Here is a 56,801-nt window from a genome sequence, read left to right as displayed (position 1 = left end):
GGGTCTGGGTGACGACGTACGCGCCGCCCGCGACGATCGTCGCGCCGGCCGTCACCGCCACGGCGGGCTGGGTGAGGGCGGCCATCACCTTCGCGGACCAGCCGACGGAGGTCGCCGTGGCCGTCGCCGCGACCGCCGTCTTGCCGCCGAGGGCCAGGGAGAGGGTGAAGCCGACGGGGATCGGGACGAGGGCGAGGCCGACGAGGAGCCGTTCCGCCGGTACGACGGCCTCGCGGGTGTCGCCGCAGTAGCCGCAGCTCCTGATGTGCCGGGCCAGCCGCTTGCGCCAGACCGAGTCGGGACGGCCGTTCCAGCGGGCGGTCAGTTCGCGCAGGTCGGGGCAGGCGCCGTCCAGCGCACGGACGATGCCGCGCGCGGTCTCCAGCCGCTCCTTCACCCGCTGGACGCGCACCGCCGCGTGCTGCCGGTTGATCCCGGCCGCGGCTGCCAGTTCGCGCCGGGTCAGTTCGCCCGCGACCTCCAGCCACCACAGCGACAGCAGTTGCCGGTCCTCGTCGTCCAGCCAGCGCACGGCTTCCGCGACCTCGCGCCGCTGCCCCTCCAACTGCAGCCGGAGTACGGTGAGTTCGGCGAAGTCGGTGGCCTCGTGCGCGGCCGACTCGTCCAGCTGGGCGGTCTGCCTGCGGCGCGCCCGGTCCCGGATCTGCCGCATGGCGATGGCGACGAGCCAGGAGCGGAAGCTGTCCGGGTCCCGCAGCGAGCCGAGGTTGTCGACGGCGCGCAGCATGGTCTCCTGGACCACGTCGTCGACGTCGGCATGCCCGTTGAGGGCGCGCCCGACGACGTTGTAGACCAGCGGCAGCCAGCCCTCGACCAGCTCGTCCAGCGCATGCCGGTCACCGGCCTGCGCCGCCGCGATGGTGGAGCGCCACTGCCTGCGGGCTCCCTCGTCCACGTGCGTCCTCTCCCAGGTCATTTGCTGCCCGTACGCACCTTCTCAGCCTGACCAGCACTGTTGGCTATGTCGGAGATCACATTCCGCTTGCGGTGCGGGCGGGCCATGGGGAGGTCTCCCGGGTGTGGGGACGGGGGGACGCGAGTGGAGACGCGGTGAAGGGGGCGGGGATAACACTTTTTCGGCGCAGCCGGCCGACGCCGCCGCGGGCGACCGGGCCCGTAAGGGCGATCCCTCACAACACCCTTGCGCTGCACGGCACTTGATCCGGGGTTCGCCAGGGTCAGAGCCCCTCCTCACCGACGATTCGGCAGGGGCCGCCTCGCCCCGACGATGATCACGGACACCCCGTCGACATCAGGAGCAGCAGATGCCCGTACGCCCGCTTCCCGCCCTCCTCACCTCCGCGCTCGCCCTGACCCTCACCGCGCTGCCGCTGGCCGGGACGGCCTCCGCGCGCCCCGCGTCGTCGTGCAGCGCGCAGGCGATCGAGGCCGCCCCGGCGGACGGCCCCGACGTCGAGGCCCTGTGCGCGGCGCTCGCCGGGCTGCCCGACAAGGACGCGACGGCCGCGCTGATCCGCGTCGGCGGCAAGGGGAGCTGGCACGGGGCGGCCGGGGTGCGGGACCTGAGAACCGGAGCGCCCGCGCTGGAGAGCGCCCGCTTCCGCGCCGGTTCGACGACGAAGATCGTGACCTCGGCGATCGTGCTGCAACTCGCCGCCGAGGGGCGGATCTCCCTCGACGGCACGGTTCAGCAGTATCTGCCGGGCCTGCTCACCGAGGACTTCGCGCCGATCACCGTACGGCAGCTGCTCAACTTCACGAGCGGCCTGCAGCCGGGCGCATCCCTCGGCGAGGACGTCGACGACGGCTACGAGCACCGCTTCGAGACGCTGACTCCCGAGGAGGTGGTGGCCGCGTCCGTCGCCAAGGGCCCCGACCCCGACCACGCGCCCGGCGAGCACCAGCGCTACGGCAACATCCACTACACCGTGCTCGGCATGCTGATCGAGAAGGTCACCGGCGACTCGTACGCCCACCAGGCGGCCGTACGGATCTTCCGCCCGCTCGGCATGCGGCACACCTCCTTCCCCGACGGCCCCGACCCCCGCGTCCACGGCCCGCACAACCGCGGGTACGACTGGATCGACGGCAAGCTGGTCGACGTGACCGAGTGGAACATGTCCGACCGGTTCGCGGCCGGCGACATGATCTCGACGACGGCGGACCTGGAACGGCTGCTGTTCGCCCTGTTCCGCGGTCGGGTCGTGCCCGAGCCCCAGCTGAAGGAGATGTTCACGGTCCCGGACCTCGACAGGGCCACCATGAGTGCCGGACTGGAGCGGTTCGAGCTGAACGGCAAGGTGATCTGGGCCAAGACGGGCGCCCGCCCCGGCTATCACACCGTCGTCGCGGCCACCCGTGACCTGTCCCGGACGGTGGTCTACTCCGTCAACTCGACCGACGCGAAGGGCGACGGCCTGGCCATCGCCCAGCGCTTCGCCTTCCCGGCGTTCAACCGCTGACGGCGACGGCAGCGGGCGGCGGTGCCGACGCTTCGGTCAGCGCCTCCAGCCGCTTGATCTTCTTCCGTACGACGTACAGCGGGATCACCCCGAAGACACCGAACGACATGTCGATCACCGACCACCAGAAGGGGATGCCGCGGATCGGCCCGCAGATCAGGGCGAGCGGGACGATGCCCGCGCAGGCGATCATCCCGAACTCGACGACCCAGATGTTGCGGACGGGGTCGCGGTAGGGGCCGACGAACGCGACCGCGATGACGAGGTGGGCGAAGGCCAGCCAGTCCGTGCCGTAGAGCAGGAAGGGGTAGTCGGCGTCGGCGGCGTCCAGTCCGCGCCGGACGCGCTCGATCCAGTCCATGAGGCCGGGCAGGTGCTCCGGCACGGACAGGGCGCGCAACAGGTCCTCGGTCCAGTGCAGTTCGTGGACGAGGGGGAAGGCCGTGGCGCCGCTGAGCACCAGGCAGACGACGAAGGAGGCCAACCAGACACGGATGCCCTTGAGCAGGGCGGCTCTGTCGCTCATGGAACCAGCCTACGACTCGAATTGAACATGTTCAGAACCGCCTCCCCAGGAGAACCCCTGGGACGGCACTCCGTCGGCTTCCAGCCCGTAGCGCCTGAGCTGCTCGCGGGCCTTCGCTCCGCGGAGTCCGCACAGTCCGCGCAGAGCGCCGTGTTCGCCCGCATCGGCGGCGGTGCGGTACAGCCGTTCGGCTCCTCTCCGGTCTCCGGCCTGTGCGAGCCTCTTGGCCAGGCCGATGAGCTGGTGTGGCAGACACGACTCGGAGGCCAGCCGAACGAGCCTTCGGGCCTCTTCGTGGTCTCCGGCCTCGGCTCGCAGCAGGGCCAGTTGCTCCATGGCGATGGTGTCTCCGGCGGTGGCGGCCAGACGGAAGAGTCGTTCGGACTCGTCGCGCTCCCCAGCGGCTCCCCTGAGCATGGCAAGCGCGTGCATCGCGAAGAACTCACCGGCTCTGGCCGCCTGCAACGCGATCTCCTCCGCACCCTGCCGGTCGCCGCGGCCTTCCCGGACGAGGGCCAAGGAGTGTTCATATCCTCTGGTCTCGTCCAGCAGCCGGCTTACCTCGGCGTGCCTGCCCTGTGTTTCCCACCTTTTGAGCAGGAGCAGTTGGCCGTACGTGTTGTATGCGTCGGCGGCCCGCCGGGCAAGTCGCATCGCCTCCTCCGGAGCTCCCGCCTCGTCCCGCCGCAGCGCCAGCCAGACCAGAGCGCTGCTGATGCCGGCGTCGGCGGCCATGCGGTAGACGTACTCGGCCCCTTCCTCGTCCCCGGCGTCGCTGCGCCGTTGCGCGAGGTCCGTCAGCGCCTCATGGTCTCTGGCCTGGTGGGCGAGCAGGGCGAGCCGTTCCGCCTCCGCCGCCTCGCCGCGTCCGTCCCGCCGCATGGCCAGGCCGACGAGGGCACCTCCGATTCCGTGCGCGGCGACCTGGCGGGCCAGCCGCTCCGCCTCCGCCCGGTCCCCCTGCTCCTCCCTGCGAATCGCCAGCGACACCAGGGCGTCCGTGTCCCCACTCTCCGCGGCGGCCAGAAGCAGTGGCTCCGCGGCGCCATGCTCGCCCGCCCGCTCCAGGCGCCAGGCCAGACAAAGCTGACCGCGCGCGTCTCCCGCGTCGGCGGCGGCGCGGTAGAGGCGCTCCGCCTCCTGCGGGTCACCGGCGTCCTCTCGCCGCACGGCCAGAAGGTACAGCGCGCGGCCGTTCCCCTCCTCGGCGAACCTGCGGGCCAGCGCCTCCGCTGCCGCCGGGCCTCCGGCCTGCTCACGGATCGCCAGCAGTCGGTCCACGGCCAGAGACTGTCTGTAGGGAACGTCGATCTGCCGGACGAGGCGTTCGGCTTCCGCTCGGTCCCCGGCCCGTTCCCGCAGCTCCGCCAACAGCTCCAACGATTCCGTGTCACCGGCGTCCACGGCCCTGCGGCAGGTCTCTTCGGCGGCGCGCATGTCACCTGTGCGCTCCTGAAGCTCCGCGAGCCTCCTGAACGCGGTGATACCGCCGGAGTCGGCGGCGGCGCGGTACAGCTCGGCCGCATGGCGGTGACGCAGTCTCGCCTCGGCGGCCCGGGCAAGCCGGATCAGGTCTCTGTGACGGGGCAGATGCGTGGCGGCCGCGGCCCAGAACGTGGCGGGCGGGCACAGGCGCCTCCGGGTGCGGCTGCCGTGCTGCTGCAGATAGTCGGCCAGGCGCAGGAGGCTCGGCTCCGCGCCCATGCCGGCAGTGCGCGGGACAGCCTGCAGCGCCCCCACGACGTTCCGGACGGGCGCTCGGGCGTGGGCCACGGCTCGGGCGAACCAGTCGGGGTCGTCGGGCACGGCTGCGCGGACGCTGTCCGGGAGATACCCCCATGCGGCGTCTTCGAGGAAGGCGGTCGGCAGGGGGCCCAGCACGCCCAGGCGGTGGGCGTCCATGGCGGTACTGATCAGTGCGCCGGCGCAGATGCCATGGACGCCCGTGGGCCGTTCGTAACGCTTCACGAGGTCGGGGCCGGCCGCCAGGATCTGCGTGATGTCGCTCGAACCGGTTTCCAGGGCCTCGGCCAATGAGGGGTCCTCGTCGGCCGCTGTGCGTACGGCGTCCAGGTCGTCGCCGAAGGAAGCGGGCAGCAGGAACTAATGGGCCTGACTCAGCAGGACCCGGGCATGCCGGTGGGGGTCCTCGGCGCGGTGCCGACCCGGATCGGTGAGCCCTTGCGCATCATCGGGCCACAGGGTGGCGAGCACGACAAGCGGGCCCGGGTCGTCGAGCCTGCGCAGCAGGGCGGCCGCCGCCGCTTCACCGCTCGGCCCGGTGAGACAGTGCTGTGCCTCGTTCAGCCAGAGCACGCTGCGCGGGCCGAGCGCGTCGGCGGCAAGGGCGGCCAGCAGGCTGGACGCGTCGGCGGGGAAGAACAGGTCGAAGTCGTCGGGCACCACCCGGCTGACCGCTTCGAAGGCGGTGCGGGTCTTTCCCGTGCAGGACTCCCCCTCCAGCACCACGAGTGTCGTGTCCCTCGCAGCGATGACCTCGTGGAGGTGATCCCACAGGGCGAGATCGTGCGGCCGGGGCACATAACGAGGCAGGACGAAGCCTTTCCCGTCGCCGCCCGGTCTGCCGGAGATGGCAGGGTGGACCCCCAGCCGGCGGGCGGTCCAGCTCCGCACGGCCCGCGGCGGGTCGGGCAGGGCGGCCCGTCCGGCCCGCAACTCCTCCTCGGCGAGGGCCCTGTGGGCCTGCTGCCGCTCCGTTGCCACCCGGGCCCTGTGCGCCCGGCGCCGGCGCTCGGCCTCGACGGCCTCCCGCCAACGCTCCGGTGAAAGGAACCCAGCGATCGTCTCGTCCGATGTGGTGTCGACCGGCGATTCCAGAAGACCTCGGCGGGCCGCTTCGGCCCGGATCTCCCCGATGACGGTGATCAACGCGTCGACGTCCTGCGGAAGCTGACTGCCGCGCAGCCACTTCCCGGGCGTCTCCGGGGCCAGGCCGGCCTTGCGTGCCAGCGCGCGGTCCGACGGCTCACCGTTGAGCAGCCCGCCCTTCCCCTTCAGTGCGCCGAGGCGCCGCAGGTCGTCGAAGAGCACCGGCACCTGCCGTCGCCCCCCTTCAGCGCCTCCTGCTGTCCGATCGTCCGAAACTGACGCCGACGGACACCGGTGACGTTACGGCGGCCACCTGCCGGCCCGCTCACCAAGTGTCCGATTCGTAACCAGTCGCAGTCGGACGCCTTGTCCGACGGGTTGTCTGTATCCCAACCGGTGGCCACCACTACCGCCGACACCCGGGAAGGACCGACCATGACACTGCTCCACCTGTTCTCCGTGCTGCTGGCGTTGTCCGTGTCCGTGCACGTGGGATGTTCTGCCGCATTCATCGCTTGGCGCGGCGGCAGCCGCCCCACGGTCGCCGTTCTCATCGGCGGCGGAGCGATCGGCCTCTACTTCGCCGCGGTGGCGGCCTACCGCTGAGGCACGGGGCCCGGCCACCGGGCCCCGCTCCCGCCCCGCAACCGACCGGCCCTACCATGTCCGCCGGCGAGTGAAGGAGCCATGACCGTGGACTTGAGCAGGTGGGATTACCGAGGCCAGCGGTGGGCGGCCAGGGCGGCACTGGCCGCGGCGGGGCTCGCGGTGCTCGTGCCGCTCGCCTACGGCGGTCTCGGCGGCGTCCTGCTGCTCGTGGCCGGGGCCGCGGGTCTGGGCCTCAGCGCGGTCGCGGTGTGGTGGACGCTGACCCTGCGCGGACCGGTGCGCTGGGCCGCCGCCGTCCTGGCCCTGGCGGTACCGGCCGCCGTAGTGGCCCTGTTCGCGGCCACCCTCTTCTGGGCGCTGCTGGCATCCGTGGCGCTGTGGGCGGTGGCCGTGTGGAGCGGCCGGTACGCGCTGCGGGGCACGGGCAGCCCTCGGGTGCGGGTGATGCGGGAGCGGAAGGCACCGCCGCCGCAGCGGCCGTATCTGATCATGAACCCGCGCTCGGGCGGCGGGAAGGTGGTCCGCTTCGCGCTCCAGGAGAAGGCGGAGCGCCTCGGCGCCCGCGTCATCCTGCTCGACCCGGACCAGCACCAGGACGTCACCGCCCTGGCCCGCAAGGCCGTGGCGGACGGCGCCGACCTGCTGGGCGTCGCGGGCGGTGACGGCACCCAGGCGCTGGTCGCGGCCGTCGCCGCCGCGTACGACATCCCGTTCCTGGTGATCAGCGCCGGCACCCGCAACCACTTCGCCATGGACCTGGGCCTCGACCGCGAGGACCCCTCCACCTGCCTGGACGCCCTCACCGACGGCGTGGAACTCCGCGTCGACCTCGGCTTCGCGGGCGGCCGGCCCTTCGTCAACAACGCCTCCTTCGGGGCGTACGCGGCCATCGTGCAGAGCCCCGGCTACCGCGACGACAAGATCGGCACCAGCCTGGAGCTGCTGCCCGACCTGCTCACCCGCCAGCAGGGCCCGCGGCTGACCGCCCGTGCGGCGGGCACCACGCTCGACGCTCCGCATGCCGTGCTGGTCAGCAACAACCCCTACCGCACGGACGATCCGTTCGGGCTCGGCCGCCGCGACCGTCTCGACGCGGCCGTCCTCGGCGTCCTCGGCCTCAGGGTGGACAGCGCGGCCGAGGCCGCCGGACTGCTCCTCGACCCCGCGCCGGGCGGCCTCACCATCCTCACCGCGCCCGACGTGATCATCGAGGCCGACCGCGCGGAGATCGAGGCCGGCATCGACGGCGAGGCGCTCGTCCTGCCCGCCCCCGTCCACTGCCGCATCACACCCGGCGCCCTACGCGTCCGCGTCCCCCGCAAACGCCCCGGCGTCCCACAGCCCGCTCCCCGCCTCGACTGGCGCAGGCTGCGCAAACTGGCGGCGACGGTGGGGCGTACGGCGGTGCACCACCGGAGCCGGCGTGACCAGGATCGCTAGTCGGGCGTAAGGCTCCCCCGTCGGCCGCCTCGGCCTCGCCGACTACCCCGGGATCCGGGCGAAAGGGGGAGGAATCCTTCCCTCCCTTTCCCGCGAGAGACATGCGAGCCTCGTCGATCATGCGGTCGTCGACGCGCTTCGTGGTGCTGTCGGCCTCGGCTTTCGTCTCGCGGTTTCACGCAGGGAAGGGGTATCCCGTTGAGTCAGGGTCTCGGACGTAGAGGGTTTCTGGGAGTCGCGGGCGCGGGCGTTGTCGGCGGGGCGCTCGGGGCCGGGGCCTTGGCCCCCACCGACGCCCTGGCGAGTCCCCGCCGCGACGCGGGCGCCCGGTCGGTCGTCGTCGGCACCCGATCGGGCAAGGTGCGCGGCGTCGAGCGCGGCGACGGCGTGCTGGTCTGGAAGGGGCTGCCCTACGCCGCCCCGCCGACCGGCTCCCGGCGCTACGCCCCGCCGCAGCCGGTGACGTCGTGGACGGGCGTGCGGGATGCGTCCGCGTACGGCCATGCCGCACCGCAGGTGCCACTGCTGCCCGGCCTGCCGGAGACCCCGAACCAGAGCGAGGACTGTCTGTACCTCAACGTCTGGTCCCCCTCCACCAAGGGGAAGCGGCCGGTGATCGTGTGGGTCCACGGCGGCGGGTTCCTCGCCGGGACGGGCAACGACCCGACCTTCGACGGCGGGAACTATGCCCAGCGCGACTGTGTCGTCGTCACGTTCAACTACCGGCTGGGCGCCTTCGGCAGCCTCTACCAGCCGGACCGTTACGGTTCCGGGAACCTGCGGCTGCTGGACCAGATGGCCGCACTGCGCTGGGTCCGCGACAACATCGCCGCCTTCGGCGGTGACCCGTGCGCCGTCACGGTCATGGGCGAGTCGGCGGGCGCCATGTCCATCGGCGCGCTGCTCGGCACCTCCCGGGCGCGCGGACTGTTCCACCGCGCCATCATCCAGAGCGGCGGCCCGCGCCCCTGCCACACCACCGAGTTCGCCTCCGCCACTCGGGAGGCGGTCCTGCGCTCCCTCAAGACCACGGACACCTCGCGCCTGACGACGGTGTCGACCGGGGAACTGCTCGACGCCTCGGTGCAGGCCGCGAACGACCCCCAGCTGCTGGAGCCGTACGGCCACGTCATCGACGGGCAGGTGCTGCCGCAGCACCCGCTGGGAGCCGTGGACGGAGACGTCGATCTGCTGATCGGCACCTGCAACATGGAGGCCGAGCCGTTCATGGGCTCGCCCGTCTTCTCCGGCCGTTTCGAGACCCTGGCCCGCCAGGCGACGGGCGAGCGCGCCTGGGACCGGCTCCTGAAGGTCTACGACGACACCGCCCTGCCCGGGCACACGACCCTCAACGACGTGCTCAGCGGCTGGTTCGTCGTGATGCCCTCGGTCTGGCTGGCCGAGTACGCCCACCGGGCCGGCGCCCGGGTGTGGCAGTACACCTTCGACTATGCCGAAGCCGGCCCGTTCGGGCCCACGCACGGCAGCGACGTCCAGTACACCTTCGGCAACTGGGGCCAGGGCGACTTCACCGGTGCCGCGCCGGCCGACCTCCCGACGGCACGGGCCCTGTCCGCGAAGATGATCGACTCCTTCACCTCGTTCGCCCACCACGGGACTCCTTCGACCCGGGCGCTGCCGGACTGGCCGGCCTTCACCCCTCGCGACCGGGCGTGCCTGTCGTTCGACGTGGAGCCGCGTCTGGTGCGCGACCGGCTCGCCGACGCGCGGCGCGAGGCGTGGGACGGAGTCGATCCCTTCACCGTCTGCTGATGCCCGATGCCCGATGCCCGATGCCTGTTGCCTGATGCCGCTGCCGTGGGGGCCGCCGTTCGTTGCGTGACCGCGGCTCCCATGCCGTTATCGGGCGACGTAGCCGCCGTCGACGGGGAGGGCGACGCCTACGACGAAGCTGGCCCCCGGGCTGCACAGCCACAGGACCGCCTGGGCGATCTCCTCAGCCGTACCAAGGCGATTGATGGGCTGGTTGGCCTCGGCCTCGGCGCGGTCGAGTTCGCCCTTGGTGATCATGTCGTGGACCATGGGGGTGTCGATGGCGCCGGGGCAGACGGCGTTGACGCGGATGCCGCGCGGGGCGTATTCGAGGGCGGCGCTGGTGGTCAGGCCGATCACGCCGTGCTTGGAGGCGTGGTAGGAGGCCCGGCCGGGCAGGCCGACCAGGCCGCCGAGCGAGGAGCAGTTGACGATGGCGCCGCTGCCCTGGGCGCGCATGTGCCGCAGCTCGTGCTTCATGCAGGCCCACACGCCGCGCAGATTGATGGCGTTGACGCGGTCGAAGCGTTCGGCGGGTTCGTCGGCGGCGTCGCTGGGCGGGATCTGGATGCCGGCGTTGTTGTACGCCATGTCGAGGCGGCCGAAGGTCTCGACGGTGCGGTCGACCGCGGCCGCGACCTGGTCCTCGTCGCTGACGTCACAGGTGAGGGCGAGGGCCCGGTGGCCGGCGTCGGTGAGTTCCTTGACGGCTGCGTTCAGGGCGGCTTCGTCGATGTCGGTGAGGGCGACGGCGGCTCCGGCCTCGGCGAAGGCGCGGGCGGTCGCCAGGCCCATGCCGGAGCCGGCTCCGGTGACGAGGGCGACCTGGCCGGTGAAGTCGTAGGCGGGGTTCACGTGTCTTTCTCCCGTTGAGCGTGGGCCGCGTGGTCAGGAGGCGGCTTCGATGGTGACCTGGGTGGCGGTGGCGAGGCGTTCGGTGTCGCCGTGCACGCGGCCGAGGATGATCAGGCCGGCGTCACTGGAGCCGCTGCCTCGGTAGAAGAGGGCCAGGTTGCCCCAGGGCGCGTAATACGCCAGGTCACCGGGCTTGGCTTCGGCGGCGTCCGGGGCGCCGGAGGTGGACAGCCGACGCGGGAGGTCAGCGATCTTCTCCGTCCGGTGGAAGTCGCTCAGGTTCAGGGTGAGCGGGAGCAGGGCGGCGAAGTCGCGGGCCGTGGCGCTGTCGTTGAGCGTGGCATCGACCCGGTGGCCGTCGACGGTGAACCGGATGGTCATGGCGGTGTTCTTGTCCTCAGAGGGTGAGACTGGTGCCGTGGCTGCCGGCGCTCGCTGTGACGCAGACGCGGAGGCGGAGGACGAGGCCGGGGAAGGCTGAGACGGGGGTGCCTCGTCGGTACAGGCGGTCACTGCGAGCAGTAACGCGGTCGGGACGGCGCGGGCAAGGCTGGAACGGGTGGTCAGGCTCACGGCATCCTCCAGGGGCGTCAGTCGGGCAGGGGCTCGGCGTAGTGGCGGAAGCCGTCGCGCTTGAGGTGGATGTCGTACAGGCGCTGGGCCAGCACCCCGGGGCTGCTGTGTTCGGCATCGGGGCGGATGGCGCCGGGGATGATCAGCTGGGCCGCGTGGATGTTCTCGGGGGCGAGGGTGTCGTACAGCATGCGGGCGTAGGCGCTCTCGGCGGCGAAGGCGATCGAGGTGCCGGCCCGGTCCGGGTGGGGGCGCACGGCGCTGCCGCCGTTGACGAACAGGAGCGTGCCGCGGCCGAGTTCGCGCATGCCGGGCAGCACGGCGTTCACCGCGGTGACCGGGCCCTTGACGGAGAAGGACAGGGGCGCGTCGAGGTCGTCGGCGCTGGTGTCGAGGACCGACTTCATGAAGTCGGCGCGGGGCACGGGGCTGTACTGCAGGATCTCGATCGGCCCCAGGGCGGCTGCGGCCGCGTACAGGGCCGCGTCCAGTGACTCGATGTCCAGGACGTCGGCGGTGAAGCCCTGGGCCTGGATGCCGTCACCGTCCAACTCGGCGGCGAGTGCCTCCAGTTTCTCTGCGTTGCGGGAGATCAGGGCGACGGTGTGTCCGGCGGATCCGAAGCGGCGGGCGGTGGCGAGTCCGAGGCCGGGGCCGGCGCCGACGAGGGCGAAGGTCGTCATGGTGAGTCCTTGTGGGTGGAGGGGCTTCGCTCAGGCTTGAGGAGGACCTTGCTGGCGCGGCCCTCTGCTCCGTGTCGAGCCTCACATGCAAAGGCAAGGGCGGAAAGCGGAGAAACACATCCGGGGAGGAAGGCATCCTGGGAGTAAATTCTCCCTCCTTCCGCGGGTGCGATCGGTGTCATGCTCGGCTGCATGACCAGCAACGTTCCCCTCAACGAGCTGGGAGAATTCCTCAAGAAGCGCCGCGCCGAGCTGAGCCCGCGCACTGTCGGCCTGCCCGACAACGGCAGTCCCCGCCGGGTCGCCGGGCTGCGCCGCGAAGAGGTCGCCCAGCTCGCCGGCATCAGCACCGACTACTACACGCGTCTCGAACAGGGCCGTATGCAGGCGTCCGCGCCCGTGCTGGACGTCCTCGCCCGGGTGCTCCATCTCGACGACGACGAACGCGGCTACCTCTTCCAGCTGGCCGGCAAGACCACCACCCGCGGCCGCAGCCGGGGACGGCAGAAGGTCCAGCCGCAACTGCAACGGGTGCTGGACGACCTCACCGCCACCCCCGCCATCGTGCAGGGCCGCCGCGGGGACATCCTGGCCTGGAACGCGCTCGCGGCCGCGCTGGTCACCGACTTCTCCCGCCTCCCGGAAAAGCACCGCAACTACCCGCGGATCAGCTTCACCGATCCGGCCATGCGCACCCTGTACGCCGACTGGGAGACCTCCGCGCGGCTCGCCGTGGCGCAGCTGCGGATGGAGGCGGCGAGGTATCCCGAAGACCCTCGCCTGATCGAGCTGGTCGGCCAACTGTCGCTGCGTGACAAGCAGTTCGCCCAGTGGTGGGGCGACCACAAGGTCGCCGCCCGGACCGTGGGCACCAAGACCCTCAACCACCCGGTCGTCGGCGAACTCGTCCTGGACTGGGACACCCTCACCGCCAACACCGACCCCGACCAGAACCTCACGGTCTGGACCGCCGAGCCCGGCTCCCCCACCCACGAGCGGCTGCGCATCCTCGCCTCCTGGGCCGCCGACCAGAACCTGCCGGCCTCCCCACCTCTCACCTGACCACCGCCGGTCCCGTATGCGCCGAGCGGCCCAAGGACTGCGCCGGGCACGCCGACAGCCGGCCGAAGCGGACTACCTGACGAGGATCTCGGCGAGTTGGAGGCGGTACTTGGTGTTCTCGTCGGAGGCGGGTGTGCCCAGCTTGGTGGTCCGCAGGCGCAGGTAGCGGCCGGTGGCGGAGGTGAGCGTGTAGGTCTGGGCGGCTCCGTTCGGGTTGGGCTGGCCGGTGACCGTGCGGGCGGTGGTGTACGACGTGGCGCCGTCGGCCCGGGTCTGGAGCGTGAAGTCGGCCGGGAAGCCCGCCGTGCCGCCACCGGCCCCGCCCGTGTCCGTGCGCGGGCAGAGGGTGACGGAGCCGATCGCCCGGTCGGCGCCGAGGTCGATCTCGATCCAGACGGGTGTGCGACTGACGTCGGCGGCGGGGAAGTCGATGCTGGTGAAGCCCTTGGCGCCGGTCACGCTGGTGGTGGTGCCGTCCAGGATCCGCGTCTTGCCCCAGTCGCCGTTCTCGAAGGTGTAGTCGGCCGTGACGGTGGTCGCGGCGGTGGGGACGGTGAGTTCGGCGAGCTGGAGGCGGTACTTGGCGCTCTCGTCGGAGGCCGGGCTGCCGAGCCGGGTCGCCTGGAGGCGGACGTAGCGCGCGGTGGTCGTCCGGAAGCCGTACGTCTGGACAAGCCCGCCCGGATTCGGCTGGCCCGTGACGGTGCGGACGGTGGTGTAGGTGCCGGCGCCGTCGGGGCGGGTCTGGATGGTGAAGTCGACCGGGAAGCCCGCGGTGCCGCCGCCCGCCGCCGGGGTGTCGGTGCGCGGGAAGAGGCGTACGGCGTCCAGGTCGGTGTCGGCCCCGAGGTCGATCTCGACCCAGACCGGATTCGCGGACACGTCGGCGGAGGGGAAGTCGTTGCTGGTGTAGCCCTTGGCGCCGGTCACGCTCGTGAGCCGGCCGTCGGTGAGCCTGCTCCTGCCCCAGTCGCCGTTCTCCAGGCTGTTGTTGCTGGTGACTGGCCGGCCCAGGGCGAGGTCGTCGAGGCGGCCTGTTCCGGTGGCCGTGAAGGTCCAGGCGCCCGGCTGCACGGTGAAGTAGACGTAGGACGCGTCCTTGCCGTCGTAGGCCAGACCGCTCACGCTGCCGGTGGCGGCGCCGTTGGTGTAGACGGTGGTGGCGCCCGCGGTGATGACCGGCTGTGAGCCGCCGTAGGTGGGCACGCCGACCCGGGCCGTCGTCCCGCTCGGGGAGGTGAGCGTGAGGGTGGCCTTGGTGCCGTCGCGGGTGATGCCGAAGCGGATGTCGCCCTTGACGGTGGGCACGACAGTGTTGATCTTCGCGAGGGTGCCGGTCTGCGGGACGACCTCGTACGTCGTCCAGCCGGGCTTGGTGGGACGCACCCCGGCGGCGTAGGCGGACAGCGCGTACAGCGGGCCGCCGTTCCAGGCGTGGTTGTCGGTGCCCGCGGACTTCTCCCACACTTCCCACAGGGTGTGGCAGGCGGGGTCGGCGACCTGAGCGGCGAAGCGGTTGCGCATCCGCTCCTCGGCCACGGTGGCCGCGCCCATCAGGTACAGCGCCTCCAGGACGTAGAACTCCATGTACGGGCTGGCGTTGAGGTGGGTGCGCAGCACCTCGGTGACCGCCCGGTGGCGGGGGGCGGGGGCGAGCCCGGCGACCACCGCGAGGGCGTTGCCGCGGTCGTCGGTGTCGCCGTTGTAGCCGGGTGAGCGGTACTCGTTCCTGGACGTGTTCCACAGCACGCGGTCGAAGTTGGCCTTGATGCTGTCGCGCCGGGCCTGCCATCCGGCCACGTCCCCGCTGTTGCCGCTGAGGTCGGCGAGCTTGGCGGCGGTGTCCAGGGCCAGGTAGTACCAGCAGTTGTCCAGGGCGCGGGCGTCGATGTTGCTGCCCCAGTCCTCCCAGTCCCAGTCCCCCGCGCGGTGGTTGACCAGGCCGTCGGCGTCCAGACTCCACAGGTTCAGGTACTTCTTCACCGCCGGGTAGGCGCCGGTGACGGCGCTCGCGTCGCCGGTGTAGACGTAGTACGTCCAGAACGACCACACCGAGGCGAGCATCTGCACGGGCAGTTCGGCGGTCCAGATCGTCGTCGGGACCGGGGAGTACAGCGCCCCGCTGTCCTTCTGCCAGGCGGCGAGCTGGGCGATGGCCTTCTTGCCGAGTGCGTGGGAGCGGGTGTCGAAGGTGTAGAAGCCTTCCTTGAGCTGGTTGACCACGTCGCCCCACCACTGGGCCCGTTCGCGGGTCGGGCAGTCCATGTAGTTGTCCCGCATGTTGACGTACATCGTGCGGGCCGCCTTGGTCCACAGGGTGTCCAGGAAGGCGTCACTGCTGCTGAACGAGCCCGCGAAGTCGGTGTCGTAGCCGGACTCCCGGTACTTCAGCTCCAGGATCGTCACGCCCGCCGGGATGGTGTACCGCACCGCCGTGCCGCTCATCCACGCCAGGGGCTCGAACTCCTGCACCCCACCGGTGCAGACGTAGGTGGCGCGCACGTTGTACTGAGTCCCCGGCTCGATCCCGGTCAGGCCCGCGCCGTCGTCGTAGTGGTCAGTCTGGATGCCGATCACCGCACCCGCCGGGGCGTCCACCTTCAGGAACGGCGTGACCTGGAGGTTGGACGGCAAGGTGGCCGAGATCGCGGTGGCGCCCTGTCCGGTGGACGGGAGCGAGGAGGCGTTGGCGTAGGACTTCAGACCGGAGTAGCGGAACTGCGGGATGGGTCGCTGGACGAGGTTGTTCCAGGGCGCAGCACCGGCGGCACCGAAGTCGGTCGGCGCCGTCCAGCCGCCGTCGTTGAAGCCGGGTGACCGCCAGCCCGACACGACGGCGGCGGCTCGGGCGTCGTAGAAGATGTTGGACTCGGGCAGCCGGAAGTTCACCTGCGTACCGCTGGTGTTGTTCGAGTAGCCCGGGTGGACGGTGTGCTTCCAGCTGGTGTCGCTGACCAGCCGGGTGGTCGTCGAGCCGGTGGTGATGTCGGACTGGAACAGCAGACCGCCCTTGCCGCTGCTGTTGTGCGAGAAGCCCTGCTTGCCGAAGTACCAGACCAGCAGGGCGATCGTGTTGGTGCCGCTGGTGAGGTAGGGGGCGAGGTCGATCTCGTCGTAGTAGGTGTCCGTACGGTTCGGGCCTCGCTTGAGTCCGCCCTCGAAGACCACCAGGGTGCCGTTCACCCACAGCCAGTACTTCGAGTCGGCCGCGATCTGGGTCACGGCCTTCGAGGGCGCGGAGCCGAGGGTGAACGATCTGCGGAAGGCCACCCACTGGTTCGCCGAACTGGACGGCGCCCAGATCCACTTCGCCGTCCACGAGACAGCGGCGGCCGCCTCGGGCGCGAGGCGCGGCAGCGTCAGGGAGCCCAGGGTGGGAGCGAGGGCCACGGCTATGGCCGAGCGCAGGGCGGACCGGCGGGTGAGAAGGGGCATCGCGGGCTCCTGTGGAGGTGCAGAGTGAGCGAGGGGGGGTGGTGAGTGAATCGTTTCAATATCTTCTTTGCAGCGGGAATCCTGGAGCCTGGCGCAACAGGGCGTCAATCCCCTTGCGGGGGTTCTTCGAAGCGGCCCCGGAAACGCGATGGATCGGGCCGGTGACCCGGGTCAGGGGGAGACCCGTGCTCTGGCTGGCGTGGGCGATGATCTCGGCGGTGATGGAGATGGCCGTCTCCTCGGGGGTGCGGGCACCGAGGTCGAGGCCGATCGGGGAGTGCAGCCGGTCCAACTGCCCGTCGGTGACCCCGACTTCACGCAGGCGACGCAGGCGTTCGTCGTGGGTGCGGCGGGAGCCCATGGCGCCGATGTAGCCGACGGGCAGGTCGAGGGCGAGCTGGAGCAGGGGGATGTCGAACTTGGCGTCGTGGGTGAGGACGCAGATGGCGGTCCGGCCGTCCACGGCCGTCTGGGCCAGGTAGCGGTGGGGCCAGTCGACGACCGCCTCGTCGGCGTACGGGAAGCGGGCGGCGGTGGCGAAGACGGGGCGGGCGTCGCACACGGTGACGTGGTAGCCCAGGAACCGGCCGGCCTGGGCGAGGGCGGCGGCGAAGTCGATGGCGCCGAAGATGAGCATGCGGGGGCGGGTGGCGGCCGCGTGGACGAGGAGGGAGAGCTTCTCGGGGCAGGTGTCGGCGTGTCCGCCGAGGGAGACGAGCGCGGTGCGTCCGGTGCGCAGCTGGGCGGTGGCCCGGTCCGCGACCGCCCGGCCGGTCGGCCCGTCGCCGAGCGTGCGGTCGGCGATCCAGCTGTCGCCGAGCACGCTCAAAGTGGCGCCGAGCAATCCCCCGGGCCCGTCCACGACCTGGGCGACGGCGGCGGGCCGGCCCTCGACCGCCTCGGCGAGCGCCGCGCCGAGATGCGGCTGGGCGGCGGGGTCGATGCGCTGGACGAGGACATCGAGTTCGCCGCCGCAGGTCAGTCCCACGGCGAAGGCGTCGTCGTCGGAGTAGCCGAACCAGGCCCGCTGGGCAGGGCCTTGGTCGTGCAGCACCTGTCGGCACAGCTCGTACACCGCGCCCTCGACGCAGCCGCCGGAGATGCTGCCGACCGCGTTGCCGTCCTCGTCCACCGCCACCGACGTACCGATGGGCAGGGGTGCACTGCCGGTGACGCCGACGATGGTGGCCAGGGCGAAGGGGCGTTCCTCGCGGCACCAGCGGTGCAGTGCGTCCGCGATGTTCAGCATGGGGGGTCTCCAGGGGTCTCCAGAGCAGACGGTCGCTGTCGCAGAAGGTGAGCGGGCCGCCGCCGCGGCGATGGAGGCGCATGCGCGGCGGCGGCCCGGGGAGGGCCCGGCAGCCGTACGGGGGTTCGGCTGCCGGACCCGGCTATGGAGGCAGTGGCGTCAGAGCAACGCTTCGGCGGTGATGGGCAGTTGGCGGACCCGGCGGCCGGTGGCGTTGAACACCGCGTTGCCGATCGCGGCCGCCACGCCCACCTGGACGACCTCGCCGAGCCCCTTGACGCCCAGCAGGTTGCCGGCGTTGTCCTCGCCGTCGAGGTAGATCGCCTTGATCTCGGGGACGTCGGCGTTCACGGGTACGAGATAGTCAGCGAGGCTGGAGTTCACGATCCGTCCGTCGCGGTGGTCGGTGACCGTGTGCTCCAACAGCGCCTGGCCGATGCCGCCCACGATCCCGCCGAAGGCCTGGCTCTCGGCGAGCTTGGGGCTGATGATCCGCCCCGCGTCGTACACGCCGAGCATCTTGCGCACCCGCACCAGCCCCAGGTCCGCATCGACCGAGACCTCGGCGAAGGTCGCGCTGTAGGCGAAGTAGGCGGACCGCTCGGAGCCAGGCCCTTCGTAAGAACCGTTCGCCTCCAGGTGGGAGCGGTCGTTGCGGGCCAGCAGGCGCTTGTACGTCTCACCGCGCGCCGTGTTGTTCCGCACGTGCAGTCGGCCGTTGCGTACCACCACATCGTCCGCGTTGACCCCGTACAGCGGCGACTCCCGGTCCTCCACGGCCAGCTTGATCGCCTGCTGCCGCACCTTGTTGCAGGCGTCGACGACGGCCGAGCCGACACTGGCCATGGTCGCCGAACCGCCGTGCGGCGAGGTGAACGGATACTCCGAGTCCCCCAGCCGGAACGTGACCGTGCGCATGGTCAGCCCCAAGGCGTCGGCCGCGACCTGGGTCTGGGAGGTGTACGTGCCCGGCCCCATGTCGGTGGTGGCCGCGTCCACGACCGCCGTGCCGTCGGCGTCCAGCCGCGCCCTGGCCTGCGCGGGGAAGCGCCCGCAGTCGTAGGCCCCGGCGGCCATGCCCAGGCCGATCAGCAGGCTCCCCTCCCGCGTGGAGCGCGGCTCGGGATTGCGGCGGTCCCAGCCGAACTCGCGGGCGCCGACCGTGTAGCACTCGCTCAGCCGTCGGGAGGAGAACGGCTCGTTGGTCGACTCGTCCTCGGCCGGTTCGTTGCGCCGGCGCAGCTCGATCGGGTCGATGCCGAGTCCGTGCGCGAGCTCGTCCATGGCCGACTCGATCACGAACGATCCGGTGGCGAAGCCGGGCCCGCGCATCCAGATCGGGGTGTTCACGTCCAACGGCACCTGCCGGTACGCCTGGCGGACGTTGGGCATGCTGTACATCATCTGGCCCGTGCCCAGGACGGCCTCGAAGAACGTCTCGTACGACGAGGTCTCGTGGTCGATGTCGTGGATCGCGGCGTTCAGCCGGCCGCGCCGGTCGCTGCCGAGGCGCAGCCGGTACGCGTACGACGGCCGGAAGCCAGTACCGAAGTACATCTGCTTGCGGCTGAGCACCAGCTTGACCGGGCGGCGCGTCACCCGCGCGGCGAGCGCGGCGACGATCGTGTGCGGCCAGCAGCGCAGTCCACTGCCGAAGCCACCGCCGACGAACGGGTTGATGACCCGCACCGCGTCCGCCGGGAGGTCGAAGACCGCCGCGATCTCGTCGTGCGTGCCCATCACCCACTGCGTCTTGTCCCACACCGTGAGCTGGTTGCCGTTCCAGCGGGCGACGGTGGCGTGCGGTTCCATCGGGTTGTGGTGGTTGCGCGCCAGTTCGTAGGTCAGGTCCAGCCGTACGGCCGAGGAGCGCAGACCTGCTTCCGCGTCTCCGCGCGCGTACCGGGTCGGCTCGCCCGGCTCGGCCTTGGTGAGGTCGGTCGAGGGCTGCTCGGCGTCGTAGCGGACCTTGACCAGGCTCGCCCCGTGCTGGGCGGCCTCCAACGTGGTCGCCACCACCACGGCGACCGGCTGGCCGTGGAACAACACCTGGTCGTCCTGGAACACCCGAAGCCTGCACCCCTGCGGGTTGTTGGACCCGGCGTTGTCACGGTACGGGAGCTTCGGCGCGTTGCCGTGGTGGATCACCCGCAGCACACCGGCGTGTTTCTCGGCGGCGCGTGTGTCGATGGAGGTGATACGGCCGCGTCCGATGCTCGCGTCGACGATGACGGCGTGCACGACACCCTTGAGGTCGTGCTCGGCGGCGTACTCCGCCTTGCCGGTGACCTTGAGCCGGCCGTCCACCCGGGACAGCGGCGCACCTACGGCTGCCTGCGGCTGGGGGCTCATTCCATCTCTCCTACGGTACGCAGCTGACGTTCGACGGTTCGCTTCAGGAGCTCGACCTTGAACCGGTTGTGCCGAAGGGGGCGGGCGCCGTCGGCGGCGCGGCCGGCGGCCTCGGCCCACAGGCGGTCCGAGGGGCGCTCGCCGATGAGGGCCTGCTCGACGGCGGACAGCTTCCACGGCACCGTGGCCACGCCGCCGGCGGAGACCTTCGCCTCCCGGATCACCCCGCCGCGCACATGCAGCGCGACGGCCGCCGAGGCGAGCCCGAAGGAATAGGACTGCCGGTCGCGGAGCTTGAGGTAGGCCGACTTCAGCGGACGCGGATACGCCGGGATCTCGACCGCCGTGATCAACTCGCCCTGGCGGATGTTCTGTTCACGGTGCGGGGTGCTGCCGGGGCGGAGCAGGAAGTCGGCGAAGGGGAGGCTGCGCTCCCTGCCGTCCGGGGCCTGCAGGTGGACGCTCGCCTCCAGGGCGGTGAGGGCGACGGCGAAGTCGGAGGCATGAACGGCCACACAGTGGTCGGAGCCGCCGAGGATCGCGTGGCCGCGGTTGTAGCCGTGCAGGGCGGCGCAGCCGGAGCCGGGCTCGCGCTTGTTGCAGTCGGCGGTCACGTCACGGAAGTACGTACAGCGGGTGCGCTGCATGATGTTGCCGCCGATGGTGGCCATGTTCCGCAGCTGCGCCGAGGCTCCCCGCAGGGCCTGGGCGGCCACCGGGAAGAGGGAGTTCAGCTTGGGGTCGGCGGTGGCCACGGACATCGGGACCAGGGCGCCGATACGGATGCCTCCGCCCGAGGTGGCGGTGATCTCACGCAGGGGCAGGGCGCTGATGTCGACGATCGTCTCGGGGGTTTCGACGGTCTCGCGCATCAGGTCGACCAGGGTGGTGCCGCCGGCGATGTAACGACCGCCGCGTCTGCCGGCGTCCAGGGCTTCCCGGACGCTGTTGACGCGGGTGTAGGAGAAGGGATGCATGTGGGGCCGCTCCTTACTTCCGGGCGGCGGTCTGCTCGACCGCGCGCACGATCTTGACGTAGCAGCCACAGCGGCAGACGTTGCCGCTCATGTACTCCCGGATCTCCTCCGGCGAGTTGGTGTGGCCCTCCTGGATGCACGCGACGCCGGACATGATCTGGCCCGGAGTGCAGTAGCCGCACTGGAAGGCGTCCTCGTCGATGAACGCCTGCTGCAGCGGGTGCAGTTCGTCGCCGTCCGCCAGTCCCTCGATGGTGGTGACCTCGGCGCCCTCCAGCCGTACGGCCAGCGTCAGGCAGGAGTTGACCCGCTGCCCGTCGACCAGCACCGTGCACGCCCCGCAAGCCCCGGCGTTGCAGCCCTTCTTGGAGCCGGTCAGGTCGAGGTGCTCGCGCAGCAGGTCCAGCAGCGAGGTCCGGTTGTCCACGGTGACGGTCCGGCGGGTGCCGTTGACCGTCAGGGAGACACGGCTGGAGGGCGACGCCCCCGCGGCGGAGGCCTCCTCCGAGCCGGCGAGGAACGTCCCTGCGGCCACCACGGCACCGCCCACCACGACACCTGTGGCGATGACGGCACGCCGACTGGGCCCCGAGGAGGACTCACCCGATTCAGTCGAGGGTGGAACAGCGGATTCAGAGAGGTCAGCAGACATACGTACGCCTTCGCATCACGGACGGGACAGACGTGAACAACAGCGGGGCAGCAGGCGCGGGATCAACGCCACCGCGGGGAAAGGGCGACCGCGCGCCTTGGCAGCGGCGGCTGGTCACGTCGGAAGTCTTGCATCACCGGCGACGCTCGCGACAGGGAGACTTTTATCCCCCCTTTGCCTTCTCGTGGTCTTCTCCATGACAAGGAGGCGGTGAGCGAACTGGCCACATGGGCGTCAAGACCGGTTCGTGATCGACACGGCGACGATCTGACCCCTGATTCTCCGCCCCGCTACCAGACTCACCCGATTCCCGGCAGGGAGAGATTCTTCCCTGGGAGGTTTCCCTCCCTCTCGCTTTCGCGGCACAGAATGAACAATGCCAACGGAACACCCGCGGCAAATCCGTTCGCGGATCTATTCTCCCGTGTGCGAGACGCACGAGGTTCGCTAATACCGGAGCGCACCATGACCGAACTCGACATGTCCGAGCTGGCGTTCAACGGATTCGTCGGGCAGTGGACGGAAGGCACCACCGACGGCCGCCGCGCCCCCCTTCTGCGCCGCCCCTCCGAACTGGGCCTGGCCTACGAGGACGTGACATTCCCGTCGATGGACGGCGTACCTCTCGAAGGCTGGTTCATCCCGGCCGACTCCGACCGGCTGATCATCCACAACCACTTCTCCCCCGGCAACCGGTACGGCTACCCCGGACACCTCCCGGGCTGGGACCGCTTCGGCGGCTTCGAGGTCAACTTCCTGCCCGCCTACAAGGGCCTGCACGACGCCGGGTACAACGTCCTCACCTACGACCTGCGCAACCACGGCATGAGCGGCTACGGCAACGGCGGCATCTGCACCATCGGCCTCACCGAGTACCGCGACGTCATCGGCTCACTCCGCCATGTCGCCTCGCGCCCGGACACCGCGAGCATGAAGAAGGCCCTGCTGTCGGTGTGCCTCGGCGGCAATTCCACCGCGGTGGCCTGGGCCAAGCACCCCGAGGAGTTCGCCGAGATCCAGGCCCTGGTCCTGCACCAGCCGTTGGAGGGCCGTTCCATCGGCGAGCAGTTCTCGAAGGCCATCGGTTTCGAGGGCGGCTACGACCGGCTCGACCAGGCCGTCCTGGAGCGCACCGGCTTCCATCTGGCAGAGCAGTCGCCTGCGAAGTACGCCTCCGCCATCACCGTGCCCACGCTGGTCGGGCAGGTGCACGACGACGTGATGACCACCCCGGAAGCCGTGCAGGCGGTCCACGACGCCATCCCCGTCGAGGACAAGAAGATGCACTGGATCCACGGCACCTCACGCCGCTTCGACGGCTACAACTACTTCAGCGAGCACCCCGAAGTCGCCGTCGCCTGGTTCGACGCCCACGTCCGCTGAGGACTTCGACGCCTCCCAGCGGTATCGGGCGATCGTCGTCGGCGCGCCGCACAGCGCGGTCAACTTCTCGGCGCCGGGGAAGAAGACCTCGCTCATCGTTCCGCGAGGCGGCGCCGGAGCCGCAGCGCCGGGACCAGGTTCAGGAGCAGTCCGATCGCCGCGACCCCGGTGACCAGGTTCAGGCCGGGCCGATAGGCGGTGAAGTCGGCGCCGCTGTCGCTTGTTCCGGCGAGCTGAGGAACCGGTCAAGAAGAGGGCGGACCGGGGGCGGAGGTGCGCGGCGCGGTCGGCCTCGTGACGAGCGTGCCAGGAGTGCCGTACACGAAGAAGGGAGAGCCTTTTCCCAGGCGTGGGCCGCGTAGGAGAAAAGGCTCCCCCTTTGAAGGGAATACCGCCGGACGGTCAGGCGGAGCTGCTGGTCGAACGGCTGGGGTCCGCGGCCCAGGACGCCAGCATGCGCAGGCTGTCGTGGGTCGGGGTGCCGGATTCGGCGGTCCAGACGATGATCTGCAGGTCGGGGTCGGCGGCCCAGGTGACGGCGTTCCAGTCGAGATGCAGGTCCCCGACCACGGGGTGGTGCAGGTGCTTGGTCCCGGTGTCCCGGACAGCGACGTTGTGGGCACCCCACCACTGGCGGAACTGCTCGTCCCGGACCGAGAGTTCGCCCACCAGGGCGGCGAGCTGCGCGTCCCCGGGGTTGTTCGTGTTGTGCATCCGCATCTGGGCGATGGCCAGCCGCGTGACGCCCTCCCAGTCCGCGTACAGCTCGCGCATCGTGGGGTCGGTGATGAGCAGCCTGATGTAGTAGCGCTGCTTCTCCGGGATCTTTCCGAAGTCGGTGATCAGGGCGGCGCCCATGGCGTTCCAGGCGGCGATCTCGGTACGCGGCCCGATCACGAAGGCCGGGGTGTGCGCCATGTCGTCGAGCATGCGCTGCAACTGCGGCTGTGCCTTGGGGCGCGGCCGGCGGCGGGGCGGACGGAATTCCTCCTTGGCCGCGAGCTCGTACAGGTAGGCGCGCTGGTCGTCGTCCAGGCGCAGCACTCGGGCCAGGGAGTCCAGCACGGACGGCGAGGGCTGGATACGGCCCTGTTCGAGGCGAGCGTAGTAGTCGGTGCTGATGGCCGCCAGTACGGCGACCTCCTCACGGCGCAGGCCCGCGACACGCCGCGAGCCGCCGTCGGGCAGGCCGACAGCGGCCGGGTCGAGCTCGGCGCGGCGCGCCTTGAGGAATTCCCCCAGATCATGGCGGTGAGCATCGCGGTTCATGCCTTCACCCTGGCACCGGAGAGCGGTGTTGTCAGGGGGAGAGATTTGTCCCTGGAAGCGCTCACCGTCAGGATGGCGCGCGGTCGGCCACCGCCCCGCCGCGGGTTCAGCGGACGCGGGTCCACTTCCCGTGGAGTTGCACGAACTCGCCTCCGATGACGGAGCTGGCCATGCAGGTTCCCTCGGTGTAGTCCTCGATGTGAGTGACGTGGTCACCGGCGTCGGGCTCGGTCCAGCGCACGACGTACAGGCCGTCGCGGAGCTGGGTGGTGGTGTACTCCATCGTCTGCTTCCGGCCCTTGATGGCACCGCCCGTCACCTCGAAGCTGACCTGGGTCGCCGATTCGAAGGTGATCTCCACCGTGAAGTGGCCGAGCGGCGTGTCCGGGCCGAGGTCCGCCAGCCAGGTCTGCCCCACGCTGGGAAGGGTCGCGTTGCTGTCCATCAGTACTACCTCTTTCTGTTTTCTGTGACGGCGTCTCTGTGACGGCTTTCCGTGTCGGCGCCGGGCGTCAGTTCAGTGCCTTGACGACTTCCTGGGCCAGCGGGACGGCCGAGGCGGGGTTCTGGCCGGTGATGAGGGTGCGGTCCACCTCGATGTGGGGGGCGAAGTTCTCCTCGCCCTTGTGGTAGTCCGCGCCCACGTCCGCGATGAGGCGGTCCTGAAGCAGCCACTTCGCCCGGTCGGCGAGGCCGTTCTGGATCTCCTCGGAGTTGGACAGGCCGGTCAGGCGGTAGCCGGCGAAGGGAGACTTGCCGTCGGCGTCCACGGTGGACAGCAGGGCGGCGGGGCCGTGGCACACCAGCGAGACGATCTTGCCGGAGGCGAGCCAGTCGCTGACCAGCTTGCCGGCCGCGGGGTCGTCGGACAGGTCCTCCATCGGGCCCCAGCCGCCGGGGACGAAGACGGCGTCGTAGTCGTCGATGCGGACGTCCTCGATGCGGATCGGGTTCGCCAGCTCGGTCGCCTCGCGCAGCGCGGTCCTCATCCGCTCGGCGCCCTCCTCACCGCCGTTGAAGTCAGCCGTGAGGCTGAGCGCGTCGGCGGTCGGCGGAACGCCGCCCGGGGTGGCCGCGGCGATCTCGTGGCCGGCCTCCTTGAAGACGCCGTACGGACCGATGGCCTCCTCGGCCCAGAAGCCGGCCGGCTGCTCGAACCCGTCGGCCAGGGTCCAGTGGTCGGCGGCGGTGATGAGGAAGAGGATCTTCGCCATGGGTTTCTCCGTGAGGGTGGGGGCGGTCAACTGTTCAGGGCCTGCTGGACGGTGTGGCTGTCGGCGGCCTGGATCAGGTGGGTGAGCCTGCCGTCGCGGACCGTCCACAGGTGGATGAAGCGCGCGTCCGACTCCCCGCCGGACTTGGACACGGCGTGGTAGTGGCCGCGCACGAAGACGTGCTCGCCGGCGTCGTAGAACTCCTCGGGCACCGCGCCGAAGGAGGTGAAACGCGGCGCGAGCCGGCCGAAGAAGTCGCCGCCGGCGCTGGCCCAGGTCTTGTAGACGCCGCCGTAGGGGAAGCCGGGGGTGATGTCCCAGACGATGTCGGGGTCGATGACCTCGGCGACCACCTCGGGGGCCATGCCGGAGTCGTAGAGCCGACGGACGAGGGCGAGGTTCGGGGAGTCGGACATGGTGCTGCTCCTTTACGGGTCAGGCTGCGGGTGAGGTTCTTGTGTTCAGGCGGCGAGAGCGGCGCGGCCGGCGCGGAAGAAGGCGGTCTGCTGCGCGACGCGGGCACCGAGGCCCTCGGCAGTGGCGATGTCCGACTTGTGGACGGCCTCCGGACCGGCATCGGTCGGGGTCTGGGCACCTGCCCCGACGAAGTAGCCCAGCCGGTTGATGTCGTCCTCGCTGCCCTGGGTGGAGGCCCAGCCCGGCTGGACACCGAGGCTGACCCAGTGCATGCCGTGCTGGGCGGCCATGGTGAAGAAGTAGCCCAGGGTCGAGGATTTGTCGCCGTTCTTGGCACCGGAGTTGGTGAACCCGGCGGCGATCTTGTCGACCCAGGTCTGGGTGAACCAGCGCTTGCTGCTGGCCTCGGCGAAGGTGTGGAAGGCGGCGGAGGCGGTGCCCATGTAGGTGGGGGCGCCGAAGATGATCGCGTCGGCGGCGTCCAGCTGCGCCCACTGCTCGTCGGTGATCGTGTCCACGGGGATGGACACCACCTCGGCACCGGCTTCCGCGGCACCGCGCGCCACGGCCTCGGCTATGACAGCGGTGTGGCCGTAGCCCGAGTGGAACGCGACGGCGACCGTGGGGCGGGAGGTGGAGGACATGGGGGTATTACTCCTCGAAAAGGATTGCGTGAATCGTGCTCTGGAAGCATGGCACGGAATTCAAATGCAAAGGTAGGAAGGATTCGTCCCTGGCTTTGCTGTCCCTGGCTTTACGCCGGGGCCGCCTGCCGGTTTTACGAATTCGTGGCGCAGGCCGCCGTCCAGGAGGAGAGGCGTCTGTGCTGTCCGAGCTTGTTCGGGTCCTGCACCTGAGTGACGACCAGCGGGACCATCTGTTCGAGGTTCACCGGAGGCACCAAGGCGTTCTACCACCTTGGCCCAGTGGCCCAGCTCCTTACGGCGCGCACCGCTGTTCATACTGGCCAGCCTGCGCTGTCCGCCACTCGGCTGGGTAGGAGGATTTTATCCCTGGATAAGCCTCTCCTGGGGTGGAATTCTCCTCTGTACGGGCCCTGCGGGCGCTGACAGAGTCAGAGACCGGCGATTATCTTTCCCAGGCCGTCGACGCTTCTGTATACCCCATGGGCCATCGTCGAGGAATCCGGCACGTCCGCGTGACACCGCTGCCCTGGCATCAGCATCACAGCAACGCACGAAGAGAATCACGATGGAACTCCTGAAGCGACCGCCGACCGGCAAGGACCACCCCCCGGCGCGAAGACCCCACCCGCGCCCGAGCCACCCCCACCCGAGAAACGCATCAGGAGAAAAGACATGCGAGCAACTGTGATCCACGCCCCCGGTGACATCCGGGTGGAGGACGCCCCCGAGCCCAAGATCGTCAAGCCGACGGACGCGATCATCCGAACGGTCGCCAGCTGCGTGTGCGGCTCGGACCTGTGGCCGTACCGCGGCCTGGAGCCCATCGGTGACCCGCACCCGATGGGGCACGAGTACGTCGGCATCGTCGAGGAGACCGGCAGCGAGGTCACCCACGTCAAGCCCGGCCAGTTCGTGGTCGGCTCCTTCGCCACCTCCGACAACACCTGCGCCAACTGCCAGAAGGGCTGGCAGTCCTCCTGTCTGAACCGCGAGTTCATGAGCACCTGCCAGGCCGAGTACGTGCGCATCCCCAACGCCCACGGCACGCTGGTGGCCACCGACGGCGACCCGGGCGAGGAGTTCGTGCCCAGCCTGCTGGCGGTGTCCGACGTGATGGGCACCGGCTGGTACGCGGCCGTGGCCGCCGAGGTGAAGCCGGGCTCGACGGCCGTGGTGGTCGGTGACGGAGCCGTCGGCCTGTGCGGTGTCATCGCGGCGAAGGAGCTCGGCGCGGAGCGGATCATTGCCATGTCCCGGCACGAGTCCCGCCAGAAGCTCGCCCTGGAGTTCGGCGCCACCGACATCGTGACCGAGCGCGGCGAGGACGGCGTCGCCCGGATCAAGGACCTCACGAACGGCATCGGCGCCGACTCCGTCCTGGAGTGCGTCGGCACCGCCGAGTCCATGCGGCAGGCCCTGCACTCGGCCCGCCCGGGCGGCAACGTCGGCTTCGTCGGCGTCCCGCACGAGGTGGCCGTCGACGGCCAGGAGCTGTTCTTCTCCCAGGTCGGCCTGCGCGGCGGCCCGGCTCCCGTGCGCCGCTTCCTGCCCGACCTGATCGACCGCGTGCTGTCCGGCCACATCAACCCGGGCAAGGTCTTCGACCTCACCCTGCCCTTGGAGCAGGTCGCCGAGGGCTACAAGGCGATGGACGAACGCCGCGCCATCAAGACCCTCCTCACGCCCTGACCCCACTCAACGACCCACCATGACGACCTGGACGAACGACGAGCTGACCCGGATCGAGCACGCCGAGGAACTTCAGATGGCCCCCTCGCGGCCCGGTCGAGCGAGAAGGGCCACATCCGCTCCGGTGGCGTCGCCAAGGACGTCGTCCTCGTCCAGGTCACGGACTCCGGCGTCAATGACCGAATCGATGCCGCCTACCTCACCAAGTACGGCCGGTACGGCGCGCGTTACGTCGATCCGCTGGTGGCTGCGCGCGACACGACGCTCAGACTCGTACCCCTCGCCTGAACCGTAGGAGAAACGCCTTGCTCGGTCTCGAACTCGTCGTCGTTCTCGGCGTGGCCGTGCTGGTGGGCAACGCCGTGGGACAGCGCCTCGGCATAGCCCCGCCCGTCGCGCTGCTCGTGACGGGTGTGCTCCTGGGGTTCGTCCCGGCGGTGCGGGAGGCACAACTGCCCCCGGAGGTGGTGCTGTTGCTCTTCCTCCCGGTGCTGCTGTACTGGGAGAGCCTGACCACCTCCCTGCGGGAGATCCGCACCAACCTGCGCGGCATCCTGCAGCTGAGCACCGTACTCGTCATCCTCACGGCGTGGGCCGTCGCGGCGGCGGGGCACGCCCTCGGGCTGCCGTGGGGGCCGGCGTGGGTGCTCGGCGCGGCCATGGCACCCACCGACGCGACGGCGGTCGGCGTCCTGGCCCGCGCCCTGCCGCGCCGCCAGGTCACCGTGCTGCGCGCGGAGAGCCTGGTCAACGACGGCACGGCCCTGGTCATCTATGGTCTGGCCGTCGGCATCACAGTCGGCGAGGAGCACCTGAGCATCCCGCACGTCGGCGGACTGTTCCTGCTCGCGTACGGCGGCGGAGCAGCTGTAGGCGTGGCGGTCGCGTGGGTCAACATGAACCTGCGGCGCCGCCTGACCGATCCCCTGCTGGGCAACCTGGTCATGATCCTGGCGCCCTTCACCGCCTACCTGCTCGCCGAACTGATCGAAGCGTCCGGCGTCCTCGCGGTGGTCGTCAGCGGCCTGATCATGTCCCAGGTCGCCCCGCGCATCATCCAGGCCGAACACCGCACGCAGGCACTGGCGTTCTGGCCGCTGGCCACCTTCCTCATCAACGGGGCTCTCTTCGTCCTGGTGGGAGTGGAACTGCAGTACGCCGTCCGCGACCTGGGCCGCGCCGATCTCCAGGACGCGCTGATCGCGGTCGGGGTCATCTGCGTGGTGCTCGTCGCCGTACGCTTCGCGTTCCTGTACGCCTCCACCTACCTGGTCCGCGCACTCGACCGCCGTCCCCAGCAACGCACGCTCCGGGTCGGTCACCGGACCCGTGTGGTCAGCGGACTGGCCGGTTTCCGGGGCGCGGTCTCGCTCGCGATGGTGCTCTCGGTGCCGCAGACCCTCGACTCGGGCGAGCCGTTCCCCGACCGCAGCTTCATCGTCTTCGTCACCTCCGGCGTCATCCTCGTGACGCTGGTCGTGCAGGGACTGCTGCTGCCGGTGGCGGTGCGCTGGGCGAAGCTGCCGCCCGACACCTCGGTCGACGAGGAACACGACCTCGCCGAGACCACCGCCATCGAACAGGCGATCAAGGCGATGCCCCAGCTCGCCGCCGACCTGCGCTCCGAACCGAAGATCGTCGAGTGGCTGCGCCAGGAGTACGAGGCACACCTGGCGTCGGTCCGGGCCAGAAGCGCGGGCGCCCACGACGACCCCGCGCTGCTCCAGCACCAGGACTACCTCGCGCTGCGCCTGGCCCTCATCACCCACAAACGCACCACCGTCGTCCGCCTCCGCGACGAGCGCCAGATCGACGACACCGTACTGCGCCGCCTGCAGGCCGCCCTCGACAGCGAAGAGGTCCGTCTGGCGGGAGGTGCGGCGGTCGAATGATTCGTTCTCCGGGGAAGGACTTTCCGTGCAGGCCATAGGACGGTCCCCGCGACCGGGCCGCGCCGGGCCGGGCGGGATACGGACAGCCGCTCCCTACAACCCCGCCATCGCGTTCCACCGTTTACCGAACTCCACCCGCTCCTCGGACGTGATGTCCCGCGCGATGGCGAGGTGTTCGCGCATCGCCTTGTCCGGGAAGATCAGCGGGTCCTCCGCGAGGGCGGCCGTCTCCTCGTCCTCGGCGGAGGCGAGCACGTCCTGGGCGGCCGGGACCGGGCAGACGTAGTTGACCCAGGCGGCCAGTTCGGCGGCGACCTCGGGCTCGTAGTAGTAGTCGATCAGCCGCTCGGCGTTGGTCTTGTGGCGGGCCAGGTCGGGGATCATCAGGGACTCCGACCACAGCTCGGCGCCCTCCTCGGGGACGACGAAGCGGATGTCGGGGTCGTCGGCCTGGAGCTGGATGACGTCGCCCGAGTACGCCTGGCAGGCCAGTACGTCGCCGCTCGACAGGTCCTTGATGTAGTCGTTGCCGGTGAAGCGGCGGATCTGGCCCTTGCCCACCTGCTTCTCCACCTGGTCGCAGACGGTGTGGAAGTCGTCCGCCGTCCAGCGGGTGATGTCGACGCCGTTGCCCTGCATGAGCAGGGCGAACGCCTCGTCCAGGCCGGAGAGCAGGGTCACCCGGCCCTTCAGGTCGCTCGCCCACAGCTCGGACACGCTGCGTATCTCGCGGCCGAGCCTGCGGCGGTTGTACGCGATGCCGGTGATGCCGGACTGCCACGGCACGGTGAACTTCCGTCCGGGATCGAAGGCCGGTGAACGCAGCAGCGGGTCCAGGTACTTGGTCACGTTCGGCTGGCGCGCCCGCTCCATCTCCTGCACCCAGCCCAGCCGTACGAACCGGGCGCACATCCAGTCGCTGATGACGACGAGGTCGCGGCCGGTGCGCTGGTGGTTCATCAGGGCGGGGCTGATCTTGCCGAAGAACTCGTCATTGTCGTTGATCTCCTCGACGTAGTCGACCGCGATGCCCGTGCGCTTCTCGAAGGCATCCAGCGTCGGCCGCCGCGTCTCGTCCTCGTCGTCCGTGTCGATGTACAACGGCCAGTTCGCCCAGGTCAGCCGCTTGTCGGTGGCGGAGAGATCGGCGGCGGCCCGCTCCCCGGGAGGCACGTAAGCGGCGGGCACACCACAGCCGGCGAGCCCGCCGAGCAGCGTGCCCGCGCCGAGGGAGCGCAGCAGGTTCCGGCGAGACAGCACGGAGTTCTTCGACGCGAGGGCCATGGCCGCAGCATGCCACCGCGGCAACGCCCTGAGGGGCGCGGGGCTGTGCTCGATATGCGGCTCCGCCGGCGGGTGCGCGACCAGCCCCCACGCACCCGCAGTCGAAGAACTACACGTCCAGGGACGTCATCACGTGCTTGATCCGCGTGTAGTCATCGAACCCGTACGCCGAAAGGTCCTTGCCGTACCCCGACTTCTTGAACCCGCCATGGGGCATCTCCGCAACCAGCGGAATGTGCGTGTTGATCCACACGCACCCGAAGTCCAGCGCCTTGGACATCCGCATCGCGCGCCCGTGGTCCTTGGTCCACACCGACGACGCGAGCGCGTACTCGACACCGTTCGCCCACTCGACGGCCTGCGCCTCGTCCGCGAAGGACTGCACGGTGATGACCGGCCCGAAGACCTCCTTCTGGATGATCTCGTCGTCCTGCTTCAGCCCGGACACGACGGTCGGCGCGTAGAAGTACCCCTTCTCACCGACCTGGTGGCCACCGGCCTCGACCTTGGCGTGGGCGGGCAGCCGCTCGATGAACCCGGAGACCTGCTTGAGCTGGTTGGGGTTGTTGAGCGGGCCGAACAGCACGTCCTCGTCGTCCGGCTGCCCCGTCTTGGTGTCAGCGGCGGCCTTCGCGAGCGCCTGCACGAACTCGTCGTGGATGGCCTCGTGGACGAGCACGCGCGTGGCGGCCGTACAGTCCTGCCCGGCGTTGAAGAAGCCCGCGACGGAGATGTCCTCGACGGCCTTGGCGATGTCGGTGTCCTCGAAGACGACGACCGGCGCCTTGCCGCCCAGCTCCAGGTGAACCCGCTTGAGGTCCTTCGACGCCGACTCGGCGACCGACATACCGGCCCGCACGGAGCCGGTGATGGACGCCATCGCCGGGGTCGGGTGCTCGACCATCAGGCGGCCGGTGTCACGGTCGCCGGTGATGACGTTGAAGACGCCCTTGGGCAGGATCGAGCCGATGATGTCGGCGATCAGCACGGTCGACGCCGGCGTCGTGTCCGACGGCTTGAGCACGACCGCGTTGCCCGCCGCGATCGCCGGCGCGAACTTCCACACGGCCATCATCATCGGGTAGTTCCAGGGCGCGACCTGCGCGCAGACACCGACCGGCTCACGGCGGACGATCGAGGTCAGGCCCTCCATGTACTCACCGGCCGACCGGCCCTCCAGCATCCGCGCCGCACCCGCGAAGAAGCGGATCTGGTCCACCATCGGCGGGATCTCCTCGGACCGCGTGAGCCCGATCGGCTTGCCCGTGTTCTCCACCTCGGCGGCGATCAGTTCCTCGGCCCGCTCCTCGAACGCGTCCGCGATCTTCAGCAGGGCCTTCTGCCGCTCTGCGGGCGTCGTGTCACGCCAGCCCGGGAAGGCCCTGGCGGCGGCCTCCATCGCGGCGTCGACGTCCGCCTGTCCGGACAGCGGCGCGGTCGCGTACGCCTCGCCCGTCGCGGGGTTGACCACCTCGGTGGTCCGTCCGTCGACGGCGTCCCGGAACTCACCGTCGATGTAGTTGCGCAGACGACGCAGCTCGGTGCTCACTGCCGGCCTCCTGTCAGGTCTTCACTGTTAGGGACTGTCCACTCTCTGAGACACCCACCCTAATCGCCGTGCCCACGTTTTCAACACCCCCACCGGCGCCACTTCTGCGAAATCCGCAGACCTCACTCTCGTAAACAACGAATTTCATCGCCGCGGCCTTGCGGAACTGTCGAGACGTCGTGCACAGTGACGTCGTGGCCAGTCGAAGCGCAGAGCACAGGGACTCCCGCGAGTCCAGGAACGGCGGCGGTCCCCAGCTGGACGCCGTCTCCCTTGCCATCATCGAACAACTTCAAGAGGACGGCCGCCGGCCGTACGCCGCCATCGGCAAGGCCGTGGGCCTGTCCGAGGCGGCCGTGCGCCAGCGCGTCCAGAAGCTGCTCGACCAGGGCGTGATGCAGATCGTCGCCGTCACGGACCCGCTCACCGTGGGCTTCCGGCGCCAGGCGATGGTCGGTGTCCACGTCGAGGGCGACGTGGAGTCCGTGGCCGACGCCCTGACCGCCATGGCCGAATGCGAGTACGTGGTGATGACAGCCGGGTCCTTCGACCTGATGGTGGAAATCGTCTGCGAGGACGACGACCACCTCCTGGACGTCATCAACAGGCGCATCCGGGCCGTACCCGGAGTCCGATCGACCGAAAGCTTCGTCTACCTCAAGCTCAAGAAGCAGACCTACATGTGGGGAACCCGATAACCGTGAGGACCCGATAACCGTGAGCACCGACACCCCTCAGGACCTCAGCAGGACCGCGTACGACCACTTGTGGATGCACTTCACGCGGATGTCCTCGTACGAGAAGGCTCCCGTCCCCACCATCGTCCGGGGCGAGGGCACCTACATCTACGACGACAAGGGCAAGCGCTACCTCGACGGTCTCGCCGGCCTGTTCGTGGTCCAGGCAGGTCACGGCCGCGTCGAGCTGGCCGAGACCGCCTTCAAGCAGGCGCAGGAGCTGGCGTTCTTCCCGGTCTGGTCCTACGCCCACCCGAAGGCGATCGAGCTCGCCGACCGCCTCGCGGACTACGCGCCGGGCGACCTCAACAAGGTCTTCTTCACCACCGGCGGCGGTGAGGCGGTGGAGACCGCCTGGAAGCTCGCCAAGCAGTACTTCAAGCTGGTCGGCAAGCCCACCAAGCACAAGGTGATCTCGCGTGCCGTCGCCTACCACGGCACCCCGCAGGGCGCCCTGTCCATCACGGGTGTGCCGGCTCTGAAGGCCCCGTTCGAGCCCCTCGTCCCGGGCGCCCACAAGGTCGCGAACACCAACATCTACCGCGCCCCGATCTTCGGCGACGACCCCGAGGCCTTCGGCCGCTGGGCCGCCGACCAGATCGAGCAGGAGATCCTCTTCGAGGGCCCGGACACGGTCGCCGCGGTCTTCCTGGAGCCGGTGCAGAACGCCGGCGGCTGCTTCCCGCCCCCGCCCGGCTACTTCCAGCGGGTGCGCGAGATCTGCGACCAGTACGACGTGCTGCTGGTGTCGGACGAGGTCATCTGCGCCTTCGGCCGCCTGGGCACGATGTTCGCCTGCGACAAGTTCGGCTACGTCCCGGACATGATCACCTGCGCCAAGGGCATGACCTCGGGCTACTCCCCCATCGGCGCCTGCGTCATCTCGGACCGCATCGCCGAGCCCTTCTACAAGGGCGACAACACCTTCCTGCACGGCTACACCTTCGGCGGCCACCCGGTCTCCGCGGCCGTCGGCGTCGCCAACCTCGACCTGTTCGAGCGCGAGGGCCTCAACCAGCACGTCCTCGACAACGAGGCGGCGTTCCGCGCGACCCTGGAGAAGCTGTACGACCTGCCGATCGTCGGCGACGTCCGCGGCAACGGCTTCTTCTACGGCATCGAGCTGGTCAAGGACAAGGCGACCAAGGAGTCCTTCGACGCGGACGAGACGGAGCGCGTCCTGTTCGGCTTCCTCTCCAAGAAGCTGTACGAGAACGGCCTGTACTGCCGTGCCGACGACCGTGGTGACCCGGTCATCCAGCTCGCCCCGCCGCTGATCGCCAACCAGGAGACGTTCGACGAGATCGAGCAGATCCTGCGGGCGACGCTGACGGAGGCGTGGACCAAGTTGTGACGCCCGGACCGTTTGCCGGACCGTTCACCGGACCGGCGTTCGACGGAAGTCGATCCTCGGTCTGAATGATCAACACACCGGCCCCGGTGCCGCCCGTTCGAGTGAGACACGGCGGCCCGGGGCCGTGTGCTGTCCGGGCTCCGGGCGGCGGCTGCCTAGCGTGCCAGTGACCGATCAGCCCAGCCTTCGTTCCCCCGCACGAGGGATCAGGCCTGGGAAAACGGATCAGAACCGAGGTGTACGCGATGGTGGCCCCGCCGGACAACGACGTGCTCTGGGCACGCGCCCTGCACTTCACGCACAACGACGGTTCGCCCGCGCTCAGCGGCGTCTCGCTCGGCGTCCAGGAGGGCGAGGTCCTCGCCGTCATCGGCCCGCGCGGCAGCGGCAAGACGACTCTCCTGCGGTGTCTGTCCGGCCTGGCCGCGGTGCGGCGGGGCGAGGTCTGGTTCAACAGCGTGCCGGTGCACAAGATGGGCCCGACGGCGCGCGAACGGCTCCGGCGTGACCGCTTCAGCTGGATCGACCCGGCACCGTCACTCGTCCCCGAGCTGAACGTCTGGGAGAACACCGCCCTCCCCCTGATGCTGCGCGGCACCAGCCGCCGCCGCGCCAAGACGGCCGCACTGGAGTGGCTGGTGCGCCTGGACGTCGGCGAGGTGGCCCGCAAGCGCCCGCACCAGCTGGTCCAGGCCGAACGCCAGCGCGTCTGCATCGCCCGTGCGCTGGCCCCCTCACCCACGGTCCTGTTCGCCGACGAGCCGACCGCCCCCCTGCACCGCTCCGACCGCGCGCACGTCCTGCGCACCCTGACGACAGCGGCCCGCTCGCACGGCATCACGGTCGTCCTGGCCAGCCCCGACGCGGACCCCGCGACCCTCGCCGACCGCACGGTCACGCTCCTCGACGGGCGGCGCGTGAACACGGTGCACCTGCCCCCGGCCACGGAAACGGAAGGCCGAGCCGCGTGCTCGCTCTCCGTCTGACCCGCGGCGCCCAACCGGCCGTACAGCTGCGCCGCCTGCTGGTGGCGGCGGCGTCGGCGGGCACCGGCTTCCTGCTGCTCTGCGCCCTGGGCTACGCGATGTCCCACGACTCCCCCGCCGCCTCGCTCCTGCGCCTGGCCTGGTGCGCGCCCCCGCTGGCCGCGACGGTCCACTTCGCCGTGGCCGTGGCCCGAACCGACCCCGGCGCCAAACCCCGCCCCGGCCTCGCGGCCATCGGCCTGGGCCCGGTCCGCCTGATGGCCGTCTCGGCCACCACCACGGCCCTGTCCTGCACCCTCGGCTCCACGCTGGCCCTGCTGTTCTTCCTCCACCTGCGAGGCGACCTGACCGGCATGCCCTTCGACGGCGCTGCCTCGGAGTTCCTGGCAGCGGGCAGCCCTCTCCCGCCGCCGGCCACGCTGACGCTGCTGACGCTGGTTCCGGGGATCGCGTCGGTGATGGTGGCGTGGGCCCTGCGCCCGAAGGAACTCGGGCCCACCGCGGCCCAGGGCACGGGACGGGCGTACGTCCGCTTCGGGGCGTACAGCAGGTCGGTGGCGCGGGAGACGTTCGGGGCGTACGGGCGGTTCGGCACCCATCTGCGGCGTGGCGAGCGGGGCGACGCGGACGCGAACGGGCACCCGCGGCCCGAAGGCGGCACCCCCCAGACAGGCGACCCGGCCCGGTCGCCGGCCCCCACCCCGGGCAACCCACCGGCCGACTGGACCGAAGCGGTAGCCGACCCCGCTCCCCCGGCCGACTCGGGCCGCGCACGCGCGCTCTCCCCCCGCAAACCCCCCGCCGGCCTCCCCTGGGGCATCGCGGTACTCGCCGCGGGCCTCGCCGTGGAGGCCTACGCCGGCCGCACCACGACCGGCACCGCCGTCACCATGCCCGCCGCCCTCCCCACCGGCACCGCCGGAGTCGTCGTCGGCTGGCTGCTCACCGCCCTCGGGCTCGCCCTGGCCGCCCCCGGCCTCACCCACCTCTGCGGCCGCATCCTGCAGACCGCACGACCGGGAGCCCTGCGCCTCCTGGCCGGCCGGGTCCTGATGGAGGAAGCCGTCCGCATCGGCCGCCCCCTCGGCATCGTCTGCGCCGTCACCTCCGCCGCGTACGCCATGGCGCCCCTCTCCGACCACCCGGCCACCCCGCCCTTCGGCCCCCTCACCACCCTCGGTGTCACCCTGGTCACCGGCTGCACCGTGGCCACCCTCCTCACGGCCACCGTGGAGGCCAAACACGCACGCGCCGACACCACGGCCGCGCTCGTCCGCCTCGGCGCCCCCACCGCGATGCTCCGCAGCGCCGCCGCCCTGCGCGCCAGCATCCTGCTGGCCTTCTTCGGCCCGCTCACCCTGATCGTGGCCGAGCTGGCCGCCCTTCCCCTGGCACGGTGAAGCAGTAGCGCGGGCCCTGCCCACCCCGGCGAAAAACTCGTAGGAAAAAAGTCTCCGCCCGGCGATGAGTTCCGCCCGGCCCCCCGGTCTACCCCACCGAACAGCAGCCACCCCGATGGGAGAGACCACCATGACCGCCCCCGCGTACCAGCAGATGATCTTCCTGAACCTGCCCGTGAACGACCTCGACGCCTCGAAGAAGTTCTTCACGGAGCTCGGTTACTCCATCAACCCGCAGTTCAGCGACGAGAACGCGGCGTCCGTCGTGATCAGCGACACCATCGTCGCGATGCTGCTCACCAAGTCGTTCTACTCGACCTTCACCAAGAAGGAGATCGCGGACGCAACGACGACCAGCGAGGTGCTGATCTGTCTGAGCGCCGAGAGCCGCGAGAGGGTCGACGAGCTGGTCGAGAAGGCGGTCGCCGCGGGCGGCACGGCATCGGACCAGGTCCAGGACCCGGGCTTCATGTACGGCCGCGCCTTCGACGACCTCGACGGCCACACCTGGGAGGTCGTGTGGATGGACCCGTCGGCCATCGAGGGCTGAGGCCCGCCGTCCCCCACAGGGTGCCTAGCATGGGCGGGTGCAGACGATGCCCGCCCATGCGGCCCACCACAACGACCGTGAGATAGAGACGCTGGAGGAGTTCGACGCGACCGTCGCGGCACGCGGCACCCTCGCCGGATTCCGGGTCCAAGCCGTCGATCTGACGGACCGTACGCGCGAACTGCTCACCACGGACACCGCGGGCGCCGTCTTCCTCGGCTGCCCGATGCGCGAGGACGCGGCCGCGAAGATCCGCACGGACGGCGCCCTGGTCTTCCCGCCCGTCCCCGGCCTCCCCTTCGACCCGTACCGGGGCCTGGTCTACTCCCCCGACGAACTCTTCGCTTCCCTGCCGGACGGCTACGAGGCCACGCCCGACGCCCGCTCGTACACCTGGTTCCAGCAGACGAAGGCGGACGGCGACATCTACGCCTCCATGCTCCGCGCGGTCCACGACGACTCCGTCTCGGACGCGCTCGACGAACTCCTGTCCGGCGCCCGGGTGGTGGGCGTCATGGGCGGCCACGCGATGGGCCGCGGCACGCAGGCGTATGAGGGTGCCGCGCGGCTCGGCCGGGAGCTGGCCCGCGCCGGTTTCACGGTCGCCACCGGCGGCGGGCCCGGCGCGATGGAGGCGGCGAACCTCGGCGCGTACGCGGCCCCGCACGGCGACGAGATGCTCACCGACGCGCTTCGACTCCTCGCCAAGGCCCCCAAGTTCACGCCCTCGATCACCGAGTGGGCGACGGCCGCCTTCGAGGTGCGCTCCCGCTGGCCGAAGGGCGGCCGCTCCATCGGCATCCCGACCTGGTTCTACGGCCACGAGCCGCCGAACCCCTTCGCCTCCCACATCGCCAAGTACTTCGCCAACGCCACCCGCGAGGACGGCCTGCTGGCCCGCTCGAACGCGGGCGTCGTCTTCCTGCCGGGCGCCGCCGGCACCGTACAGGAGATCTTCGACAACGCGACGCCGAACTACTACGAGTCGCGCGGTGAGCCCACCCCCATGGTCCTGGTCGACCGCGCCCACTGGACCGAGAAGCTGCCGGCCTGGCCCCTTTTGAAGTCCCTCGCCCGGGACCGCTCGATGGAGTCCCGTATCGCCCTGGTTGACCGGATCGAGGAGGCTCCGGAGGCGCTGAAACGTCTCAGCGATTAATAAGAGGGCAAAGCCAACGCCCGTGGACTGCATATGCGTTGACACTGCTTATGCCACGCTTATAAACCTGTGAGACTCCTGGGGACGGTGATGTCACATCACCGTCTCGTTCAACCCCCCTCAGTGATGCAACTCGTAAGGACAAACGTGTCCATAAACCGCCGTACTGTTGCGCGTTCCGTGCGCGCTCTTGGTGTTGCTTCCGCGTCGGCCGCGATCGCGCTCGGCTTCGCGGGCAACGCGCTCGCGTGCAACATCAGTGAATTCTCCGCCGAAGCCAAGTGCGACGGCGACAAGGGTGTCATCACGGTCACCGACGTGGACCCCAGCGGCATCCCGGCGACCATCAGCGTGTTCCTCCAGAACAACGGCGCCGACCTGAAGAAGGTCGGCGAGCAGGAGGTCAAGGGCTCGCGCGAAGGTGTCACCATCACCTTCACCGAGGACTGGAAGCCGAATGCCGAGTACCGCATCCACGTCAAGGCCGCCGGCTACGTCGACGAGGACATCGAGCCGAACCTGACGACCCCGTCCACGGCCTGCAAGAAGGAGGAGCCGCCGGCTCCGTCGGACACCCCGACCCCGTCGGACTCCGCCTCGACCCCGGCCGAGGAGACCGACACGCCGACCCCGACGCCCTCGGAGAGCGAGAGCACCGCCCCCGCGGACACGGCGAGCAGCGCCCCGTCCCCGGCGGCCGGTGACTCCAACCTCGCCGAGACCGGCGCCAACTCCAACACCGGCCTGATCGCCGGCATCGCGGTCGCCCTGGTCGCGATCGGCGGCGGCGCGGTCTTCTTCGGCCTGCGCCGACGTGGGGCGAGCAGCGACCGCTGACGCACCCGCACGACAACGCCGTTGTGGCCCGTCCCCTTCCCGGGGGCGGGCCATCGCTTTCGTCGGCCGGCCTCAGCCGAAGGTGGCCCGCTCCAACCAGAACTCCAACAGCTCCCGCTCACCGACGATCACCAATTCCTCGCTGTCCAGCGGCAGTCGACGGTAGAAGGCGAGCAGTACGGCGGTGAGTGGCCCCCGGAGCGCGACGGTCGCCTTCTCGTGGCCCCGCCGCCAGGCGATGACGTCCCCGGAGAGGTCGATGAACCACTCCCCGTTCACCTCGGGCGTGGTGTCGGTGGCGTGGATATGGATACTGCTCCCCGGCCGACGCAGTTCCCGCGCCGGGTCGTCCGGCAGCGTCCGCTGGGCCCACTCGACGATCTCCAGCCACTCGTCGATCGCGTCGGCGGCGATGTCCGGGGCGACCTCGTAGGGCAGCCCGGCGGCGAGGGTGGCGTCCGCGCGGTGGATCGTGATCTCGTGGGCCATACGGCGGGCCCAGAACCCGGCGTTGAACACCCCGGCCCAGCCCCACACCTTCGCGTCGGGTCCGGCCTCCCGCAGCGCGGCGACAAGCATCTCGCCGGTCTCCGCGAGCCAGGCGTCGAGTGCGGCGGGGTCACCCTGTCCGTCCGGTCCGCCGCCGAGCGGGATCTCCTCCTCCGGGACCTCCTCCTGCGCCCGCGTCCGCACCATCAGCTCCACCCAGCGCAGGGCGCCGCCCATGTGCCGTACGAGCTCTTCCAGCGACCAGTCCGGGCAGGTCGGCACGGTGGCCGACAGGTCGGCTCCGGAGGTCACCACGGCCCTCAACAGGCCGACCTGGTGGGCGATTTCGTCGCAGTAGCGATCGTGCGGGAGGGGCGTCATGCCCCGCACCCTACGTGCCGGGCGATCAGCCCAGCAGCACAATTTCCGCCGCGTCGAACTCCACCCCGACCTCGTCCCCGACCTCCGGCGCGTCCCGCAGGGCGCACGCCGCCTCGAGGCGCGGCGCATCCTCCGGCTGGAGGTGCACGGCCACGTGCGTGCCCCGGAACGTCCGCGCCGCGACCGTGCAGCGCAGCCCCTCGTCGGCGGCCACGAGCCGCACTCCGGCCGGCCGTACGAGCAGCGTCCGCGTGCCCTGCGCGGCGCCCTCGCCCACCGGGAGCTTCCCCCAGGGCGTGTCCGCGGCTTCTCCGGCGACCGTGCCCTCGACCACGTTGTCGAATCCGAGGAAGCGCGCCACGAACTCGTCCACCGGACGCTGCCACACCTCCAGCGGCGTCCCGGTCTGGGCGATCCGCCCGTCCCGCATCACCACGACCCGGTCGGCGAGCGCGAAGGCCTCGCCCTGGTCGTGCGTCACGGCCAGCACGGTGGTGCCCAACCGCCCGAAGAGTTCCCGGAGTTCGACCACGAGCCGCTCCCGCAGCGAACGGTCGAGCTGGCCCAGCGGCTCGTCCAGCATCAGCAGCCGCGGCCGGGGCGCGAGCGCACGGGCCAGCGCCACCCGCTGCTGCTCCCCGCCGGAGAGCGAGGCGACGGCACGGCGGGCGGCGCCCGGCAGTCCGACCAGATCGAGCAACTCCCCTACCCGCCCGACCTGTTCACCCTTCGAGGCACCATGCATCCGCGCCCCGAAGGCCACGTTGCCCCCGACATCGCGCTGCGGGAACAGCTGATGGTCCTGGAACATCAGCCCGACACCCCGCTTGTGGGCGGGCACCCCGGCCTGGTCCCGCCCGTCCAGCGACACCCGCCCGGCATCGAGCGGTTGCAGCCCCGCCACCGCCCGCAGCAGCGTCGACTTGCCGCTGCCGCTCGGCCCGAGCACGCACACGATCTCGTGCTCGGCGACGTCCAGGTCGACGGCGTCCAGCACCGCCCGCCCACCGAAGCGGACGGTCGCGCCTTCCAGGCTCAGCAGCATCTAGAACTCCCCGGTCCGGTCGGTCCGCAGCCGCTCCAGCACCAGCAGCGCCACCGCGCACACCACCATCAGTACCGTCGAAAGGGCCATCGCCTGGCCGTAGTTGAGCTCGCCGGCCCGCCCGAGCAGCCGCGCCACGGCCACCGGCAGCGTCGGATTGTCGGGCCGCGCGATGAACACGGTCGCCCCGAACTCGCCGAGCGACACCGCGAAGGCGAACCCGGCCGCGATCAGCAGCGCCCGCCGCACCATCGGCAGATCCACCTCACGCCAGACCCGCCACGGCGACGCCCCCAGCACCGACGCCGCCTCCCGCAGCCGCTGGTCCACGGCCCGCAGCACGGGCAGCATGGTCCGTACGACGAAGGGCACCCCGACCAGCGCCTGGGCCAGCGGCACGAGGATCCAGGTGCTCCTCAGGTCCAGCGGCGGCTCGTCCAGGGCGATCAGGAACCCGAAGCCGACCGTCACCGCGGACACCCCGAGCGGCAGCATCAACAGCGCGTCGAAGCCCCGTACGAACCGGCCCGCGTCCCGTCGGGTCAGCGCAGCCGCGGCCAGTCCGCCGATCAGCACGGCGATGAGGGTGGCGACGACGGCGTACTGGAGCGAATTGCCGATCGCCTCGATCGGCGCGACGAGGAAGACCCCGCCGTCGGCACTGGTCAGCGCCCGGTAGTAGCCGAAGTCGGGCGCGTCCAGCGAGCGCTGCACCAGCACGGCCAGCGGCAGCAGCAGGAGTACGACGATGACGGCCAGGACACCGGCCAGCAGCGCCCACTGCCCCGCCCCGCGGGGCCGCCGCGCGGTCACGGACGCGTCCACCAGGCGCAGAGCGCTCTCCCGCCGCCGTACCGTCCAGGCGTGCACGGCGAGGATCGCGCCCACCGCCAGGAACTGGATGATCGTCAGGACGGCGGCCGTGGACAGGTCGAAGATCTCGGACGTCTGCCGGTAGATCTCCACTTCAAGGGTCGAGAAGGTCGGCCCGCCGAGGATCTGGACGACACCGAAGGAGGTGAAGGTGAACAGGAAGACCATGAGCGCGGCGGCGGCCACGGCAGGCGCCAGGGCGGGGAGGGTGACCTGACGCCAGGCTTTCAGAGGCGACGCCCCCAGCATCCGCGCGGCCTCCTCCTGCCGCGGGTCGAGCTGCGACCAGAGCCCGCCGACCGTCCGTACGACGACGGCGTAGTTGAAGAAGACGTGCGCGAGCAGGATGGCCCACACGGTGGTGTCGAGCCGTACGCCCCACAGCTCGTCGAGCAGTCCGCCGCGGCCGACGAGCGCGAGGAACGCCGTACCGACGACGACCGTCGGCAGCACGAAGGGGACGGTCACCACGGCCCGCAGGACCTGCTTGCCGGGGAAGTCGAAACGGGCGAAGACGTAGGCGCCCGGCAGCGCGATCAGCAGGGTCAGCGCGGTGGAGGCGAGCGCCTGCCAGGTGGTGAACCACAGCACGTGCCGGATGTCGGACTCTCCGAGCACGTCCGCCAGGCGCCCGAACTGCCAGACCCCGTCGACCTTCAGCCCGCGCGCGACGATCGCGGCGACCGGGTAGGCGAAGAAGAGCCCGAAGAACACGACGGGCGCGGCGACGAGGCCGAGCCGCACCGCCACGCTCCGCGCGCGTCCCTTACGCGGGACTGCTTCGGCTACTTCAGTACGAGCGAGGTCCACGACTTGACCCAGTCGTCACGGTTGTCGGCGATCTTCGCCGGGTCCATGGTCTCGGGGTTCTTGGCCTGCGGTCCGTACTTCACGAACTCCTCGGGCACCTGGGCGGCCTCCCGCACCGGGTAGACGAACATGTTGAGCGGCATGTCGTCCTGGAACGTCTTGGTGAGCATGAAGTCGAGGAGCGCCTTGCCGCCCGCGGCGTTCTCGGCGTTGCTCAGCAGGCCCGCGTACTCGACCTGGCGGAAGCAGGTGCCCGCCGCGACACCGGTGGGCGCGGTGGTCGGCTTCGGGTCGCCGTAGATCACCTCGGCGGGCGGCGAGGAGGCGTACGACACGACGAGCGGCCGGTCGGCCTTGGCCTTCTTGCCGCCGGCCGAGCCGGAGAACTCCTCGTTGTAGGCCTGCTCCCAGCCGTCGACGACCTTCACGCCGTTGGCCTTCAGCTTCTTCCAGTAGTCCTGCCAGCCGTCGTCGCCGTACTTCGCGGCGGTGCCGAGCAGGAAGCCGAGCCCGGGCGAGGAGGTGGAGGCGTTCTCGGTGACGAGGAGGTCCTTGTACGCGGGCTTGACCAGATCGTCGTACGACGTCGGCGGGGTCAGCTTGTGCTCGCTGAAGTACGCCTTGTCGTAGTTGACGCAGATGTCGCCGGTGTCGATCGGCGTGACCCGGTGCTGGTCCTGGTCGGCCCGGTACTCGGGCAGGATCAGGTCGGATCCCTTGGGCTCGTACGACTGGAACAGCTCGTTGTCCAGCGCCCGCGACAGCAGGGTGTTGTCGACGCCGAAGAAGACGTCGCCCTGCGGGTTGTCCTTGGTCAGGATCGCCTTGTTGACGGCCTGTCCGGCGTCGCCGTCCTCCAGGACCTTGACCTTGTAGCCGGACTGCTTCTCGAAGGCAGCCAGGACGGACTTGGAGACGGCCCACGAGTTGTGGCTGACGAGCGTGACGGTCTTGGAACCGCCGCCGCTGCCACTGTCGCTGCCGCCGTCACTGTCGGACGACCCGCACGCGGCCAACGCGGGCAGCGCGACGAGACCGAACCCGACGGCGAAAACCGTGGCCTTGGCCTTCTTGGTGATGCTCACTGAATTCCTCCTGGGGTTGACCAGGAAGAGACGCGGCCCTGCCCGGAACCTCTGGAAGTCTCCGGGCAGGGCGCAACAGCTCGAGTGGTGACCGATCTCCCTACCCAGAATGACCTGGGCCAGGTTCGGAGGGTCTGCGGCCGGTGCCGCACTCTCAGCGCTGTGGCGCTCCCCTGTCGGAATATGAAGATGTACTTACTGCGATCTTACGGGGGTCAGACTACCGCTCGGTCGCCGCGAGCTGCCCACACGCCCCGTCGATCTCCTGACCACGGGTGTCCCGAATGGTCACCGGCACACCATGGGCGGCGATGGCCTCGACGAACGCCTTCTCGTCCTCGGGCCGGGAAGCGGTCCACTTCGAGCCGGGCGTCGGGTTGAGCGGAATCAGATTCACATGCACCGGCTTGCCCTTGAGCAGCCGCCCGAGCCGGTCACCACGCCAGGCCTGGTCATTGATGTCCCGGATGAGGGCGTACTCGATGGACAGCCGACGGCCCGACTTCTGGACGTACTCGAACCCGGCGTCGAGCACCTCGCGCACCTTCCACCGCGTGTTCACGGGGACGAGGGTGTCGCGCAGCTCGTCGTCGGGCGCGTGCAGCGAGATGGCGAGCCGGCACTTGAAGCCCTCGTCGGCGAACCGGTGGATGGCCGGGACGAGCCCGACCGTCGAGACAGTGATCCCACGCTGGGACAGCCCCAGCCCATCGGGCTCGGGATCAGTGAGCCGCCGGATGGCCCCCACCACCCGGTTGTAGTTGGCGAGCGGCTCCCCCATCCCCATGAAGACGATGTTGGAAAGCCGAGCAGGCCCCCCAGGCACGTCCCCGTCGCGCAGCGCCCGCATCCCGTCCACGATCTGATGCACGATCTCGGCGGTGGACAGATTCCGGTCCAGCCCCGCCTGCCCGGTCGCACAGAACGGGCAGTTCATCCCGCACCCCGCCTGCGAGCTGATGCACATGGTCACCCGGTCCGGGTACCGCATCAGCACCGACTCGACAAGCGTCCCGTCGAACAGCCGCCACAGCGTCTTGCGCGTGTCGCCCTGGTCGGTCGACAGATGCCGTACGACGGTCATCAGCTCGGGAAACAGCTCCTCCCGCAGCTTGGCGCGCGACCCGGCGGGGATGTCGGTCCACTGCTCCGGGTCATGCGCGTACCGCGCGAAGTAGTGCTGCGAGAGCTGCTTGGCACGAAACGGCTTCTCGCCGATCGCAGCGACGGCGTCCTTACGCTCACCGGGCGTGAGGTCGGCAAGGTGCCGCGGCGGCTTCTTGGCTCCGCGGGGGGCGACGAATGTGAGTTCTCCGGGCTTAGGCATGGCCGTACCAGTGTCGCAGATCCACTGGTGTAGCCCGCTCCACCATGGACCCGGGGGATCACTCCCTCGTGGCGGCGGTCGTACGACGGGATGGTTGCTGGCAACCGCAGCCCACCCGGAAGGAACCGTTCCATGGCCGCCGATCGCCGACGCCGTCCCGCCGCCCGCGCCTCCGTCCTCGCCTCCGCCCTGGCCGCAGTCGCACTCACCACCGGTCTCGCCACCGGCTGCGACCCCGCCGACAAGTCACTGGGGGACTGTCTTCAGCAGGCCGACGTGATCGCCGACAGCCTCAAAGGCAGGCACCTCGACGAGATCGACATCACGACGGACGACGACAAGGTCGGCCCCGCGGTCGACGACCTGAACCAGGCGATCGAGGACTACAACGAGGCCGTCCTGAACGGCGACACCGACCCGGACTCGAGCAGGATCGACGACGCGGCCGAGGAGCTGAGGGACGTCTGTGCGTCGTAGGTGCGGGACTAGTCGGTCGTGCGCTCCAGCCGGTCCTTGAGGAGTTGCTCGTCGCGGGGCAGTTCCTTGCGCACCTGGGGGCGGACGACGAGTGGCACCAGGAGCTTGCCGACGCCGTGCCCCTCGAAGTCGATGTCGATCGTCACGCGGGAGCGCCGCCCGTCGTCGAGCGGCTCGATCGCGCCGTGGGAGTGTGGCCTGACGGGACCGTCGATCCCGTGCAGATTCCAGCTGCGCGGTGGATCGAGCTCGTCGAACTGCACGGTCATCGGAATCTCGCGGTTTCCGATGCGCCTGGTGACCCGCACCCGGGAGCCGGAGTGGAGCGGTCCTGGGTCGAGCTGTTCGGCCGAGACGGCGCTCAGCTGCCATTCCGGCAGGTGGGACGGTTCGGTGACATACGCGTAGACCTCGTCCGGCGTGCAGTCCACGTCGATGACTTCTCGGATGGCGGTCATGATGACCCCTTTGAGTGTCTTCGATGGCGTACACGGGAATCGTCCCACAAACCAAGGAGCCCCCGCTCTGCAAGAGCGGGGGCTCCCAGGCGTTGACCGATCCGTCAGCCCGACCCCACGAAGAGAACCAGCAGCAACCACACAACAGGCGCCGTAGGCAGCAACGAGTCCAGCCGGTCCATGATGCCGCCATGCCCCGGCAGCAACGTGCCCATGTCCTTGATGCCCAGGTCCCGCTTGATCATCGACTCGCCGAGGTCGCCGAGCGTGGCGCTGGCCGCGACCGAGAGGCCCAGCAGCAGGCCCTGCCACCAAGTGCCGTCGTCGATCAGGAACTCCATGCACAGCGCGCCCGCCACCATCGCGAAGCTCACCGCGCCGAGCAGGCCCTCGCGGGTCTTGCCGGGGCTGATGCGCGGGGCGAGCTTGTGCTTGCCGAAGCGCCAGCCGACGGCGTACGCGCCGGTGTCGCTGACGACCGTCAGGAGCAGGAACGTCAGAACGCGGAACGCCCCGTCCTCGGCGGTCAGCATCATCGCGACGAACGTCGCCAGGAACGGCACGTAGAACGCCGCGAAGACGCCCGCGGTGACGTCCTTGAGGTAGCCCTCCGGGGGCTCTGTCATCCGCCAGACCAGTACGGCCAGCGCGGTCAGCGCCATCGACACCCAGGCACCCTCGGCGCCCCGGACGTACCCGGCGACGACCATGGCCGCACCGCCCAGCGCGAGCGGGACGAGCGGCGCCTTGATGCCCTTGCGCTCGTCGAGCCGCTTGGTCAGCTCCCACAGGCCGACGACGACGGCGACCGCGACAACGCCGACGAACACGGCCTTGACGACGAACAGCGACGCGATGATCACCACACCGAGCCCGATACCGACCCCTATGGCCGCGCCCAGGTCGCGCCCCGCGCTCTTCTTCTGCGGCTGGGGCGCCGGCTGCGGGGCGTCGGGCATGGGCTCCGGATTCTGCGGCGCCGCCTCGGAGGGCCGCGCCTGCGGCGTGTCGTAAGGCCGCGTCTGCGGCGGCCGGTTGCTGAACGAGGGGCCGCTCAGCCGAGCGGCCCCCCGGTCGTCATCCTGGTCTCCGCCATACGCGGGTACGTCGGGCACGATGGGCATGGGGCGAGTCTGCTGCGCCTCAGGCGCATCGTACGCGGGACCCGCCGGGGCAGCCCCCTGGACAGGTCCACGCTCGGCGGCCCCCCAGTACCCGGCTTGCCCGGCTTGTGGCGGTGCCCCCCAGGAAGAGTCGTTCATCAGACCTCGAGCAGCTCCGCTTCCTTGTGCTTGAGGAGCTCGTCCACCTGGGCCACGTACTTGTGGGTGGAGTCGTCGAGCTCCTTCTCCGCACGGCGGCCCTCGTCCTCGCCGACCTCGCCGTCCTTGATCAGCTTGTCGATGGCGTCCTTCGCCTTGCGGCGCACGGAGCGGATGGACACGCGCGCGTCCTCGGCCTTGCCCTTGGCGACCTTGATGTAGTCGCGGCGGCGCTCCTCGGTGAGCTCGGGGAACACCACTCGGATGATGTTGCCGTCGTTGCTCGGGTTGACGCCCAGGTCGGAGTCCCGGATCGCCTGCTCGATGTTGCGCAGCGCGGTCTTGTCGAACGGGGTCACGACCGCCATGCGCGGCTCCGGCACGGAGAACGAAGCCAGCTGGTTGATCGGCGTCGGCGCGCCGTAGTAGTCGGCCACGATCTTGTTGAACATCGCCGGGTGCGCACGACCGGTGCGAATCGCGGCGAAGTCCTCCTTGGCGACCACGACGGCCTTCTCCATCTTCTCCTCGGCCTCGAGGAGGGTCTCTTCGATCACCACTTGCTCCTGCGTGTCTTGAGTAAAGGCCCGGCTGCGGTTCCTGCGTGGGGGCGGCGGCCGGCTGCGTCGCGTCTTCTTCCTGCACGGTTCCCGACCGGCAGGACATTGTCCATCCCCCGGTCAGGGTCCGTCCCGTCCGTCGCCCGGACGGGCTTGCTCTCGGGCGTCAGCCCTGGCTGCCCTGCTCACCCACAAGCGTGCCGATCTTCTCACCCTTGACGGCGCGCGCGATATTGCCCTCCGCCAGAAGCTCGAAGACGAGGATGGGGAGCTTGTTGTCCCGGCACAGCGTGATGGCGGTCATGTCGGCGACCTTGAGGTCGCGGGTGATGACCTCGCCGTAGCCGAGGGAGTCGAACTTGACGGCGTCCGGGTTGGCCTTCGGGTCGGAGTCGTAGACCCCGTCCACCCCGTTCTTGCCCATGAGAAGCGCCTCGGCGTCGATCTCCAGGGCGCGCTGGGCGGCGGTGGTGTCGGTGGAGAAGTACGGCATGCCCATACCGGCGCCGAAGATGACCACGCGGCCCTTCTCCAGGTGCCGTACGGCGCGCAGCGGGATGTACGGCTCGGCGACCTGGCCCATGGTGATGGCGGTCTGGACCCGGCTGTCGATGCCCTCCTTCTCCAGGAAGTCCTGGAGGGCGAGGCAGTTCATCACGGTGCCGAGCATGCCCATGTAGTCGGAGCGGGCCCGGTCCATGCCGCGCTGCTGGAGTTCGGCGCCGCGGAAGAAGTTGCCGCCGCCGATGACGACCGCGATCTGCGCGCCGTCGCGTACGACGGCGGCGATCTCGCGGGCGATCTTGTGCACCACGTCCGGGTCGACGCCCAGGCCCCCGCCGCCGGAGAAGGCCTCTCCGGAAAGCTTCAGCAGAAACCGGCCGGGTACTTTGCCGTCGTCGCTCTTCTGGGCCTTGGTGGTCATCGAGATCCCGCCTTTGTTACGTGGTGCACATACGAAGAAGGCCATTGCCGGTTGGGGTGTGTTTCGCATCCCATGCGCGGCAACGGCCTCCTCGTCAGATCTGCTGTCGTCCGTCACGCGCGCGTGCGAGGTGACGGCGTCCGCGGACGACTTGCCCTCGACCTTATCGGGGTCGGGCGTCGATCGCGGTACGGACTCAGATGCCGACCTTGATGCGCGAGAAGCGCTTCAGGGTGACACCGGCCTCGTCCAGAACCTTCTGGACGGACTTCTTGTTGTCGAGCGCGTACGGCTGGCCGAGCAGCGTGGCGTCCTTGAAGAAGCCGTTGAGGCGACCCTCGACGATCTTCGGCAGGGCGGCCTCGGGCTTGCCCTCGGCGCGGGTGGTCTCCTCGGCGACGCGGCGCTCGGACTCGACGACCTCGGCCGGCACGTCCTCCTTGGAGAGGTACTTCGGCGCGAAGGCGGCGATGTGCTGGGCGATGCCCTTGGCGACCTCGGCGTTCGGCTTGTCCAGCTCGACGAGGACACCGATCTGCGGGGGCAGGTCGGGCATCGTGCGGTGCATGTACGCGAGCACGAAGCCGTCGCTGTACTGCGCGAAGCGGTCCAGGACGATCTTCTCGCCCAGGTTGGCGTTGGCCTCGTCCACGAACGCCTGAACGGTCTTGCCGGCCTCGATCTCGGAGGCGAGCAGAGCCTCGATGTCGGCCGGGGAGGTCTTGGCGACGTGCTCGGCGATCGCGGTGGCGACGGCCTGGAACTTGTCACCCTTGGCGACGAAGTCCGTCTCGCACTTCAGCTCGACGAGGACACCGGAGGAGTTGTCGTCAGCGATGATCGAGACCACAGCGCCGTTCTCGGCGGAGCGGCCCTCGCGCTTGGCGACGCCCTTCTGGCCCTTGATGCGGAGCGCCTCGACGGCCTTCTCGACGTTGCCCTCGGCCTCGTCCAGCGCCTTCTTGCAGTCCATCATGCCGGCGCCGGTGAGCTCACGGAGCTTCTTGACGTCAGCGGCGGTGTAGTTCGCCATGAGTCTGTGAATCTTTCTCGAAGTCTGGAAGATCGAAGATCTACGGGGTCTGCGGCCCCCATTGAAGGCGGAAGCCGCTGACCTTTCGTCGACCTACGGGTGAACGGCGGGAGCGGACTTCACCGCGCCGGAGGCGCTGTTGGATTCAGTACCGCTCCCGCCGTCAACGCTGACGGTGTCAGGCCTGCTCGCCCTCGGCGGCCGGAGCCTCAGCGGCGGGGGCCTCGGCAGCCGGAGCCTCGTCGGCGGGGGCCTCGGCGGCCGGAGCCTCAGCGGCAGGGGCCTCAGCGGCGGCCGGGGCCTCGTCGGCCTTCTTCTCACCCTCGAGCAGGTCGCGCTCCCACTCGGCGAGCGGCTCGCCCGCGGCCTTCTCACCCTTGTCACCGGTGGCGACGCGAGAGCGGGAGATGAGGCCCTCGGCGACGGCGTCGGCGATCACACGGGTGAGCAGGGTGACGGAGCGGATCGCGTCGTCGTTGCCCGGGATCTTGTAGTCGACCTCGTCGGGGTCGCAGTTGGTGTCGAGGATGGCGACAACCGGAATGTTCAGCTTCCGGGCCTCACCAACGGCGATGTGCTCCTTCTTGGTGTCCACGATCCAGACGGCGCTGGGCACCTTCTGCATCTCGCGGATACCACCGAGGGTCTTCTCCAGCTTGGCCTTCTCGCGCGAGAGCACGAGAAGCTCCTTCTTGGTCAGACCGGAAGCGGCGACGTCCTCGAAGTCGATCTGCTCGAGCTCCTTGAGGCGCTGCAGACGCTTGTAGACGGTCGAGAAGTTGGTGAGCATGCCGCCCAGCCAGCGCTGGTTGACGTAGGGCATGCCGACGCGGGTGGCCTGCTCGGCGATGGCCTCCTGCGCCTGCTTCTTCGTGCCGACGAACATGACCGTGCCGCCGTGGGCGACGGTCTCCTTGACGAACTCGTAGGCGCGGTCGATGTACGACAGCGACTGGAGCAGGTCGATGATGTAGATGCCGTTGCGCTCCGTGAAGATGAAGCGCTTCATCTTCGGGTTCCAACGACGGGTCTGGTGACCGAAGTGGACGCCGCTTTCCAGCAGCTCCCGCATCGTGACGACGGCCATGGCCGTATCTCCTTGAATGTTCTCGGTTGTGCCGCGGATGCCGGACGGCTTCCGCGCCTGACGCCCACATGCGCCGTGCCACGAAGGACCGAGGGGCGCTGATACGGACCGTTTCCGGTGGTCGTATCGGGGCGTGCGAAGTCGACCCGGTGACCCGGATCGCCAGAAGAAGTGTACGGGACCCGCGGGGCCCCGGGTGACGCCGCTGTCCACAACCCGGGAGTTATCCACAGATCCCGGCCATGATCAGCTCGTATGCGCGAGGGTTCCGGCATGCGAGAGATGCGATGCGCGAGGACGGCAAGGGCATGCAGGCGGCTGGTATTACTGCTGCTCCTGACGGCGACCGTCCTGCTGACACCAGCCCCACGGCTCACCCCGACCGCCACGACCGCACCCGCCGCACCTGCCCCGGACCCGACCGCGCCAACGGTCGGCCGAGCATGGCCCGTGGGGCTGCGTCCCCCGATCCTCCGCGGCTGGGAACCCCCGGCGACACCGTACGGCCGCGGCCACCGGGGCGTGGACCTCGCCGCCCCGGCCGGGGCACCGGTACGGGCTGTGGCGGCGGGCCGTGTGTCCTTCGCCGGCCGGGTGGCGGGCAAGGGGGTGGTGTCGGTGGAGCTGACAGGGACGGGGGATCCGCCGCTGCGGGTGACGTACGAGCCGGTGCGGGCGGTGGTGGAGAAGGGCGACGAGGTGGAGGCAGGGGAGGTCGTGGCCACGGTGGAGGCGACCGGCTCGCACTGCACGGGGACGTGCGTGCATTGGGGCTTGCGGAGAGGCGAGACCTATCTGGACCCCCTCACGCTGCTGCCACCGTGGCTGCTGCGCAGGGGGCCATCGAGACTGCTGCCGGTGCTGGGCGTGCCGTTGCCAGGCTGACTGGCAGCCGTCGCAGCAGCCGACTGCGCACGACCGGACGCGGCCCTCAACCCTGCCCGTCGGGCCAAGCCGCAGGCAGTCGCGCTGTTGGGGCGGCTCCCGACCCAGAGACCCAGAGAAGGGCGGCACCCCGCCGGCGCCGGGTTGCGCGACGCCCCGGCCCCGGCCTCAGCCCGGCACCGGCCTCGACGCGGGGGGGGGCGGCCGAGAGCGACACCGGGTTACGCAACCCACCCACGCCCAGCCCTCAGCCCTCAGCCCTCAGCCCTCAGCCCTCAGCCCTCAGCCGACGTCAGCCTCGAACGCCCCGCAGCACCATGGAAACAGCCGCATCCGTGATCGTCGCAGGCTCCTCCGCCGCGCCCAACTCGATCCGCCGCACAGCCGCATCCACGACGCCCTGCAACAACATCGCCGCCAGCCGAGGCTCCCCGTGCCCCATCTCCGCCAGCGCCTCGACGATCATCGCGACCAGCCCTCCATGCGCCGCCCGGATCTTCTCCCGAGCCCCCGCATCCAGCTCGCTCGCGGAGATCGCCACCACGGCCCGATGCCGCCGGTCCCCGACCAACGCGAGTTGCTGCCGCACATACGCCTCGACCTTGCCCTCGGCCGTCGACTCCCGCTCCATGGCCGCCGAGACTTCCGCGGCCCACACGGGAAAGTCGACCTCGCACAGCTCCTCGACCACGGCGGCCCGCGACCGGAAGTACTCGTAGACGGACGACCGCGCGAGCCCCGTCCGCTCGGCAAGAGCCGGGAAGGTCAGCGCCTCCGTCCCACCCTCGGACAACAGGGAACGAGCCGCGTCCAGCAGGGCGGCTCGCTGCATCGACCGGTGCTCGGCCACGGAGGCCGCTCGAATCCTTGGCACGTCAACCACTCTACGGACGCGCCACCCCCGACGGGAGTGTCTCCGCCGAACCCCACCCTCATCACGCCAGGTCAACGCCCGAAGCCGGCCAGTTTCGCGCGCAACTGCAGCACGGACTTGGTGTGGATCTGACTCACCCGGCTCTCGGTCACCCCCAGCACGTTCCCGATCTCGGCGAGCGTGAGCCCCTCGTAGTAGTACAGCGTCACCACGGTCTTCTCCCGATCGGGCAACGTGTTGATCGCCCGCGCCAGAAACCGCCGCAGCTCCCGGTCCTCGGCCACCTCCACCGGATTGTCCGCGGCGGTGTCCTCCAGCGTGTCCATGACGCTCAGCCCGTCGCCGCCCTCACCGCCGCCGTGCAGCAACTCCTCCAGGGCCACCACGTTCGCCAGCGACAACTGGCTGAAGACCGCGTGGAGTTCGTCCACCGCGATCCCCATCTCGACGGCCACCTCCGCCTCCGTCGGCGTCCGCCGCAGCCGCGCCTCCAGCGTCGCGTACGCCCGCTCCACGTTCCGCGCCTTCTGCCGCACCGACCGTGGAATCCAGTCCAGAGCCCTGAGCTCGTCGATCATCGCGCCGCGGATCCGGGTGATCGCGTACGTCTCGAACTTGATCTCCCGATCGATGTCGAACTTCTCGATCGCGTCGATCAGCCCGAAGACCCCCGACGACACGAAGTCCGCCTGCTCCACATTGGGCGGCAGGCCGACGCTCACCCGGCCTGCCACGTACTTGACGAGCGGCGAGTAGTGCAGGATCAGCTGCTCGCGCAACCGCTCGTCCCCCGTCGCCTTGTACGACCGCCACAGCTCGTCGAGCGTCGAGGGAGCGGGCGGTCGCACGCTGCCACCGTCGCGGGCGGCTGGGGGGATCGCCGCCCGGTCGGACCCGGAGGTGTGCTGGGGCATTCGTTGCCTTGTGCCGTTCTGCCGTGAAGTGGGGGTGCTTGGGGGGAGCTGTCGGTCTGTGGTCGCGCTGGTGCCGTGCTGGGGCCTTCCGGTGTCGAGGTGCCGGTCTGCGCCGGAATCCTCGTGAGCGTAGCGTGACTGCAGCGTCGCGGTGCGCGAAGGGCGGAGCACAAGCCGTACGCAGATACGTTCCGCTGGACGCCCCGCCAGGTCATATCGATCGCTCTACGTGATCACCCGAACACCCCAACTGGGGGAATTCACAAGGGCGTCCGTGTTCCCCCGTACGGCCGAACACGCTCGGTCAACATCGACTCCGACCGGCGTGAACAGAGATCATCGCCTGGCGTGTCAACTTCCAGCCGTCGCCGTGTCGTTCGACGTAACCAAGTGAGCGGAGTTCGTACAGTCTCGCGATCGCGTCGTCCTCGGTGGTCTGCGCACCGCGTGCGATCTCGTCCGCCCGCGCCGCGTGACGGCCGGGCAGCGCGGCCAGGACTCTGCGCGCCCCCGGTTCCAGCAGATCGCGCGGCAGGACGGGCCCACGCCGCTCGGGCGCCAGCTCTCCCATGTCGCCCACGAGCTCGACGACCTCGGCGGCATCGCTGACCAGCACGGCATCGCCACGCAGGAGCTCGTGCACACCTGCGGACAGCCCACTGGTGGCCGGGCCGGGAACGCCCATCGTGTGACGTCCCAGCCGCTGTGCCGCCCGGGCGGTGACCAGCGACCCGCTGCGATGGGCGGCCTCCACGACCACCGTGCCCCGGGTCAGCGCCGCGATCACCCGGTTGCGCACGATGAACCTGCTGGGCGTCGGATGATCCCCCGGTGGCAGTTCCCCGATCACGAGCCCCTGTTCCCCGATCCTGTTGATCAGCTGGGTGTGCCCGCGTGGATAGGGCCGGTCGACGCCGCAGGCGAGCACGGCGACGGTGGCCCCGCCGGCGCCGAGGGCACCCCGGTGAGCGGCACCGTCGACCCCATAGGCGCCGCCGGACACGACCACCCACCCCCGCTCGGCTAGCCCGCCGGCGAGGGTGGCCGCCATGTGCGCCCCGTACTCGGTACAGGCCCGCGCCCCGACGACGGCCACGGACCGCAACGCCCACATCCGCAGACTGGCCCGTCCCCGCACCCACAGCCCGACGGGCCGCGCGTCCCCGAGATCATCAAGCTGCCCCGGCCACTCGACGTCCCCCGGACGCACGAACCGCACCCCGGCCTCCCGGGCGACGGCAAGCTCCCGCCCGGGCTCGGCCCGCACCGCCCGAGCCCGTAACCCGTCCCACCGCTTGTAGCTCACCCCCGGCAAGGGCTCCACTCCCTCCCGTAACCGCCGTACCACTTCCGCCACCCCGTACTCCCGCACCCACCGCCCGGCCACCTCGTCACCGGGCTCGACGACCCGACTGAGAAACACGCGGCCGAGCAGTTCCTCGTCCGACTCCTCGCCTCCGTTCACGTCAGCGCCCCGATGGCCATGGGTACGCCGCGCGGCACGCCGGTGCGCAGTTGCAGTGCCAGGGCGACGTCCGTCGCGTCTGGCCGGTCGTGACCGACGAGGTCGGCGACGGTCCAGGCGACGCGCAGGACGCGGTCGAGCCCGCGGGCGGTCAGTACGCCGCGCTCCAGGTTCCGTTCCGCCTCGTCCATGGCGCCGGTCGAGGCGTACCAGCGGCTGCGCAGCTCACGTCCGGGGACCTCGCTGTTCGTCCGCCACGGCGTACCGGCGAGCCGGGCCGACGCCCGCTCCCGGGCTGTCCGCACCCGCTCTGCGACCGTCGCGGTGGATTCGCCCCGTGCGCCGCGCTCGGTCAGCTGGGCGCGCGTGACACGGTCCACCTCGACCCGGAGGTCGACCCGGTCGAGCAGCGGACCGGACAGCCGGGCCTGATAGCGGCGGATCGCCGAGGGCGGGCACTCGCACATGTCGTCCATCTGGGAGAAGCGGCCACAGGGGCAGGGATTGGCCGCCAGCACCATCAGGAACTTCGCCGGGAAGCGCACCACGCCTGCGCTGCGCGCGATGACGACGTGCCCGGCTTCCAGAGGCTGTCGCAGGGCGTCGAGGGCCTGGCTGGTGAACTCCGGCGTCTCGTCCAGGAAGAGGACACCCCGGTGGGACAGCGACACCGCGCCGGGCCGCGCGATGCCGGGACCACCGCCGACGAGCGCCTGCATCGTCGCCGAGTGGTGCGGGGCGCAGTAGGGGGCCACGTCGATCATGGGCTTGCCCGGAGGCAGCAGCCCCGCCACCGAGTGCACCGCCGTGACCTCCAGCGACTCCTCCCTGCCGAGCCGGGGCAGGATGGCCGGCAGCCGCTCCGCGAGCATCGTCTTGCCGGCGCCGGGCGGCCCCTCCAAGAACAGGTGATGCCCGCCCGCGGCGGCGACCTCCACGGCCGTACGCGCCGACATCTGGCCCACCACATCGGCAAGGTCGTGCCCGTGGTCCGGCTGGGCGGCGCCCATGCTGTGCATGCCGGT

The 56,801-nt window shown here is 70.3% G+C and carries 52 protein-coding genes and 1 riboswitch (2 of these 53 running past the window's edge); of the genes, 18 read left to right on the top strand and 34 right to left on the bottom strand.

Annotated elements, in window-relative coordinates:
• A protein-coding gene (locus PBV52_RS35010; protein ID WP_274243851.1) for an RNA polymerase sigma factor crosses the window boundary here: on the bottom strand, window positions 1-937 show its 5' portion. Its footprint begins 770 nt before the window's first position; 937 of the gene's 1,707 nt are visible here — the first part of the coding sequence; its start codon is at window positions 935-937; its stop codon lies beyond the left edge, outside the window.
• A 349-nt stretch (window positions 938-1,286) separates the two neighbouring features.
• Between PBV52_RS35010 and PBV52_RS35005 the strand changes: the two genes are divergently transcribed.
• Window positions 1,287-2,444 (top strand): serine hydrolase, encoded by a 1,158-nt coding sequence (locus tag PBV52_RS35005; RefSeq protein WP_274243849.1) that lies wholly within the window; start codon window positions 1,287-1,289, stop codon window positions 2,442-2,444.
• On the opposite strand, the gene PBV52_RS35000 is transcribed toward PBV52_RS35005, so the two are convergent.
• From PBV52_RS35000 to PBV52_RS34990, 3 genes are all read right to left on the bottom strand, one after another.
• Entirely contained in the window at window positions 2,434-2,970 is a 537-nt protein-coding gene (locus tag PBV52_RS35000; RefSeq protein ID WP_274243846.1) for a hypothetical protein, read from the bottom strand. The genes PBV52_RS35005 and PBV52_RS35000 overlap by 11 nt on opposite strands.
• 9 nt (window positions 2,971-2,979) lie before the next feature.
• Window positions 2,980-5,004: a hypothetical protein gene (locus PBV52_RS34995; RefSeq protein WP_274243844.1), complete on the bottom strand. Its 2,025-nt coding sequence runs from the start codon at window positions 5,002-5,004 to the stop codon at window positions 2,980-2,982.
• Window positions 5,005-5,073: 69 nt separating this feature from the next.
• On the bottom strand, window positions 5,074-6,027 hold the full coding sequence (locus PBV52_RS34990) for a hypothetical protein (RefSeq protein WP_274243842.1): 954 nt from the start codon (window positions 6,025-6,027) through the stop codon (window positions 5,074-5,076).
• Window positions 6,028-6,234: 207 nt separating this feature from the next.
• Here PBV52_RS34990 and PBV52_RS34985 point away from each other — a divergent pair, with 207 nt between their 5' ends.
• The 3 genes from PBV52_RS34985 to PBV52_RS34975 all read left to right on the top strand — a co-directional run bounded on the left by PBV52_RS34985 (window position 6,235) and on the right by PBV52_RS34975 (window position 9,621).
• A complete protein-coding gene (locus tag PBV52_RS34985; RefSeq protein WP_274243839.1) occupies window positions 6,235-6,405 on the top strand; it encodes a hypothetical protein in 171 nt (56 codons plus the stop codon).
• 81 nt (window positions 6,406-6,486) lie between these two features.
• Complete coding sequence (locus PBV52_RS34980) at window positions 6,487-7,848, top strand: diacylglycerol kinase family protein (RefSeq protein ID WP_274243834.1); 1,362 nt, start codon at window positions 6,487-6,489, stop codon at window positions 7,846-7,848.
• Window positions 7,849-8,046: 198 nt separating this feature from the next.
• Window positions 8,047-9,621 (top strand): carboxylesterase/lipase family protein, encoded by a 1,575-nt coding sequence (locus PBV52_RS34975; protein WP_274243832.1) that lies wholly within the window; start codon window positions 8,047-8,049, stop codon window positions 9,619-9,621.
• A gap of 87 nt (window positions 9,622-9,708) precedes the next feature.
• On the opposite strand, the gene PBV52_RS34970 is transcribed toward PBV52_RS34975, so the two are convergent.
• The 3 genes from PBV52_RS34970 to PBV52_RS34960 form a co-directional block, all read right to left on the bottom strand.
• Window positions 9,709-10,476, bottom strand: coding sequence for a glucose 1-dehydrogenase (locus PBV52_RS34970; protein ID WP_274243830.1), 768 nt, complete (start codon window positions 10,474-10,476; stop codon window positions 9,709-9,711).
• 33 nt (window positions 10,477-10,509) lie between these two features.
• Window positions 10,510-10,857, bottom strand: coding sequence for a cyclophilin-like fold protein (locus PBV52_RS34965; RefSeq protein ID WP_306801455.1), 348 nt, complete (start codon window positions 10,855-10,857; stop codon window positions 10,510-10,512).
• Between the two features lie 209 nt (window positions 10,858-11,066).
• On the bottom strand, window positions 11,067-11,732 hold the full coding sequence (locus tag PBV52_RS34960) for an SDR family oxidoreductase (protein ID WP_274243828.1): 666 nt from the start codon (window positions 11,730-11,732) through the stop codon (window positions 11,067-11,069).
• Between the two features lie 180 nt (window positions 11,733-11,912).
• Between PBV52_RS34960 and PBV52_RS34955 the strand changes: the two genes are divergently transcribed.
• Window positions 11,913-12,794 carry a helix-turn-helix domain-containing protein gene (locus tag PBV52_RS34955; protein ID WP_274243826.1) on the top strand — a complete coding sequence of 294 codons (882 nt, stop codon included), beginning with the start codon at window positions 11,913-11,915 and terminating at the stop codon, window positions 12,792-12,794.
• A gap of 72 nt (window positions 12,795-12,866) precedes the next feature.
• Here the strand turns inward: PBV52_RS34955 and PBV52_RS34950 are convergent, their stop codons facing one another.
• The 5 genes from PBV52_RS34950 to PBV52_RS34930 form a co-directional block, all read right to left on the bottom strand.
• Window positions 12,867-16,229, bottom strand: a complete 3,363-nt coding sequence (locus tag PBV52_RS34950) for a discoidin domain-containing protein (RefSeq protein ID WP_274243824.1) — start codon at window positions 16,227-16,229, stop codon at window positions 12,867-12,869.
• A 55-nt stretch (window positions 16,230-16,284) separates the two neighbouring features.
• Window positions 16,285-17,478 carry an XdhC/CoxI family protein gene (locus PBV52_RS34945; protein ID WP_274243823.1) on the bottom strand — a complete coding sequence of 398 codons (1,194 nt, stop codon included), beginning with the start codon at window positions 17,476-17,478 and terminating at the stop codon, window positions 16,285-16,287.
• 159 nt (window positions 17,479-17,637) lie between these two features.
• Window positions 17,638-19,830, bottom strand: a complete 2,193-nt coding sequence (locus tag PBV52_RS34940; RefSeq protein ID WP_274243821.1) for a xanthine dehydrogenase family protein molybdopterin-binding subunit — start codon at window positions 19,828-19,830, stop codon at window positions 17,638-17,640.
• On the bottom strand, window positions 19,827-20,807 hold the full coding sequence (locus PBV52_RS34935) for a xanthine dehydrogenase family protein subunit M (protein ID WP_274243819.1): 981 nt from the start codon (window positions 20,805-20,807) through the stop codon (window positions 19,827-19,829). The genes PBV52_RS34940 and PBV52_RS34935 overlap by 4 nt, the downstream gene beginning before the upstream one ends.
• Window positions 20,808-20,820: 13 nt before the next feature.
• Window positions 20,821-21,459, bottom strand: coding sequence for a (2Fe-2S)-binding protein (locus PBV52_RS34930; protein WP_274243818.1), 639 nt, complete (start codon window positions 21,457-21,459; stop codon window positions 20,821-20,823).
• Window positions 21,460-21,924: 465 nt separating this feature from the next.
• On the opposite strand from PBV52_RS34930, the gene PBV52_RS34925 reads away from it, so the two are divergent.
• Complete coding sequence (locus tag PBV52_RS34925; protein WP_274243816.1) at window positions 21,925-22,842, top strand: S9 family peptidase; 918 nt, start codon at window positions 21,925-21,927, stop codon at window positions 22,840-22,842.
• 402 nt (window positions 22,843-23,244) lie between these two features.
• On the opposite strand, the gene PBV52_RS34920 is transcribed toward PBV52_RS34925, so the two are convergent.
• From PBV52_RS34920 to PBV52_RS34900, 5 genes are all read right to left on the bottom strand, one after another.
• Window positions 23,245-24,111, bottom strand: a complete 867-nt coding sequence (locus PBV52_RS34920) for a helix-turn-helix transcriptional regulator (RefSeq protein ID WP_274243814.1) — start codon at window positions 24,109-24,111, stop codon at window positions 23,245-23,247.
• A gap of 106 nt (window positions 24,112-24,217) precedes the next feature.
• On the bottom strand, window positions 24,218-24,556 hold the full coding sequence (locus PBV52_RS34915) for a hypothetical protein (RefSeq protein WP_274243812.1): 339 nt from the start codon (window positions 24,554-24,556) through the stop codon (window positions 24,218-24,220).
• A 67-nt stretch (window positions 24,557-24,623) separates the two neighbouring features.
• A complete protein-coding gene (locus PBV52_RS34910; RefSeq protein WP_274243811.1) occupies window positions 24,624-25,325 on the bottom strand; it encodes a type 1 glutamine amidotransferase domain-containing protein in 702 nt (233 codons plus the stop codon).
• 26 nt (window positions 25,326-25,351) lie between these two features.
• On the bottom strand, window positions 25,352-25,741 hold the full coding sequence (locus tag PBV52_RS34905) for a nuclear transport factor 2 family protein (protein WP_274243808.1): 390 nt from the start codon (window positions 25,739-25,741) through the stop codon (window positions 25,352-25,354).
• 45 nt (window positions 25,742-25,786) lie between these two features.
• The gene (locus PBV52_RS34900; RefSeq protein WP_274243806.1) at window positions 25,787-26,386 is read right to left on the bottom strand and encodes a flavodoxin family protein; all 600 of its coding nucleotides are present in this window, start codon (window positions 26,384-26,386) and stop codon (window positions 25,787-25,789) included.
• A gap of 675 nt (window positions 26,387-27,061) precedes the next feature.
• Between PBV52_RS34900 and PBV52_RS34895 the strand changes: the two genes are divergently transcribed.
• Genes PBV52_RS34895 through PBV52_RS34885 form a run of 3 tightly spaced genes read left to right on the top strand, consistent with a single transcriptional unit; the run spans window position 27,062 to window position 29,970 of the window.
• Window positions 27,062-28,078, top strand: coding sequence for a zinc-dependent alcohol dehydrogenase family protein (locus PBV52_RS34895; RefSeq protein ID WP_274243804.1), 1,017 nt, complete (start codon window positions 27,062-27,064; stop codon window positions 28,076-28,078).
• Between the two features lie 27 nt (window positions 28,079-28,105).
• The gene (locus PBV52_RS34890) at window positions 28,106-28,366 is read left to right on the top strand and encodes a DUF2255 family protein (protein ID WP_306801499.1); all 261 of its coding nucleotides are present in this window, start codon (window positions 28,106-28,108) and stop codon (window positions 28,364-28,366) included.
• 17 nt (window positions 28,367-28,383) lie between these two features.
• Window positions 28,384-29,970, top strand: coding sequence for a Na+/H+ antiporter (locus tag PBV52_RS34885; RefSeq protein ID WP_274243802.1), 1,587 nt, complete (start codon window positions 28,384-28,386; stop codon window positions 29,968-29,970).
• 93 nt (window positions 29,971-30,063) lie between these two features.
• Here PBV52_RS34885 and PBV52_RS34880 read toward each other — a convergent pair whose 3' ends face one another.
• Window positions 30,064-31,254 (bottom strand): spermidine/putrescine ABC transporter substrate-binding protein, encoded by a 1,191-nt coding sequence (locus tag PBV52_RS34880; RefSeq protein ID WP_274243800.1) that lies wholly within the window; start codon window positions 31,252-31,254, stop codon window positions 30,064-30,066.
• Window positions 31,255-31,363: 109 nt separating this feature from the next.
• Complete coding sequence (locus PBV52_RS34875; RefSeq protein ID WP_274243799.1) at window positions 31,364-32,803, bottom strand: gamma-aminobutyraldehyde dehydrogenase; 1,440 nt, start codon at window positions 32,801-32,803, stop codon at window positions 31,364-31,366.
• Window positions 32,804-32,982: 179 nt separating this feature from the next.
• On the opposite strand from PBV52_RS34875, the gene PBV52_RS34870 reads away from it, so the two are divergent.
• The 7 genes from PBV52_RS34870 to PBV52_RS34840 all read left to right on the top strand — a co-directional run bounded on the left by PBV52_RS34870 (window position 32,983) and on the right by PBV52_RS34840 (window position 39,826).
• Entirely contained in the window at window positions 32,983-33,501 is a 519-nt protein-coding gene (locus tag PBV52_RS34870; protein ID WP_128435206.1) for an Lrp/AsnC family transcriptional regulator, read from the top strand.
• Window positions 33,502-33,520: 19 nt separating this feature from the next.
• Window positions 33,521-34,894, top strand: coding sequence for an aspartate aminotransferase family protein (locus PBV52_RS34865; RefSeq protein ID WP_274243796.1), 1,374 nt, complete (start codon window positions 33,521-33,523; stop codon window positions 34,892-34,894).
• Window positions 34,895-35,139: 245 nt separating this feature from the next.
• Window positions 35,140-35,880 (top strand): ABC transporter ATP-binding protein, encoded by a 741-nt coding sequence (locus tag PBV52_RS34860; RefSeq protein ID WP_274243795.1) that lies wholly within the window; start codon window positions 35,140-35,142, stop codon window positions 35,878-35,880.
• Entirely contained in the window at window positions 35,862-37,280 is a 1,419-nt protein-coding gene (locus PBV52_RS34855) for a hypothetical protein (protein ID WP_274243794.1), read from the top strand. The genes PBV52_RS34860 and PBV52_RS34855 overlap by 19 nt, the downstream gene beginning before the upstream one ends.
• Window positions 37,281-37,410: 130 nt before the next feature.
• Window positions 37,411-37,830, top strand: a complete 420-nt coding sequence (locus PBV52_RS34850) for a VOC family protein (protein ID WP_274243792.1) — start codon at window positions 37,411-37,413, stop codon at window positions 37,828-37,830.
• A gap of 37 nt (window positions 37,831-37,867) precedes the next feature.
• Window positions 37,868-38,989, top strand: a complete 1,122-nt coding sequence (locus PBV52_RS34845) for an LOG family protein (protein WP_274243791.1) — start codon at window positions 37,868-37,870, stop codon at window positions 38,987-38,989.
• A 126-nt stretch (window positions 38,990-39,115) separates the two neighbouring features.
• A complete protein-coding gene (locus PBV52_RS34840; RefSeq protein ID WP_274243789.1) occupies window positions 39,116-39,826 on the top strand; it encodes an LAETG motif-containing sortase-dependent surface protein in 711 nt (236 codons plus the stop codon).
• Between the two features lie 72 nt (window positions 39,827-39,898).
• On the opposite strand, the gene PBV52_RS34835 is transcribed toward PBV52_RS34840, so the two are convergent.
• The 5 genes from PBV52_RS34835 to rlmN form a co-directional block, all read right to left on the bottom strand.
• Window positions 39,899-40,696, bottom strand: coding sequence for a maleylpyruvate isomerase family mycothiol-dependent enzyme (locus PBV52_RS34835; protein WP_274243787.1), 798 nt, complete (start codon window positions 40,694-40,696; stop codon window positions 39,899-39,901).
• A 25-nt stretch (window positions 40,697-40,721) separates the two neighbouring features.
• On the bottom strand, window positions 40,722-41,741 hold the full coding sequence (locus PBV52_RS34830) for an ABC transporter ATP-binding protein (RefSeq protein WP_274243786.1): 1,020 nt from the start codon (window positions 41,739-41,741) through the stop codon (window positions 40,722-40,724).
• Window positions 41,742-43,424: an ABC transporter permease gene (locus tag PBV52_RS34825; protein WP_373921945.1), complete on the bottom strand. Its 1,683-nt coding sequence runs from the start codon at window positions 43,422-43,424 to the stop codon at window positions 41,742-41,744.
• Window positions 43,400-44,509 carry a thiamine ABC transporter substrate binding subunit gene (locus PBV52_RS34820; RefSeq protein ID WP_274243782.1) on the bottom strand — a complete coding sequence of 370 codons (1,110 nt, stop codon included), beginning with the start codon at window positions 44,507-44,509 and terminating at the stop codon, window positions 43,400-43,402. The genes PBV52_RS34825 and PBV52_RS34820 overlap by 25 nt, the downstream gene beginning before the upstream one ends.
• Before the next feature lie 79 nt (window positions 44,510-44,588).
• Window positions 44,589-44,694, bottom strand: a riboswitch (TPP riboswitch).
• Between the two features lie 35 nt (window positions 44,695-44,729).
• Window positions 44,730-45,836: a 23S rRNA (adenine(2503)-C(2))-methyltransferase RlmN gene (gene rlmN, locus PBV52_RS34815; RefSeq protein WP_274243780.1), complete on the bottom strand. Its 1,107-nt coding sequence runs from the start codon at window positions 45,834-45,836 to the stop codon at window positions 44,730-44,732.
• Between the two features lie 132 nt (window positions 45,837-45,968).
• On the opposite strand from rlmN, the gene PBV52_RS34810 reads away from it, so the two are divergent.
• Window positions 45,969-46,313 (top strand): hypothetical protein, encoded by a 345-nt coding sequence (locus tag PBV52_RS34810; RefSeq protein ID WP_274243778.1) that lies wholly within the window; start codon window positions 45,969-45,971, stop codon window positions 46,311-46,313.
• Between the two features lie 8 nt (window positions 46,314-46,321).
• Here PBV52_RS34810 and PBV52_RS34805 read toward each other — a convergent pair whose 3' ends face one another.
• The 6 genes from PBV52_RS34805 to rpsB all read right to left on the bottom strand — a co-directional run bounded on the left by PBV52_RS34805 (window position 46,322) and on the right by rpsB (window position 51,638).
• The gene (locus PBV52_RS34805; RefSeq protein WP_274243777.1) at window positions 46,322-46,771 is read right to left on the bottom strand and encodes an SRPBCC family protein; all 450 of its coding nucleotides are present in this window, start codon (window positions 46,769-46,771) and stop codon (window positions 46,322-46,324) included.
• A 104-nt stretch (window positions 46,772-46,875) separates the two neighbouring features.
• Window positions 46,876-48,033, bottom strand: a complete 1,158-nt coding sequence (locus tag PBV52_RS34800) for a phosphatidate cytidylyltransferase (RefSeq protein WP_274243776.1) — start codon at window positions 48,031-48,033, stop codon at window positions 46,876-46,878.
• The gene (gene frr, locus PBV52_RS34795; RefSeq protein ID WP_030943211.1) at window positions 48,033-48,590 is read right to left on the bottom strand and encodes a ribosome recycling factor; all 558 of its coding nucleotides are present in this window, start codon (window positions 48,588-48,590) and stop codon (window positions 48,033-48,035) included. The genes PBV52_RS34800 and frr overlap by 1 nt, the downstream gene beginning before the upstream one ends.
• A gap of 169 nt (window positions 48,591-48,759) precedes the next feature.
• Window positions 48,760-49,518: a UMP kinase gene (pyrH, locus tag PBV52_RS34790; protein ID WP_274243771.1), complete on the bottom strand. Its 759-nt coding sequence runs from the start codon at window positions 49,516-49,518 to the stop codon at window positions 48,760-48,762.
• 196 nt (window positions 49,519-49,714) lie between these two features.
• Window positions 49,715-50,551: a translation elongation factor Ts gene (gene tsf / locus PBV52_RS34785; protein ID WP_274243769.1), complete on the bottom strand. Its 837-nt coding sequence runs from the start codon at window positions 50,549-50,551 to the stop codon at window positions 49,715-49,717.
• 178 nt (window positions 50,552-50,729) lie between these two features.
• Window positions 50,730-51,638 (bottom strand): 30S ribosomal protein S2, encoded by a 909-nt coding sequence (rpsB, locus tag PBV52_RS34780; protein WP_274243768.1) that lies wholly within the window; start codon window positions 51,636-51,638, stop codon window positions 50,730-50,732.
• Window positions 51,639-51,920: 282 nt separating this feature from the next.
• Between rpsB and PBV52_RS34775 the strand changes: the two genes are divergently transcribed.
• The gene (locus PBV52_RS34775; RefSeq protein ID WP_274249779.1) at window positions 51,921-52,523 is read left to right on the top strand and encodes a murein hydrolase activator EnvC; all 603 of its coding nucleotides are present in this window, start codon (window positions 51,921-51,923) and stop codon (window positions 52,521-52,523) included.
• 292 nt (window positions 52,524-52,815) lie between these two features.
• Here PBV52_RS34775 and PBV52_RS34770 read toward each other — a convergent pair whose 3' ends face one another.
• The 4 genes from PBV52_RS34770 to PBV52_RS34755 form a co-directional block, all read right to left on the bottom strand.
• Window positions 52,816-53,373 (bottom strand): TetR/AcrR family transcriptional regulator, encoded by a 558-nt coding sequence (locus PBV52_RS34770; protein WP_274249778.1) that lies wholly within the window; start codon window positions 53,371-53,373, stop codon window positions 52,816-52,818.
• Window positions 53,374-53,468: 95 nt separating this feature from the next.
• Complete coding sequence (whiG, locus tag PBV52_RS34765; RefSeq protein ID WP_274243766.1) at window positions 53,469-54,311, bottom strand: RNA polymerase sigma factor WhiG; 843 nt, start codon at window positions 54,309-54,311, stop codon at window positions 53,469-53,471.
• 304 nt (window positions 54,312-54,615) lie between these two features.
• Window positions 54,616-55,776 carry a DNA-processing protein DprA gene (gene dprA / locus PBV52_RS34760; protein WP_274243764.1) on the bottom strand — a complete coding sequence of 387 codons (1,161 nt, stop codon included), beginning with the start codon at window positions 55,774-55,776 and terminating at the stop codon, window positions 54,616-54,618.
• A protein-coding gene (locus PBV52_RS34755) for a YifB family Mg chelatase-like AAA ATPase (protein WP_274243762.1) crosses the window boundary here: on the bottom strand, window positions 55,773-56,801 show its 3' portion. Its footprint extends 597 nt past the window's final position; 1,029 of the gene's 1,626 nt are visible here — the last part of the coding sequence; its start codon lies off the right edge, out of view; its stop codon occupies window positions 55,773-55,775. The genes dprA and PBV52_RS34755 overlap by 4 nt, the downstream gene beginning before the upstream one ends.

Source organism: Streptomyces sp. T12, assembly GCF_028736035.1.
Lineage (GTDB): Bacteria > Actinomycetota > Actinomycetes > Streptomycetales > Streptomycetaceae > Streptomyces.
The sequence above is the reverse complement of the archived record's forward strand: the minus strand, read 5'-3'. Positions and strand labels throughout refer to the sequence as shown.

Bases quoted from the DNA above. Each gene is read 5' to 3' on its own strand.
- PBV52_RS35005 (WP_274243849.1), top strand. From the start codon at position 1,287: ATGCCCGTACGCCCGCTTCCCGCCCTCCTCACCTCCGCGCTCGCCCTG.
- PBV52_RS35000 (WP_274243846.1), bottom strand. From the start codon at position 2,970: ATGAGCGACAGAGCCGCCCTGCTCAAGGGCATCCGTGTCTGGTTGGCC.
- PBV52_RS34985 (WP_274243839.1), top strand. From the start codon at position 6,235: ATGACACTGCTCCACCTGTTCTCCGTGCTGCTGGCGTTGTCCGTGTCC.
- PBV52_RS34980 (WP_274243834.1), top strand. From the start codon at position 6,487: ATGACCGTGGACTTGAGCAGGTGGGATTACCGAGGCCAGCGGTGGGCG.
- PBV52_RS34965 (WP_306801455.1), bottom strand. From the start codon at position 10,857: ATGACCATCCGGTTCACCGTCGACGGCCACCGGGTCGATGCCACGCTC.
- PBV52_RS34960 (WP_274243828.1), bottom strand. From the start codon at position 11,732: ATGACGACCTTCGCCCTCGTCGGCGCCGGCCCCGGCCTCGGACTCGCC.
- PBV52_RS34955 (WP_274243826.1), top strand. From the start codon at position 11,913: ATGCTCGGCTGCATGACCAGCAACGTTCCCCTCAACGAGCTGGGAGAA.
- PBV52_RS34950 (WP_274243824.1), bottom strand. From the start codon at position 16,229: ATGCCCCTTCTCACCCGCCGGTCCGCCCTGCGCTCGGCCATAGCCGTG.
- PBV52_RS34945 (WP_274243823.1), bottom strand. From the start codon at position 17,478: ATGCTGAACATCGCGGACGCACTGCACCGCTGGTGCCGCGAGGAACGC.
- PBV52_RS34940 (WP_274243821.1), bottom strand. From the start codon at position 19,830: ATGAGCCCCCAGCCGCAGGCAGCCGTAGGTGCGCCGCTGTCCCGGGTG.
- PBV52_RS34935 (WP_274243819.1), bottom strand. From the start codon at position 20,807: ATGCATCCCTTCTCCTACACCCGCGTCAACAGCGTCCGGGAAGCCCTG.
- PBV52_RS34930 (WP_274243818.1), bottom strand. From the start codon at position 21,459: ATGTCTGCTGACCTCTCTGAATCCGCTGTTCCACCCTCGACTGAATCG.
- PBV52_RS34925 (WP_274243816.1), top strand. From the start codon at position 21,925: ATGACCGAACTCGACATGTCCGAGCTGGCGTTCAACGGATTCGTCGGG.
- PBV52_RS34920 (WP_274243814.1), bottom strand. From the start codon at position 24,111: ATGAACCGCGATGCTCACCGCCATGATCTGGGGGAATTCCTCAAGGCG.
- PBV52_RS34915 (WP_274243812.1), bottom strand. From the start codon at position 24,556: ATGGACAGCAACGCGACCCTTCCCAGCGTGGGGCAGACCTGGCTGGCG.
- PBV52_RS34910 (WP_274243811.1), bottom strand. From the start codon at position 25,325: ATGGCGAAGATCCTCTTCCTCATCACCGCCGCCGACCACTGGACCCTG.
- PBV52_RS34905 (WP_274243808.1), bottom strand. From the start codon at position 25,741: ATGTCCGACTCCCCGAACCTCGCCCTCGTCCGTCGGCTCTACGACTCC.
- PBV52_RS34900 (WP_274243806.1), bottom strand. From the start codon at position 26,386: ATGTCCTCCACCTCCCGCCCCACGGTCGCCGTCGCGTTCCACTCGGGC.
- PBV52_RS34895 (WP_274243804.1), top strand. From the start codon at position 27,062: ATGCGAGCAACTGTGATCCACGCCCCCGGTGACATCCGGGTGGAGGAC.
- PBV52_RS34880 (WP_274243800.1), bottom strand. From the start codon at position 31,254: ATGGCCCTCGCGTCGAAGAACTCCGTGCTGTCTCGCCGGAACCTGCTG.
- PBV52_RS34860 (WP_274243795.1), top strand. From the start codon at position 35,140: ATGGTGGCCCCGCCGGACAACGACGTGCTCTGGGCACGCGCCCTGCAC.
- PBV52_RS34850 (WP_274243792.1), top strand. From the start codon at position 37,411: ATGACCGCCCCCGCGTACCAGCAGATGATCTTCCTGAACCTGCCCGTG.
- PBV52_RS34840 (WP_274243789.1), top strand. From the start codon at position 39,116: ATGCAACTCGTAAGGACAAACGTGTCCATAAACCGCCGTACTGTTGCG.
- PBV52_RS34835 (WP_274243787.1), bottom strand. From the start codon at position 40,696: ATGACGCCCCTCCCGCACGATCGCTACTGCGACGAAATCGCCCACCAG.
- PBV52_RS34830 (WP_274243786.1), bottom strand. From the start codon at position 41,741: ATGCTGCTGAGCCTGGAAGGCGCGACCGTCCGCTTCGGTGGGCGGGCG.
- rlmN (WP_274243780.1), bottom strand. From the start codon at position 45,836: ATGCCTAAGCCCGGAGAACTCACATTCGTCGCCCCCCGCGGAGCCAAG.
- PBV52_RS34810 (WP_274243778.1), top strand. From the start codon at position 45,969: ATGGCCGCCGATCGCCGACGCCGTCCCGCCGCCCGCGCCTCCGTCCTC.
- PBV52_RS34805 (WP_274243777.1), bottom strand. From the start codon at position 46,771: ATGACCGCCATCCGAGAAGTCATCGACGTGGACTGCACGCCGGACGAG.
- PBV52_RS34800 (WP_274243776.1), bottom strand. From the start codon at position 48,033: ATGAACGACTCTTCCTGGGGGGCACCGCCACAAGCCGGGCAAGCCGGG.
- pyrH (WP_274243771.1), bottom strand. From the start codon at position 49,518: ATGACCACCAAGGCCCAGAAGAGCGACGACGGCAAAGTACCCGGCCGG.
- tsf (WP_274243769.1), bottom strand. From the start codon at position 50,551: ATGGCGAACTACACCGCCGCTGACGTCAAGAAGCTCCGTGAGCTCACC.
- rpsB (WP_274243768.1), bottom strand. From the start codon at position 51,638: ATGGCCGTCGTCACGATGCGGGAGCTGCTGGAAAGCGGCGTCCACTTC.
- PBV52_RS34775 (WP_274249779.1), top strand. From the start codon at position 51,921: ATGCGATGCGCGAGGACGGCAAGGGCATGCAGGCGGCTGGTATTACTG.
- whiG (WP_274243766.1), bottom strand. From the start codon at position 54,311: ATGCCCCAGCACACCTCCGGGTCCGACCGGGCGGCGATCCCCCCAGCC.